The organism is Streptomyces graminofaciens, from assembly GCF_030294945.1.
Lineage (GTDB): Bacteria > Actinomycetota > Actinomycetes > Streptomycetales > Streptomycetaceae > Streptomyces > Streptomyces graminofaciens.
The window spans coordinates 4,427,672-4,485,342 of record NZ_AP018448.1 but is presented as its reverse complement, the minus strand read 5'-3'; the positions used below and the strand labels follow the sequence as shown (position 1 = coordinate 4,485,342).

Below are 57,671 nucleotides of genomic sequence, written 5' to 3'. Positions count from 1 at the left end.
CCGGTTCCGTACTGGCTCGAAGACCCGGGCAAGCCCCACCCCGAGCCCGCGCTGACCGGCACCGAGACCTGCGATCTGCTGGTCGTCGGCGGCGGCTACAGCGGACTGTGGACCGCGCTCGTCGCCAAGGAGCGCGAGCCGGGGCGGGATGTCGTCCTGCTGGAAGGCCGCGAGGTGGGCTGGGCCGCCTCCGGTCGCAACGGCGGCTTCTGCGCCGCCTCGATCACCCACGGCCTGGCCAACGGCCTCGCCCGCTGGCCCGACGAGATCCACAAGCTCCAGGAGCTGGGGGACCGCAACCTCGACGAGATCGAGGCGGCGGTCGCCCGGCACGATCTCGACTGCGACTTCGAACGCACCGGCGAGATCGACGTGGCCACCGAGACGTACCAGGCGTGGGAACTGCGTGACTGGTACGAGGAGATCGAACGCAAGGGCCTCGCCGACGGCATCGAGTTCCTCGACGCCGACGCGGTCCGCGACCAGGTCGCCTCCCCGACCTTCGAGGCGGGCCTGCACGACCGCCGGGGAGTCGCCATGCTGCACCCCGCGAAGCTGGCGTGGAACCTGAAGCGGGCCTGCGTGCGGCTCGGCGTCCGCGTCTACGAGCACACCCCCGCGCTGACGCTGAAGCCCTATGGCGCCGGTATGGCCGTACGCACCCCGTACGGCAGCGTCCGCGCCCGGCACATCGCCCTCGGCACGAACATCTTCCCGAGCCTGGTCAAGCGCGTCCGCGCGTACACCGTCCCGGTCTACGACTACGCCCTGATGACCGAGCCGCTGACCGCCGAGCAGCTCGACTCGATCGGCTGGAAGAACCGGCAGGGGCTCGGCGACTCGGCCAACCAGTTCCACTACTTCCGGCTGTCCGCCGACAACCGCATCCTCTGGGGCGGCTACGACGCGATCTATCAGTACGGCGGTCGCCTCCGCGCCGAGTACGACGACCGGCCCGAGACGTACGCCAAGCTCGCCGGGCACTTCTTCACCTGCTTCCCGCAGCTGGAGGGCGTCCGGTTCACCAACGCCTGGGGCGGGGCCATCGACACCTGCTCGCGCTTCTCGGCGTTCTTCGGCACGGCCCACCAGGGCAAGGTGGCGTACGCGGCCGGGTACACCGGGCTGGGCGTCGGGGCCACCCGGTTCGGCGCCGAGGTGATGCTCGACCTGCTGTCGGGGGAGCGCACCGAGCTGACCGAACTGGAGATGGTCCGCAAGAAGCCGCTGCCCTTCCCGCCCGAGCCGTTCGCCTGGACGGGTATCGCCCTCACCAAGTGGTCCCTGGCCCGCGCCGACTCCCACGGGGGCCGGCGCAACCTGTGGCTGAAGGCGATGGACCGGATGGGGCTGGGCTTCGACAGCTGACGCCCCGGCGCCGGTACCGGCGCGTCGGAGCACTCGTGACCAGTAGGCGTACGCCCTGCTCGATCACCGCTGCTCCTTCACCACCGACAAGTTGAGAAAACCCGCGTAATGCCCGGCCGGGACCTCTGTCTGTGCTCCTGACGCGAACAGCGTCCTCGGGAGGACAACAGAGAGGAACGTCCCTGTCATGACTGGGGCCAAGACGGCGGTCGAGTGGCTGGCATCCGCAGCACCGGATCCGGAGGCCTGCCGCTGGGAGTGGGAGCGCAACCCCCTGGGGGTCGCCCTGCTCCCGGCGGGCAGGGCCTGGGACGTGCTGATCCTGCCGGGCGAACTCGGCTACCCCACGCTCGACGTCCTGACCCGCATCATCGACCAGCCCGGACCCGTACTCGTCGGCTTCGGCGACGACCGCATGGGGTTCTTCGTACCGCCGGGCACGGCGTCCCGGTGGCTCGGCACAGGCGTGCGCAGCGCGGGCTACGGCACCTGGATCGTGGTGCCGTACCCGGGACGCCAGAGCGGCGCTGCGCGCTGGCTGATCCCGCCGGACGGCACCGGCACGCTCACCGACCCGGCGCTCCTCGAACTGGCGATGCACGAGGCCGCGGCGAGCCTGGCCGGGGACGAGGACCGGTAGCCGGGGGCTGACAGCCACACACGTCGTGACGGCGGCCGTTCCCCGGCCGCGACGCGCTCTCGTCGGCCGCCCGTGCGGCCGACGCCGACGTCACCCGGTGGAGCGGCGCGACCTCATCCAGCGGGGCGACCCACCCGCAACCACGGAGTGGAGAGCAGCAGCGCGCACACGCACCAGCTCGCCACCACGTCGAACGGCCAGTGGTAGCCCTGGCGCACCAGGCCGAAGCCGACCCCGAGGTTCACGACGAGCGCGAGGACGACGAGCGCGCGGCGGGCGAGAGCGCCGCGCAGCCGGGGCAGCAGAAGCAGGACGGCACCGCCGTACGCCATGGAGGCGGTCGCCGTGTGGCCGGACGGGTAGAAACCCGTGCCCGGGCCCATGATCGCGGGGCCCGAGCGGGCGATGAGCTCCTTCAGCGGGACGACCCAGAGCGGCACCGCGGCCATGAGGAGGGCAGCGGCGGCGGGCCGCCGCCACCAGTGGTCCCCACCAGTGGCACGGGCACGCCACGCGGCATACGCGGCGACGACGGCCAGAACCGGGACGGCGACCGTGACATTGCCGAGGTCGGCCAGGAACTGGGTGGCGTCGCCCCGGTGGACCAGGGAGTCACTGAGACGCTCGTCCGCGCGGGCCAGCGGGCCGTGCGTGAGGACCTGCCAGGTGATCAACGCGAAGAGGAGGGCCGGGGCGCCGAGAAGGAGGAGGGCGGCGCGACGGCCGGAGAAGATGGTCGGCCGTCCTCGAACAGGGGGGGAGGTTCGAGGACGGCCGACCGGATCGGTGTGCCGCGCGCCCCGGGGGGTTTGGGGCGAGCGGCCATCCGATCGGTGAGGAGAACCGGAGCCGGAAGCTCCGGGTGTGTGCGCGAGGGCACGACCAGAGCGAAGCTGGGGAGGCCCCGACCTGGACTCGCCCACAGTCCCCTGTGGGCGGGGTGTATCTCTCATCTGCATAAGAACCTACGACAGTGGATGCGGTGACGACAGACAGAATCGCGTCCCGTCATGCACCTTGCACACCTTCTTCACGCCCTCTGACCGTTGCCGACCCGGACCGGAATCCGGGCGGGATTCCGGTTCCGGGAAGCGTGGGACGTCGGAGGCGGATGGGGGATTCCGTATGCGCGGTGGGCGAGCGGGGGCTCAGATGCGCGTGAACGCCTGCTCGATGATGTCGAGACCCTCGTTCAGCAGGTCGTCGCCGATGACGAGCGGCGGCAGGAAGCGCAGAACGTTGCCGTAGGTGCCACAGGTCAGGACCAGCAGGCCCTCCTGGTGACAGGCCTTCGCCAGCGCGGCGGTCGCCTCCGGGTTCGGCTCCTTCGTCGTACGGTCCTTGACCAGCTCGATCGCGATCATCGCGCCGCGGCCGCGGATGTCACCGATGACGTCGAACTTCTCGGCCATGGCGGTGAGGCGGGCCTTCATCGTCGCCTCGATGCCCTTCGCCTTCGCGTTGAGGTCGAGCTCCTTCATCGTCTCGATCGAGCCGAGCGCGCCCGCGCAGGCGACCGGGTTGCCGCCGTACGTACCGCCCAGGCCACCGGCGTGCGCGGCGTCCATGATCTCGGCGCGGCCGGTGACGGCGGCGAGCGGCAGACCGCCCGCGATGCCCTTGGCCGTGGTGATCAGGTCCGGGACGATGCCCTCGTCCTCGCAGGCGAACCACTGCCCGGTACGGCAGAAGCCGGACTGGATCTCGTCGGCGACGAAGACGATGCCGTTGTCCTTGGCGAACTTGCTGATCGCCGGCAGGAAGCCCTTCGCCGGCTCGATGAAGCCGCCCTCGCCGAGCACCGGCTCGATGATGATCGCGGCCACGTTGTCCGGGCCGACCTGCTTGGTGATCTGGTCGATGGCCTGCGCGGCGGCCTCCGGGCCCGCGTTCTCCGGACCGGTCGGCCAGCGGTAGCCGTAGGCGAGGGGCATGCGGTAGACCTCGGGCGCGAACGGCCCGAAGCCGTGCTTGTACGGCATGTTCTTGGCGGTCAGCGCCATCGTGAGGTTGGTGCGCCCGTGGTAGCCGTGGTCGAACACGACCACGGCCTGCCGCTTGGTGTAGGACCGGGCGATCTTGACGGCGTTCTCGACGGCCTCGGCGCCGCTGTTGAACAGGGCGCTCTTCTTGGCGTGGTCACCCGGGGTCAGCTCGGCGAGGGCCTCGGCGACCTCCACATAGCCCTCGTACGGCGTGACCATGAAACAGGTGTGCGTGAAGTCCTGGAGCTGGGCCGAGGCCCGGCGTACGACGGCCTCGGCGGAGGCGCCGACGGACGTCACCGCGATGCCGGAGCCGAAGTCGATGAGGCGGTTGCCGTCGACGTCCTCGATGATGCCGCCGCCCGCGCGCGCGGTGAACACCGGCAGCACCGACCCCACCCCCGCCGCGACCGCGGCGACACGGCGGGCCTGCAGCTCCTGCGACTTCGGACCGGGGATGGCGGTGACGACGCGGCGCTCCTGCGGAAGTGCGCTCATGTGGGGCTCCTGGGGTTTCACGGACCGGGCTGTGCGGACGCTTGCCTTCTTTTCTCGCAGGCTAGGACCGGGGACGAGAGGTGGGCATGCTCCATGTGGGCGTTGTCGGCGGCGCCGGTTGTCCTCGGTGGACATGGCACTCATGGGGTGTCGTCCACGATGCCGACAGGTCGTCGGCGAGGGGCTTCCCGGTCCGCACGGCCGCGTAAACGGTGAACTCCCCTTGCGAGAGCGTTAGATTGGCTCGCTGATGGTGGACGGAACGGCTGGTCAGGGGGCAAGCGCGATGGACAGCGACGGGACGCGGGACGCGCGGGGCACGCATGCGAATCCTGTGCCGCGCCCGACGGGACCACCGGATGTGCCACCGGCGCCCGCTCTGCCGCCCATGCCTGCGGGGACGCCGGGGGTGGGGGCGGGGGCGCCGGGGATGCCCGGCATGCCGCCGGCCCCCGTACACGCGCCTGGGCCGCCACCTGCGCAGAAGCCGTCCCCCTCGTCCGCCGTCGCCGCCTGGCTGAACGAGGAGCGGCCCGCCACGAAGCCCGGCATCTGGCGCTTCGGGTACCGGCTGCCGAAGGGCGCGGAACCAGCCGATCGGCTCGCGCCCGTCACGGTCGTCGGCATGATCATCCCCCTGGTCGTGGCGCTCTTCGTGTGGTCGCTGTGGCAGCGGGGCGCCGTTCCCTACCAGTACGAGCTGCTGCGGGTGTTCACCCCGGGCGACTGGTGGTGGGGCGGCACGCTGGTCGCGCCCAAACCGCAGGAGGGGCAGGAGGTGGCACTGCCGGGCCGGGAGGCACTGGAGGTCTACTCGGGTGTCTTCTTCGCTCTGCTCGTCTGGGCCGTCGTCCGACTGGGCGGCTGGCCCGCCATCGCCCAACACTTCATCGGCCGCCGCCCGCAGCCCGCCCGGGCCCTGCTCGCTCTGCTGTGCGCGCTGGCCGCCCTGAGCCTTGTGTTCCCCAATGCCTTCGGGGTCGGCTGGGACGCGCTGCCCGTGGTCGGTCCGCTCTTCTCCCTGATCGTCCTGATCTCCGGGAGCTACGAGGTGTTCACCTCGGTCCTGTCCACGAACACGCTGTACGCGATCGTCACCGTGCTGGTGGTGTGGCCGTTCGCCAGGGTCGGCGGCTGGTGGACGTACGCGAAGGAGCGGCTCGTCTCCCGCGAACGCCCGGTGGCGAACACCGTCGCCGAGGAGCGGCCCCTCGCCCAATGGCCCGAACTGCGCGACGCCGGGCAGCACGAGGCGGCCGAACTGCTCACGGGCGAGGTGGGCACCGGGCGGATGAACGACGTCGACTGCGCGCGCGTGCGGCGGGCCTGGACGGTGGGTCTGTCCGGCTTCCGGGAGACCGTGCTGCGCCAGGGCGGCGCTGCCTGGACCCATCCCTCCGGCGCGCGCGACCTGCCCCAGCGCTCCGCGCGCCATGACCTGCTCGCCGGGCAGGTGCGCATCGGTCGCTGGGTGCCCGCCGAGCGCACCCCGGTCGCCTACCACGACGTGGGTGCCGCGCTCGGCCCGGACCTGCTGGGCACGTCCCTGCTGGCCGTCGGCCCGTCCGGCTCGGGCAAGACCCGCACTCTGGTCGAGCCGCTGACCGAGGCGCTGGCCCTGCAGGCGCTGACCGGCGGCTGCGCGGTCGTAGCGGTGTCCTCGCCCGGCAGCCGCCCGCTCGGCGCCGACTCCGCCTTCGACGTGATCGTCCGGATCGGCGACCCGTCCTCGGTACACGACCTGGACCCCTACGCCGAGACCGACGACCCCGACGAGGCGGCCGCGATCCTGGCCGAGGCGCTGGTCGGCGATCTCGACACGGTGAGCGCGCAGAGCGCGGCCACCACGCTCGCCCAGCTGCTGGGCCCGTACCGGACCGCGCACGGACACTTCCCCACGTTCCCCGAGCTGCGTGAGCTCCTGGAGGGCGAGCCGTCGGCGCTGTCGGTGCTGAGGGAGGCGGTGGCCGGGGACGAGGTGATGCGCCGAGAGCTGGAGGCGCGCATCCGGCAGACCGGTATGCCCGGGGACGCGGGCCGCGCGCTCGCCGACCGGCTCGCCCTGCTGAACCGGCCGGTGTTCGCCGAGTTCTTCGGCGGGGGAGGCGGCGCGCAACGGCCGTTCTCGCTCCGCGCGGTCGCCCACCACCCGCTCCGGGTCCGCATCGACCTGCCCGAGCACGGTTACGAGGAGGCCGGCCGACTGATCACCCGGCTCGTCCTCGCCCAGTTCCACGCCGTCGTCCGGGAGGGGCGGCGCACCCACTTCGTCTGTCTGGTCCTGGACGACGCCACGGGCACGGTGACCGCCGGATCGGTGCGCCGCATCCAGCGGCTGCGCTCGCAGAACGCCGGTGTCGTACTGGCTCTGCGCACGATCGGCGACGTTCCGGAGGCCCTGCACGGGCCGCTGTACGGGGCCGTCGGCTGCCGGATGGCGTTCTCCGGGATCACCACCTGGGACGGCAGCCGGTTCGCCCAGACCTGGGGCACCGAGTGGGTGGAGACCACGGAGGTCGCCAAGCACACGGTCTTCGCCGACCAGCCGATGACCCGGGCCATCCACGCCCTGCGCAAACTGGTCACCGGCAAGGCCGTGACCACGGACGCCGTGACCGTACGCCAGGTCGAGCGGGAGCGCTGGTCCGCGTCCGAGTTGGCGCACGGGGTGCCGCCCGGGCACGCGGTGCTGTCGTTGACGAATGTGCGGGGGGAGCACGCGCCGCCGTTGCTGGTGGACCTGCGGGGGTGAGCGGTCTGGCGTGCGGCTGAGCCGTTCGGGGTGCGGGACCGTACAGTGAGGCACAATCGGCACAGGTCGTTCATACATGGTGGCGAAAGGGCCCACTGTCGTCACCGTCGTCACGGGAGTCACACGAGCCGCGGCCATGCGGCTTGCCCCGACGCCGAACGCCGAGCCGACTCCGGACCCCGACCGTCGCCACACCGCCCTGACGCCGAACTGAAGGCCGTATGCCTCCCACGCTCGCCTCGCTCGTCCATCACTCCGCGCTCAAGCTGACCGTGCGGGCGGGCGACGACCGCCTGGACGTGCCCGTCCGCTGGGCGCACGTCAGCGAACTCGCCGACCCCGTGCCGTACATGGAGGGCGGCGAGCTGCTGCTGATCACCGCGCTGAAGCTGGACGCGGAGGATCCGGAGGCCATGCGGCGCTATGTGCGGCGGCTGGTGGGGGCGGGCGTCGTAGGCCTCGGCTTCGCGGTCGGGGTGAACTACGACGAGGTCCCGAAGGCGCTCGTGGACGCGGCGGCGGAGGCCGGGCTGCCGCTGCTGGAGGTCCCCAGACGCACCCCCTTCCTCGCCATCAGCAAGGCCGTCTCGGCCGCCATCGCCGCCGATCAGTACCGTGCCGTCACGGCCGGCTTCGCGGCCCAGCGGGAGCTGACGAAACATGCCCTGAGCGATGGACCGGAGGGGCTGCTCACCGCGCTCGCCGCGCAGGTCGACGGGTGGGCGGCGTTGTACGACGCCTCCGGTGCGGTCGTCGCGGCGGCGCCCGACTGGGCCGGGCGGCGCGCCGGGCGGCTCACGGCGGACGTCGAACGGCTGCGGGAGCGGCCCGCGCCGGCCAGCGCGGTGGTGGGCGGCGAGGACCGGGTGGAGCTGCACTCCCTGGGCACGGGCCGCCGGGCGCGCGCGGCGCTCGCCGTGGGGACGGCCGCAGCCCTGGGCACGGCCGAGCGGTACGCCGTCCACTCGGCCATCGCGCTGCTGACGCTCACCACGGAGCGGTCGCGGTCGTTGCACGCCGCCGAGCAGCGGATCGGAGCGGCCGTGCTGGGCCTGCTGCTGGCCGGGGAGTCCGACCATGCGCGGGCCGTGGCCGGGGAGCTGTACGGGGAGCTGCTGGACGCGCCGTTCCGGCTGATCCTCGCGGAGTGGGCCACCACGGGCGGGTCGGGCTCGGGCTCCGGGTCGGGCTCGGGTGCGGGTGCGGGCCTGGGTTCCGCTTCCGGTTCGGGGCCGGGTGAGGTCGGGCAGCTCGCCGAGGTCGCCGAAGTCGTGGAGTCGGCCGCCGCGCGGGCGGGGGAGCCGGTGCTCGTCGTGCCCGACGGGGCGGACGGGGAGCGGCTCGTCGTGCTCACCGTCGACGGGGGTGCGGCGGTGGCGGCGTGCGGGGAGTACGCGGTGGCGCTGGAGGCGGCGCGGGCCGCCGGCCGGGAAGGAGTGTCCATGGGCTCGTCCGTGGGCCCCGCCGGGGGTTCCTCCGCGGAGGACGGCGAACTGGTCATGGGGCTCTCCGCCCCCGTCGGGCCGATCGCCGTCGCGGCCGCCTACAAGCAGGCCGAGCAGTCGCTGGCCGTGGCCCGGCGGCGGGGGCGGTGCCTCGTCGAGCACGAGTCGCTGGCGGCCGGTTCCGTGTTGCCGCTGCTCGCCGACGACGCGGTGCGGGCGTTCGCCGACGGCATGCTCCGGGCGCTGCGCGAGCACGACGCGACGGGACGGGGGGATCTGGTGGCCTCGCTGCGGGCGTGGTTGTCGCGGCACGGGCAGTGGGACGCGGCGGCCGCGGATCTCGGTGTGCACCGGCACACGCTGCGGTACCGGATGCGGCGGGTGGAGGAGATCCTCGGGCGGTCGCTGGACGACCCCGATGTGCGGATGGAGCTGTGGCTGGCGTTGAAGGCCACGGCTGCGGCGGGGGAGTAGGGGGTTTTCTCGCCCCCGCCGCCCCTACCCGTCCTCTCCTCAGGGGCGGCTGCCCCTTCGACCCCGCCGGGGCCAAGGAGCCGGGGCTCCGCCCAAGACCCTTCGCCCCGTTCGCGCAGTCCCCGCGCCACTGAAGGGGCGTGGGGAACTCGCCCCCCACGACCAGGCCAATCCGGCACACCCCCCACCCCCACTCATACGCACCGGACAAACGACCGCTCGCCGCCCCGGCCCTACGGTTGACCCGGAAGCCGAAGCATCAACCACCGAAGGGCCGGGACTCGACCATGACCGCAACCCACGCCTTCTGGCTCGCCGGCCGTCACGTCACCGGCGAGACCACGTTCGACGTCACCTCCCCGTGGGACGGACGCCTCGTCGGGAAGGTGAGCGTCCCGACCGAGGCACAGGTCGAGGAGGCGGTCGCCGCCGCGTACGCCGTGCGGGACGAGTTCGCCGGCACCCCGGCCCACGTCCGCGCCGCCGCCCTCGACCGGGTGAGCCGGCGGCTCGCCGAGCGCACCGAGGAGATCGCCCAGCTCATCTCCGCCGAGAACGGCAAGCCGATCAAGTGGGCCAGGGGCGAGGTCGGGCGGGCCGTCTCCGTGTTCCGGTTCGCCGCCGAGGAGGCCCGGCGGTTCAACGGTGGCGAGGCCCAGCGGCTCGACACCGATCTCGGTGGTCAGGGCCGCCTCGCCGTCACCCGCCGCTTCCCCAAGGGCGTCGTCCTCGGTATCGCGCCCTTCAACTTCCCGCTCAACCTCTGCGCCCACAAGATCGCCCCGGCGATCGCGGCCGGCGTGCCGATCATCCTCAAGCCCGCCCCGGCGACCCCGCTGTCCGGCCTCGTCATCGGTGAGCTGCTGGCCGAGACCGAGCTTCCCGCCGGTTCCTGGAGCATCCTCCCGGTCTCCAACGACCGTATGCCCGCCCTCGTACAGGACCCGCGGCTGCCCGTCATCTCCTTCACCGGTTCGGAGAAGGTCGGCTACGCGATCATGGATTCGGTGCCGCGCAAGCACTGCACCCTGGAGCTGGGCGGCAACGGCGCCGCGGTCGTCCTCGGCGACTACGCCTCCGACGCCGATCTCGACTGGGCCGCCACCCGCATCGCCACCTTCTCCAACTACCAGGGCGGCCAGTCCTGCATCTCCGTGCAGCGGGTGATCGCGGACGCCTCCGTGTACGACCGGCTGCTGCCCCGCATCGTCGCCGCCGTCGAGGCCCAGGCCACCGGCGACCCGAGCGACGACAGGACCGACGTGGGGCCGCTCGTCAGCGAGGACGCCGCCAAGCGGGTCGAGTCGTGGGTGCGGGAGGCCGTCGACGCCGGTGCCGCCCTCCTCACCGGCGGCAAGCGCGACGGCGCCTCGTACGCGCCGACCGTCCTCACCGACGTACCGGCGACCGCCACGCTCTCCTGCGAGGAGGTCTTCGGGCCCGTCCTCACCGTGCAGAAGGTGGACGGGGAGGCCGCGGCCTTCGCCGCCGTCAACGACTCCAAGTACGGCCTCCAGGCGGGCGTCTTCACTCACGACCTGCAGACCGCCTTCCGCGCCCACCGCGCGCTGGAGGTCGGCGGTGTCGTCATCGGCGACGTGCCCTCCTACCGCGCCGACCAGATGCCGTACGGCGGTGCCAAGCAGTCCGGCGTCGGACGTGAGGGCGTGAAGTTCGCGATGGACGACTACACCTACGAGCGGGTGCTGGTGCTCACCGGCCTCGCGCTCTGAGCAGCGCCTCCAGGAATGTCCGGCACAACCTCTAGCTTCTGACAATCGTTTTCAGGTAGCCTGGGGTCAGATCCCGGGATGAAGGGGCCCGGCACCGATGCCTTCCGGTGCCGGGCCCCTTCTGTGTGCCGGCCTCTTCCGGACCCTCAACCGGAGAAGCCGACGCGCGCGAGCCGCAGCGGGCCGCGCAGCTTGAGGTGGACGTCGTGCACCCCGGCGGCCGAGACGGCGCCGCGCACGGTCGTGTACGTGTACGGGTCCGCCGTGGCCGGGGCCGATGTCAGCGTCGCCAGCACCGGGCCGCCGTTCAGCGAGAACTCGACCGTGCCCTCGCCCGCGACCTCCACCGTCACCTCGGTGACGCCTGGGCCGAAGTCGCAGTCGTGGAAGAGCAGCCCACCCGAGCCGCCCTCCACCGCGGTCACCGCGTCGCCCGACGCCTTCGTGCGGTCGACGATCTCCGTGCCGCGCTGCTCGTCGAAGTCGGCGCCGTTCAGGCCGTGCGCGACGACCGGGCGTGGGGCCGCGGGCTCGCCCGCCAGGAGGATCGTCGTACGGACCCGCACGTCCTCGCTCGACGCGCCGACCAGCAGCTCGTACGCGCCGGGCTCCAGGCGCCACCGGCCGTGCGCCACGTCCCAGAACTCGAACGCCGACAGCGGGAGCCGGAACGTCAGCTCGGTCGATGCGCCCGCCGCCAGGGTGACCCGGCGGTGGCCGAGCAGCTCCCGGCGAGGACGCGGCACCGACGGCTCCACCGCCCGGACATAGAGCTGGGCCACCTCGTCCGCCGTCACCCCGCCCGTGTTGGTGACCGTGAAGGAGACCGTCACCTCGTTCCCGGCCACCCGCGCCTCAAGGTTCCCGTACGCGAACTGCGCGTAGGACAGGCCGTGGCCGAAGGGGAACAAGGGGGTGCCCTCGAAGTACAGATACGTCTGGCGGGCGCCGATCACGTCGTAGTCGAGGAGACCGGGCAGGTCGGCGTCGGAGGCGTACCAGGTCTGCGGGAGGCGGCCCGCGGGGGAGACGTCACCGGCGAGGGCGCGCGCCAGAGCCGTGCCCGCGGCCTGGCCGCCGTGCGCGGTCCACAGGACGGCCGGGATCTCCGCGGGATCGACGGCGTACGGGTAGGCCGAGACCAGGACCAGCGCCGTGTTCGGGTTGGCGGCGCGGGCCGCGCGCAGCAGGCGTTCCTGGTGGTCGGGGAGGGCCAGGGTCGGGCGGTCCTCCGTCTCGCGGCCGTTGATGTGCGGGTCGTTGCCCGCGAACACGACGACCACGTCGGCCTCGGCGGCGACCCTGGCCACGGCCTCCTCGCCGGGCTGGGTCACGATGAGCTCGAAGATTTCCGCGTTCTCGGCGGCAACCTTCACTCCGTCGGCGGCGACCGACACGTACTGGCCCGTCCCTGCGTGCTTGAGGAGGTGACCGTTCTCATGGGTTTCATGGCGTTCCAGATGGAATGTCTCCTGGATCACCCAGCCGCCCGGCTGGTCGGCGGAGGCCCGCAGGTAGCCGTCCTCGGCGACCGAGAGATAGCGGCCGTCCGGTGCGCGGAAGGTGAGCACGCCCTCGCCCCAGTCGACCATCGCCAGCTCGGTGCCGGCCGCGTCGATCGTCAGTGGCGGCAGGTCCGTGCGGCCCGCGAGCAGCGCCGGGTCGAGGGCGCCCGCCGCGCCCCGCACCTCGTCGCCGGCTTCGACGGCATCGGCCACACGCAGATACGCGCCCGTGGAGGTGCGCAGTCGTACGCGGTCCACGCCCTCCGCGAAGGTCACACGCTCGGCGCCGAACCGGTCGTACAGGCCTTCGAGCGGGGTCGAGCGGTGGATGAGGGTGCCGCTGTACCAGTCGAGCTTGCACTCGTCGGCGAGAAGGCCGACCACGGCGATCCGGGTGCCCTCGGCGAACGGCAGCAGGCTGTCGTTCTTCAGCAGCACGATCGCCTGCTCGGCGGCCTCCTGGGCGAGGGCGCGGTGCGCCGGGGTGTCGAAGTCCTTGCTGTCGCCGTACGGGTCGAGGTCGGGGTCGAACTCGCCGAGGCGGAAGCGGACCGAGAGCTGGCGGCGGACCGCCGTGTCGATGTCCGCCTCGGTCAGCAGGCCCTGCTCATGGGCCTTCGTGATGCGTTCGGCCATCGTCGAGCCGTCCGTGCCGTGGTCGGTGAAGCTGTCGACACCGGCGCGCAGCGAGGCCGCCGTGGCCTCCTCGTGGGTGTCGAAGTAGTGCTCGGAGTCGACCAGGTTGGAGGGCGCGCCCGCGTCCGAGCAGACCAGCAGCTCCTCGTCGGTCCAGGTGCGCAGATGCTCGGACAGATACGGCGAGACATGGTTGGGGCGGCCGTTGACCAGGTTGTACGCGGGCATGACGCCGGCCACCGCGCCCGCCTCGACCGTCTCGCGGAAGGCGCGCAGGTCGTACTCGTGGAGGACGCGCGGGCGGACCGAGGAGGACGTGACGGAGCGGTCGGTCTCGTTGTTGTGCGCCAGCCAGTGCTTGAGCACGGGGGCCGTACGCCAGTACGTGGGGTGGTCGCCGCGCAGGCCGCGGGTGTACGCGGTCGCGATGGCCGAGGTCAGCTTGGGGTCCTCGGAGTAGCCCTCCTCGTTGCGGCCCCACAGCGGGTGGCGCAGCAGGTTCACCGTGGGGGACCAGACGTTGAGGCCGACGCGGTCGTCGCGGGCGCGCATGGCGCGGACCTCCGTCGACACGGCCTCGCCGACGCGGCGGACGAGGTCGTCGTTCCAGGTCGCGCCGAGGCCGACGGCCTGCGGGAACACCGTCGCGGGGCCCATCCAGGCGACGCCGTGCAGGGCCTCCTGGCCGGTGCGGAACGCGGCGACGCCGAGGCGGTCGACGGCGGGTGCGAACTGGTGCAGGAACGCGATCTTCTCGTCGAGCGTGAGCCGCTGGAGAAGATCGTCGATGCGCTTCGCGAGCGGCAGCTGCGGATCGCGGAAAGGCGGCGTGGGCGTCGTCTGTGCGGTCACGTGGGGATCCCTTTGAGGTGGAGCGGCGAGGCGCTTTCGAAGCGCTTCGATGCTCGATCGACGGTGGGGTGGGTGTCAAGAGACCAAGCTGAAACGGATCCGTTTCCTCATCGTCATAAACACTGTCATTTCGGGGGTCGGAACTGGCAGTTCGGGTCCTCTCAACCGCTTTCATTCCGCGGGTCAATCTTGGAATCGACCCTTGTGCACCCCCGGTCGTTCACTTAACCTCGCAGCAACATCGAAGCGCTTCGACTGCGGAGGGAAACGCTTCGCGTGCTCACATCCCTCCGGTTCATCGCTTCAGCACAGCCAGTCCCACTCAAGACACCGCAGCCGACGGCCACCGCCGGGTGTCCTGGTGTGCGCCATGAAGGGTTGACGCAATGACGCCGAACTCCGCCACCACCTCCTCCGAGCCCAGCCGGAGAAGCTTCCTCGCCTCCACGGCGGTCGCCGCCGCAGTGGTCGCGGGGGGAGTGCCGCTGCTGTCCGCCTGCGGCGGCTCGCAGGAAGGACGCAAGGAGGGCACGACGTCGGGCAAGGACGCGCAGAAGATCCTTCCGACGTTCGTCGCGTCGAGCGTCGTGGCGCCCGACATCCCGGCGAAGAACGGCGCACCCGCCGGCTTCAGCAAGGCGATCGCCACCGCCGACCTGAAGACCTCGGTGCCGAAGAAGCTCGGCAGCGGCGGCAAGCTGAAGATCATGTCCCCGTTCTGGGGCACCCCGCCGAAGGCCGACAACCCGTACTACTCGGCGATGAACGAGGCCGCGGGCGTAGAGGTGACCTGGCAGAACCAGGACGGCGTCACCTACGACCAGAAGCTCGGCGCGGTCCTCGCCTCCAGCGACATCCCCGACGTCGTGGTCGTGCCCGGCTGGAACCTGATGGGCAAGATACCCAGCGCCATCAACGCCAAGTTCGCCGACCTCGGCCCGTACCTCTCCGGCGACAAGGTCAAGGACTACCCGAACCTCGCGGCCGTCCCCTCCGAGGCCTGGCAGCGCGGCATCTTCGGCGGCCAACTGCGCGCGATCCCGTTCCCCGCCCCGTACGTCACCGACATCGCGCCCATGTACCGCAGGGACATCTTCAAGAAGAAGGGCTACAGCGTCCCGACCAGCCCCGACGAGTTCCTGTCCTGGGCGAAGGAGGCCACCGACGCCAAGTCGAAGGTGTGGGCCTGCGACGACATGAAGTGGACGGCGTTCAACATCTACGGTGTCTTCCCCGGCAGCGACAAGGCGCTGTGGTGGAACCTGGTCGACGGCAAGCTGGTCAATCGCATCGAGACCGAGGAGTTCCTCGAGGCCCTGGAGTGGACGCGCAAGCTCTACGCGGCCGATGTGGTCCACCCGGACGCGGTCTCCGGCAAGGCGGGTGGCGACGCCAGGAACCGGTTCACGGCCGGTCAGTCCCTGGTCTTCAACGGGAACATCTCCGCCTGGTGGGGCTCGGTCTCCGAACAGGCCACCCAGAACTCCGACTTCGACATGGCCGCGTTCGACATCTTCGGCCCCGACGGCGGCGACCCCACCCTGTGGGCGGTCCAGCCCGCCAACATCTTCACCTTCATCAGCAAGAAGGCGACCAAGCAACAGATCAAGGACTTCCTCGCCCTCTGCAACTACTGCGCCGCGCCTTACGGCACCAAGGAGTTCATGCTCACCGCCTACGGCGTCGAGGGCACGGACTACGACATGAAGAAGGGCCTGCCGGTCAAGAGCACCACGGGCGTCAACGAGGTCAACGGCGCCTACGACTACACCGGCAACCCCGCCCCGTACGTCGCCTACCCCGACTTCCCCGAGGTCACCAAGGGCATCGTCGAGTGGCAGCAGCGCATGGGCGCCTTCACCAAGAAGACCTCCTTCTTCGGGCTGACCGTCACCGAACCGAACCGCTGGGCCAACCTCGCCGACAACTTCGAGCAGTTGGAGGACGACGTCGTGCGCGGCCGCAAGAAGATCAGCGACGTCCAGCAGGCGGTGTCCGACTGGAAGAGCAAGGGCGGCGACGGGCTGCGCGACTGGTACAAGAAGCTGCTCGACGAGACCGGTTCGGCGAACTGACCCGGGGCTGAGGCAAGGAGAACGCCGTGTCCCACAGCACGGTGCCCCGGTCCAGGGCCGAGGCGAAGACCCCCGAGAAGAACCCGGCGCCGTCCGACGGCGCCGGGTCCGGCTCCCGGGGCGGCAAACGCGCGGGGAAACTGAGTCTCCGGCTCAGATTCCGGCGTGACCGCACGCTGATCCTGATGACGCTGCCGACGGTGCTGCTCATCCTGGTCTTCAACTACATACCGATCCTCGGCAATGTGGTCGCCTTCCAGGACTACGACCCGTACCTCAGCGAGAACGGCTTCGTCGCCATTTTCCAGAGCCCCTGGATCGGCTTCGAGCAGTTCGAGAGGATCTTCGAGGACTCGGCCTTCTGGCACGCGGTGCAGAACACCTTCGTGCTGTTCTTCCTCCAGCTCGTCCTGTTCTTCCCGATCCCGATTTTGCTCGCGCTGCTCATCAACAGCGTGGTCAGGCCCCGGGTCCGGGCGGTCGCCCAGGCGATCATGTACCTCCCGCACTTCTTCTCCTGGGTCCTCGTCGTCACCGTCTTCATGCAGATCTTCGGTGGCGCGGGCATCATCGCGCAGACCCTCCGCCAACACGGCTACGAGGGCTTCGACCTGATGACCGACCCGGAGATCTTCAAGTACCTGGTCACCGCCGAGAGCATCTGGAAGGACGCAGGCTGGGGCATCATCGTCTTCCTCGCCGCGCTCTCCTCCGTCTCCAACGACCTCTACGAGGCCGCCGCCATGGACGGCGCCGGACGCTGGCGGCGCATGTGGCACATCACGCTGCCCGCCCTGCGCCCGGTGATCGCCCTGCTGCTGGTGCTGCGCGTCGGCGACGCCCTGACCGTCGGCTTCGAACAACTGCTGCTCCAACGGCAGGCGGTGGGCGTCGACGCCTCCGACGTCCTCGACACCTATGTGTGGTGGAACGGTATCCGCAACCAGGACTTCAGCTACGCCGCCGCCGCAGGCCTCATCAAGGGCGTGGTCGGCCTCGCACTGGTGCTGACCGCCAACAAGGTCGCCCATCTCATGGGTGAGCAGGGGGTGTACAAGAAATGAGCGCCGTCCTCGACAAGCCGGCCGACGAGCGGCCGACGGTGCGGAAGCCCGGCCGCTGGGCGGCCCCGCCCCGCCCGACCTGGGAGGAGGAACCCTCCAAGGCCGGACTCGCGGGCAAGGGACTCGCCCTCGGCTTCGCCTGCTTCGCGATCCTCTTCCCCCTCTGGATCGTCATCGTCACCAGCCTCCAGACGAAGAAGACCATCGACGAGGCGGGCGGCCTGGTCGTCATCCCCAAGAGCATCACCTTCGTCGCCTACCGGGAACTCCTCGGCGGCGGCCAGGTCCAGACGGCGGCGCTGGTCAGCGTGGGCGTCACGCTCGTCGGCACCCTGTTCAGCATGACCGTCTCGGTCCTGTGCGCCTACGGTCTCTCCCGCGTCGGCTCTCTCGGCCACCGCTGGATCCTGATGACCCTGCTCGCCACGATGTTCTTCGGCGCCGGCCTCATCCCGACCTATCTGCTGGTCCAGGCCCTCGGCCTCACCGACACCTACCTCGCGCTGATCCTCCCCAGCGCCGTGAGCGTCTTCAACATCCTGGTCCTGCGCTCGTTCTTCATGGGCATCTCGCCGGAGCTGATCGACAGCGCCCGCATCGACGGCGCCGGAGACTGGCGCATCCTGTGGAAGATCGTGATGCCGCTGTCGAGGGCCGTCCTCGCGGTCATCGCCCTGTTCTACGCGGTCGGCTACTGGAGCGCGTGGTTCAACGCCTCCATCTACCTCACCGACCAGGACATGATGCCGCTGCAGAACGTCATGATCCAGCTCGTCCAGAAACAGGAACGCCCGGTCGGCCTCTCCGCCCAGATCAACACCGGCCAGCTCTCCCCGATCGCCATCCAGATGGCGGTCATGGTGATGGCCCTGCTCCCGGTCGCGGTCCTCTCGCCCTTCGTCCAGAAACACTTCAAGAAGGGCATGCTCACCGGCGCGGTCAAGGGCTGACCCCCGGCCGCCCCACCGACCCCGCCGCACCCGGCCGTGCCTGTCACCCGGCCGGGTACGGCGGGCCCCAGCGAAACTCTCCGCCCGGTGCTCTGCGGCCGGGGCTGCGCCCCGTGCTTTTCAGAGGCGCGGGAAACTGCGCGACCCGCCACACATGACCCGCAGTCGCCGATGAACCGGATCGACCGAGCTTCTGGGCGACCACACCCGCACACCCTCCCCGTAAAACGAGGTATGTCATGCGCACGCCCCAGCCGAGCCGTCGCTCCGTACTCGCCGGAACCGCGGCCGCCGCCGCGCTCACCGCCCTCCCCGCGCTGGAGACCCCCGCCCACGCCGCGGAAGTCGACGCCGACGCCGCCGCCACGGCATACCGATGGCGCACCGCCGTGATCGGCGGCACCGGCTTCGTCACCGGCATCCTCTTCCACCCGACGACGCGGGGCCTCGCCTACGCCCGCACGGACATCGGCGGCGCCTACCGCTGGGACGACCGCAAGGCCCGCTGGACCCCGCTGACCGACCACCTCGGCTGGGACGACTGGAACCTCCTCGGTGTGGAGGCCATCGCCATCGACCCCGCCCACCCGAACCGCCTCTACCTCGCCCTCGGCACCTACGCCCAGTCCTGGGCCGGCAACGGCGCGATCCTCCGCTCCGACGACCGCGGCGCCACCTGGTCCCGCACCGACCTCACCGTGAAGCTCGGCGCCAACGAGGACGGCCGGGGCGCGGGCGAGCGCCTCCTCGTCGACCCGCGCGACAGCGACACCCTGTGGCTGGGCACCCGACACGACGGCCTGCTCAAGTCGACCGACCGGGGCGCCACCTGGGCGAAGGCGACAGGCTTCCCGGCGACCCCCAGCGCCACCGGTCAGGGCGTCACCCTGCTCGTGGCCGCCGGCCGCACCCTCTACGCCGGCTGGGGCGACGGCGACGGCACCTCCGCCAACCTCTACCGGACCAGCGACGGCGCCACCTGGGAGGCCGTCCCCGGACAGCCCACCGGCACCTCCGCCAAGGTCCCGATCCGCGCCGCGTACGACAAGCACACCCGTGAGCTGTACCTGACGTACGCCGACGCGCCCGGCCCCAACGGCCAGTCCGACGGCAGTGTGCACAAGCTCCGCACCACCACCGGCAAGTGGACCGACGTGACCCCCGTGAAGCCGGGCGGCACGACGACCGGCGGCTCCACCGACGCCTTCGGCTACGGCGGGGTCGCCATCGACGCCTGCCGCCCCGGCACGGTGATCGTCTCCACCAACAACCGCTGGACGGAGGTCGACACGGTCTTCCGGTCCACCAACGGCGGCCGTACCTGGACGTCCCTCAAGGACTCCGCTGTCTTCGACGTGTCCGAGACTCCTTATCTCAAGTGGGGCAACGACAAACCGAAGTTCGGCTGGTGGATCCAGGCGGTCGCCCTCGACCCGTACGACTCGAAGCACATCGTGTACGGCACCGGCGCGACCCTCTACGGCACCCGGGACCTCAAGCACTGGGCGCCGCAGATCCGGGGCCTGGAGGAGACGTCCGTGCGCCAGCTGATCTCGCCTCCGGTCGGAGAGGCACACCTGATCAGCGGACTCGGGGACATCGGCACGATGTACCACGAGCGGCTCACGGCGTCCCCGTCACGAGGCATGGCGTCGAACCCCGTGTTCGGGTCGGCGACGGGGCTGGCCCAGGCCTCGGCGAAGCCGTCGTACGTGGTCCGCACCGGCTGGGGCGACAACGGCAACGGCGCCTACTCCAACGACGGCGGGCAGACCTGGGCGCCCTTCAAGGCCCAGCCCGACATCGCCAAGAACGCACCGGGGCCGATCGCCACCAACGCCGACGGCAGCGCGCTGCTGTGGTCCTTCGTGCACTGGGACGGCACGAAGTACGCAGCCCACCGCTCCACCGACAACGGCGCGACCTGGTCCGAGGTCTCCTCCTTCCCGAAGGGCGCCACGCCGGTCGCCGACCCGGCCGACCCGACGCTCTTCTACGCATACGACACCGACACAGGAACGCTATACGCCAGCACTGACAGTGGCCGTTCGTTCACGGCCCGTGCGACCGGACTGCCCAAGGGTGACACCCAGTTCAAGCTGGTCGCGGCCCCCGGACGCACCGGTGACCTGTGGCTGAGCGTGAAATGGAACGGGCTGTACCGCTCCACCGACGGCGGCGCGAGCTTCTCGAAGGTCGACAGCTGCTGGGCCTCGTACACCCTCGGCTTCGGCAAGGCCGCCCACGGCGCCGACTACCCGGCGATCTACCAGGTCGGCTCGACCGAGACCATCACCGCCGTCTACCGCTCCGACGACGGCGCCAGGACCTGGACCCGCATCAACGACGACGCCCACCAGTGGGGCTGGACCGGCGAGATCATCATCGGCGACCCGCGTGTGTACGGCCGTGTGTACCTGGCGACGAACGGGCGCGGCATCCAGTACGGGGAGCCGGTCTGATGCCGGAGGCGACACAGCCGGACCCGAAGCGCACCACCCCGCCCGGCCGGGGCGACGCCACGCGCCCCACCCTCGCCCACGCCACCCGGGGCCGCGTCCTCTTCGGCGGCGACTACAACCCCGAGCAGTGGCCCGAGGAGGTCTGGCAGGACGACGTACGCCTCATGAAGGAGGCCGGCGTCAACTCCGTCACCCTCGGCGTCTTCTCCTGGGCCAAGCTCGAACCCCGCCCGGGAGAACGCGAGTTCGGCTGGCTGGACCGGCTGATGGACCTGATGCACGCCCACGGCATCGGCGTCGTCCTCGCCACGCCCACCTCGTCCCCGCCCCCGTGGATGGGCCGCCTGCACCCCGAGACCCTGCCACGCGACGAGAACGGGCAGATCGAGTGGTGGGGCTCCCGCCAGCACTTCGCACACTCCAGCGCCACCTACCGCCGCTACGCCGCCGCCATCACCGAGGACCTCGCCGCCCGCTACGGCGGCCACCCGGCCCTCACCATGTGGCACATCAACAACGAGTACTGCACCTACGACTGGGGCGACGAGGCCGCGGCCGCGTTCCGCAGCTGGCTCCAGGACAGGTACGGCACGCTCGACGCCCTCAACACCGCCTGGGGCACGGCCTTCTGGAGCCAGGGGTACGGCGACTGGTACGAGGTGCTGCCCCCGCGCCGCGCCCACTACATGCGCAACCCCAGCCACGTACTCGACTTCAAGCGGTTCACCTCCGACGCCCTCCTGGAGTGCTACCTCGCCGAGCGCGACATCGTCCGCCGGCACACCCCGCACATCCCGGTCACCACCAACTTCATGCCGATGTGGGTGGGGCAGGACGCGTGGCGCTGGGCGGAGGAGGAGGACGTCGTCTCCGTCGACATCTATCCGGATCCGCGTGATCCGTTCGGCGCGCAGAACGGGGCTCTCGTCCAGGACATGACCCGCTCGCAGGCGGGCGGCGGCCCCTGGATGCTCATGGAACAGGCTGCGGGACCCGTCAACTGGCGTGGCGTCAACCACCCCAAACCACGCGGGCTCAACCGCCTCTGGTCCCTCCAGGCCGTCGCCCGGGGCGCCGACGCCGTCTGCTACTTCCAGTGGCGGCAGTCGCGGCAGGGCTCGGAGAAGTTCCACTCGGGCATGGTCAGCCACGCGGGCGAGCATGGGCGCACGTTCCAGGAGGTCAAGCAGCTCGGCGCCGAACTCGCCGCCATCGGCCACGAGGTGACGGGACAGCACATCGACTCCTCCGTGGCGCTGCTGTTCGACTGGCACTCCTGGTGGGCCGGCGCGCAGGACGGCCGCCTCTCGTCCGAGGTGGACCTTCCACAGATCGTACGGTCCTGGCACCGCGCCCTCTGGGAGGCCCACCTCACCACGGCCTTCGCGCACCCCGAGCACGACCTCTCCGGGTACGGACTCGTCGTCGTACCTCAGCTCTACCTGCTCACGGACACGGCGATCGAGAACCTCCTCGCGTACGTACGCGACGGCGGCACCCTCGTCTGCGGCTTCCTGACCGGCGTCGCCGACGAGGACGACCGGGTACGGCCCGGAGGCATGGACGCGCGCCTGCGCGAACTGTTCGGCATCCGCACCCTGCACGAGTGGTGGCCGCTGGACGCCGGGGAGAGCGTCGACTGCGACGGTTTCCCCGAGGGCTCTCAAAGGGGCTCTGAAGAGGGCTTCCAGGGAAGTTTCCGGGGGACCTTGTGGTCCGAGGAGATCGAGGCGGCGGACGCGGACGAGGTCGCCCCGTACAAGGGTGGTGAACTCGACGGGCTTCCGGCGGTGCTGCGGAAGGGGCGTGCCTGGTACGTCTCCACGCTGCCCGAACCCGCCGATCTGCGCGCCCTGTTGACACGGGTGGCGGCGGACGCGGGGGTGCGGCCGGTGCTCGACGGGCTGCCCGACGGGGTCGAGGCGGTACGGCGGGGCGAGGCGCTGTTCGTGCTCAACCACGGCCGGGACGAGGTCACCGTCGACGTACCGGGCACCCACCGCGACCTGCTGACCGGCGCCGAGGTCACCGATTTGCTGACCCTCGGCCGGTACGGCGTGGCGGTGCTCACATCATGACCATGGACAACTCGAACCCGACCGACAGAGCCACCCGGCACGGCACTTGGGAGCCGACCCCGGCCGCCCGCTGGGAGGACGCCTTCCTGAGCGGCAACGGCCGACACGGCGTGATGGTGTTCGGCGACCCGACCGACGACCGTGTCATCGTCAACCATCACACCCTCGTACGCCCCAACGGCGGCGAACGGGCTCGGCCGCCACGGCTCGCCGACGGACTCGCCTCGCTGCAGGACCGGCTGCTGGCCGGGGACGTCACGGCCGCCGAAGGGTTCACGGACGGGCGGGAGTTGCAGTGGGTGCAGCCCTTCCACCCCGCGTTCCAGGTGCGGCTGAGGCGGGCGGAGAGGGTGGAAAGTGCGGAAAGTGCGGAAAGGGCGGATGCGGAACGGAGCGGGCGGCGCGGCTACCGTCGCTCGGTCGACTTCACCACCGGAGTCGTCGAGGCGGCCTGCGAGGGCTGGCGCAGCCGGGTCTTCGTCTCACGCGCCGACGACGTGATCGTCCAGCACGTCACGGGACCCCGGCTCACCCTGGACATCGACCTGGACCACCGGCTGCCGAGCGCGCCCACCGACCTCAGGGTCGGACACGGTGCGGTCCTCACCCCCGAGGGTGCGTCGCTGAGCCTGCGCGCCCGCTACCCGGGGAGCGACCGCGCGTACACCGGCACCACGCTCGTCGTCGTCACCGGCGGCCGCACGACACTCACCCCGCCCGGCGTCCATGTGGAACGGGCCCAGGCGGTGCTACTGCTCACCCGGGTGCGACGGCACACCGGCGAGCTGGACGGGGTGGCGGAGAGGCAGGGGCTGCGGGGGTTGCTGCCCGAGGGTGCGGAGGCGGATGACTGGCCCTGGCTACTGGACCGGCATGTGGCGCTGCATGGGCCGGCGTATGGGCGGGTGTCGCTTGAACTCGGGGGTGGTGGCGGGGCGGGCGAAAACGAAGGTTCGTTCTCGCGTCGAGGTGGGCAAAGCGAAGGTTCGTTCCGTGGTGGCGCCGAAAACGAAGGTTCGTTCCGGGCGGCCAACGAAAACGAAGGTTCGTTCCGTGACGCTGACAACAAAAACGAAGGTTCGTTCCCGGCCCCCCGCAACCAAAACGAACGCTCCCTCCCCGGCTCCGACCTCCTCCGCCACACCCACTCCCACTCGAGCCCCCACTCGAACCCCCACTCAAACCCCCACTCAAACCCCCACCCCCACACCCCCGCCCTCCTCGAACGCCTCTTCGCCGCCGGTCGCTACCACCTACTCTCCTCCAGCGGCCTGCTTCCGCCCCGCCTCGTCGGCCTGTGGACCGGCGACTGGAACACGGCCTGGGCGGGGGCGTTCACCAACGATGCCAACCTCAACCTCCAGACGTCCTCCGCGGCGGCAGCCGCCCTGCCCGAGGTCACCGAGGCGCATGCTTCCCTGATCCACGGTCAGCTCGCCGACTGGCGGGACAACGCCCGGGCGATCTTCGGTGCCCGCGGTGTCGTCGCACCGCCGCACTCCGACGGCGAGAGTGGCCTGACGTACCACTTCAGCCGCGAGTACCCGCTGCACCTGTGGACGGCGGGCGCGGACTGGCTGCTCAAGCCGCTCGTCGACCACGACGAGATCCGCGGCGAACGCGACCCGCGCACCGCCTCCGCGCTCGCCGAAGTCGCCCTGTTCTACGAGGACTTTCTCACCCGCACCGACACCGACGGAAACATCGTCGTCGTCCCCTCCTACTCGCCCGAGAACCGTCCCGCGAACGCGAGCTGGGGGGCGATCAACGCGGCCATGGACCTGTCGGCCGCCCGGCACGCCCTGCTCACCGCCGCCGCGTACCACCCCGACCAGCCAGAGCGGGCGGACCGCTGGCGCGCGCTCGCCGACCGGCTGCCGCCCCACCGGGTCAACGCCGACGGTGCCCTCGCCGAGTGGGCCTGGCCCGGCCTCGACGACACCTACGACCACCGTCACCTCAGTCACCTGTACGGCGTCTGGCCCCTCGACGAGATCAACCCGTACGACACCCCGGACCTCGCGGCCGCCGCCCATCGGGCCCTCGAACTCCGGGGCGCGGAGAACGACTCGGCCCACGGTCATCTGCACCACGCCCTCGTCGCGGCCCGGCTGCGCGACGGCGAACGGGTCGCGCACGCGCTGGGCCAGGTCCTCGACGGGGACTTCTTCCACGCCTCCCTGATGAGCGCGCACTACCCGAAGCGTGACGTCTACAACGCGGACGCCGCGCACACCCTGCCCGCCGTGCTGATCGAGATGCTGGTGCAGTCGACCCCCGACCGACTGGTGCTGCTGCCCGCGCTCCCGAGGGCGTGTCCGACGGGCCGGCTGTGCGGCGTCCGTACGCGATTCGGGGCCGAACTCGACCTCACCTGGAGCCCGCACGAAATGACCGCGGTGATCCGCCCCACCCGGACCTGCCGCGTCGAACTCAGGACTTCGACCCGCGCCGAGCCGCTCGACCTCGTCGCCGGAGAAGACCGCGCCCTCACCCTGGGGGCGTGGTAGATCACCGCAATTCCCCGCATTTCCCCCCACCCATGGAAGGAACCGACACCCCATGGCAACAAGCACCCGCATCCGCACCCGCACGCTGAGCAGGATCGGCAAGGTCCTGCTGCCCCCCGCGCTCGCGCTCGGCGCCATCGTGGGCCTCGCCTCCGCCCCCGCCTCGGCCGCCGTCTGGAACAGCTGTGACCAGTGGGGCAACACGAGCCTGAACGGCTACACGCTCTACAACAACATCTGGGGCTCCGGCGGCGGCAGCCAGTGCATCTGGGCCAACTCCGGTACGAACTGGGGGGTCTGGGCCAACCACCCCAACACCGGCGGCATCAAGTCGTACCCCAACTCCAAGAAGGTGATCAACAAGACGATCACCTCGCTGGGCTCGCTGAACAGCACGTACAACGTCACGGTCCCGTCCTCGGGCGCGTACAACACCTCGTACGACGTCTGGGACACGGACTACGACTACGAGATCATGCTGTGGGTCAACTACAACGGCGATGTCGGCGCGCTCGGCACCTACCAGGGCAGCGCGACGCTCGGCGGCCACAGCTGGAACGTCTACAAGGGCCGGGTCACCCGCTCCGACGGCACCTACTGGGACGTCTTCTCCTTCCTGCGCACCTCGGACTCCACCTCCGGCACGGTCCAGATCCTCCCGATCCTGAAGTGGATCAAGGACACCAAGGGCTGGATGGGCAACGAGACCATCGGCGACGTGCAGTTCGGCTTCGAGATCACGTCGTCCTCCGGTGGTCTGGACTTCCGGACCAACAACCTGACCGTCAGCAGCAGTTGAGCACCCGGGGCCCGGGTCGACGCCGTACCCCCACGCGGCACCGGCCCGGGCCCCTCCGCGTCACCCTTCCTGGACGGTGAGGCGGACCAGCAGTACACCCGGCGTCCGCGGCAGTGACACACGCAGCGCGTCCCCGTCCCAGGCCGCCGAGCCCGACCCGTGCAGGACCTTCGCACCGATCCTCCGACCGGCCAAGTGCCCGATCGGAAGCAGCAGTTCGGCCTCCCCGCCGCGCCGCCACACCGACACGTACGACGGCCCGTCCGGCACCCTGAGCCCCAGCGCCGGCCACGCGTCCGTCCAGCCCGGCAGGCCGAGCGGCCAGAAGGGCAGGGCGCGTGCGAGATCGCCACGGATCGACTTGTAGGTGTTCAACGCGTCGCGTACGAGACCGAGTTGGTGTGCGGTCATGCGGTTGAGGTGGCCCGAGAGGTGGATGCGGCCGAGGAGGGCGCCGCCCAGGGTGAAGGTGATCAGGTCGTCGTCGTGGTCGGGCTGCGGATAGGCCCAGACGGCGCCCTGTTCCGGGGGGACCGCGGTGGGCGCGGCGGCGGCGATGGGCGGGAAGCGGAGCGGGTCCTGCTGGTCGCTGATGGACTGGAGCTGGGCCACGGCCAGGGTGGCGCCGTCCATGCGCATACCGCCGGAGGCGCAGTTCTCGACCACCAGACCGGGGTGGCGGTCCAGGATGTCGGACAGCCAGTCCAGGTAGGCGTGGGCGTGACCGAGGAGTCCGGCACCGGGGGAGAGGTCGCCGGGGGCGCAGGTGCCCGGGTCGACCACGATGTTGTAGTCGAGCTTCAGATAGCCCACGCCCCAGTCGCCGACGATCCGGTCCACCGTCTTGTCGAGATGGGCACGGGCGGCCGGGTGACGGAGGTCGAGCTGATGACGGCCCTGCTCGGCGAGGCGCACACCGTCGCGTTGGAAGAAGGCCTCGGGCGGGAGTCCGGCCGCGACCGGACTGCGCACGCCGACGACCTCGGGCTCCAGCCACAGACCGGGCACCATGCCGCGCTCCCGGATACGGTCCAGGACGGCCCGGATGCCGCTGTCGGCTCTGTCCCCTGATCCGCTGCCGGGGAAGCGGCGCGGCGACGGCAGCCACTCGCCCACGCTGTCCCACCAGCCGCCGTCCACCGAGTCGTCGTACCAGCCGGAGTCGATGCAGAAGACCTCCGCGCCCGCGCTCGCCGCCGCGTCGATCAGCGGCAGCAGCTTCTGCGTGGTCGGGTCGCCCATGAGGGTGTTCATGTAGTCGTTGAAGACCACGGGGAGGGTGGCGTGGTCCGGATGCGGACGGCGTAGGGCACGGCGGTACGAGGTGAGGGCGGCCCACGCGTCGTCGAACCCGGAGCCGAACCCGGAGCCGAACCCGGCGCCGGAGCCGGAGCCGAACCGGGATCCCGAGCCCGAGCCCGCCCCGGACCCGGACCCGGACGCGAATCCGGCCTCGGAGCCCGCCCCGGACCCCGACCCGGCCTCGACCCCCGCCCCTTGTCCTGAGCCCAGAGCCACCACCCCCGCCACCGTCGTGTACTCCGCACCCGGCGCCAGTCGTACCCGCCACTGGTGCTCGGCGTCCGTCGGACCGTTCAGGGCGAGATATGTGCCGTGCGCGCGTTCCCCCAGGTCCCAGCGCCAGCCGGCCGGTGACTCCACCTGCCACAGCCACACCCGGCCGCCGCCCCGTTCCGTCAACGCGCCCATCGGCAGATGGCCGTCGGTGGGCCAGCTGCCGCGCCCGGTGAGGGTGAGGGCGGCCCGGCTGTCGTGCTGGTGGACGTCCACGCTGATGTCGGCGACCGTGTCGCGCAGCGGCTCGGCGTACCAACGGCACTCCGCGAGCCAGTCGTTGCGAGCCCGGTGCACTTCGAGCGCGTCGGGGGAGGGCAGCCCGCCGAGCAGCAGGCTGCTGACGGACTGGACGACGAGGGGTTCCGTGCCGTCGTTGCGGAGGCGGACCCGGGAGCGCAGCACCGGGATCCCGGCGGGCGAGGACAGCTCGACGAAGGCGGTCAACTGCGTTGCCGGGTCGTGGAGTTCGACAGTCAGCCACTCCCAGCCGGGGCGACTGCCGACGCAGTGACCCCGGTACGCGAGCCGGGCGCCGAAGGCCGTACCGGTGAAACGCGGCCCGGACCAGCCGCTCCCATGGCCGACAGCGGTCAACTCGACCAACGGGAGCGCGACTTCGGGATCGGGGGCGCCGATGGGAGTCCCCCTGCTCGAACGAAGTGGGGAGTGGGGGAGGCCCAGCCGAACCAGCCGCAGGGTCCCGTCGGCAGCGGTGGCGAACGCGGCCTCCAGCGCCGAGTGCCCCCAAGTGAACGCGATGTGCGGGGAGTCGGAGCTCGTGGTCCTCGCTGAAGTCAAGACGCTTCCCTTCCTGGGCGGCTCGAGTGAATCCCTCGTTACGGTCTCTTGACGACTCCTGTGTGACCGGTCACAATCCTGACATGAATGTGACCGGTCACACAAGGCGCCCGGCGAGCATCAGGGACGTGGCGACCGCCGCCGGGGTGTCGTACCAGACGGTCTCGCGGGTGATCAACGGCCATCCCAGCGTCAAGCCGTCCACCCGAGAGCGGGTGCTGGCCGCCATCGACGAGCTGGGCTTTCGCCGCAACGCCACCGCGCTCGCGCTGGCCAGCGGCCGCAGCCGGGCCGTGACCGTGCTCACCGCCAACACCACCCACCACGGCTACGCCTCGATCCTCCAGGGCATCGAGGAGGCGGCCCGGGCGGCGTCGTACGCGGTCGGGATCGGAGTGCTGGAGTCGGCGGACGAGGCCGCCGTCGCCGCCGAGGTGCAGCGGGCCGCCGACGCGGGCGGCGGTCTGATCGTGATCGCCTACGATCCGGCCGGTGTCGGGGCCCTCGCCGCCGTCCCCGCCGAGCTGCCGGTCGTCGGCGTGGTCGAGACCCCGGCCACCCCGCCCGGCGGCGACCGCCCCTGGGTGTGGACGGACGACCGCGAGGCCGCCTACGAGGCCACCCGGCACCTGCTCTCCCTCGGCCACGAGACCGTGCACTACGTCGCCATCCCGTCCAGCACCCGGCGCACCAGCGCCCGCACCAGCGGCTGGCGTCAGGCGCTGAAGGAGGCCGGAGCGCCCGAACCCCGTCCGGTGCAGGGCAGCTGGGGCCCGGCGGGCGGTCACACGGCGGGGCTGCGGCTGGCGAAGGACCCCTCCGTCACCGCGATCCTCTGCGGCAACGACGACCTCGCCCTCGGTGTGCTGCGGGCCCTGCACGAGACCGGTCGTGCCGTACCCGGCGAGGTCAGCGTGGCCGGCTTCGACGACGCCCCGCACTCCGCCTATCTGACCCCGTCCCTGACGACCGTACGCCTGGACTTCACGGGCCTCGGCCGCTCCGCGTTCGCCCTGCTGCACGGCGTGCTGGAGGAGTCCGCGCAGGTCGCCCCGCACCCGGTGTCCGTACCGGAACTGGTGGTGCGGGAGAGCTCGGCGCCACCGCCCGCCAAGGCCTGAACACCCCGTACGAGCACAGTCGTTCCGCATCCTGCCCTGCCCTGAACCACCCGTTCTTGAAAGGCGAAAGGCGCACGATGAAGACAAGAGCCCTCCCCGCCCTGGCCCTCATATGCGCTGTGGGCCTGGCCGCCACCGCGTGCAGTGACCCCACCGCCGGTGACTCCGGGGCCTCGGACGCGAAGCAGACCGCCGTCGACCCCACCGCCCGGCTCGACGGCGTGAAGCTGACGATGTGGACCGCGCAGAACACGGTGGGCGCGCCCAAGCAGGTCGTCGAGGCCTTCGAGAAGGCCACCGGTGCCGAGGTGGAGACCCAGGCGGTCCCGGACCCCTACGAGTCGAACGTGCCGACCAAGCTGGCCTCCGGCGACCGCCCCGATCTGATGTTCTGGCAGCCGTCCATCTCCACGCTCCCCTTCATCCAGCCGAAGCAGAACCTCCTCACCCTCGACAAGGAGGAGTGGGTCTCCAAGCTGGGCGACACGGAGAAGTCGCTGGGCGTCATCGACGGCAAGCGGTACGCGGCCATCGTCACCACCCCCGCCATGCTCGGCGTCTACTACAACAAGGACGTCTTCAAGAAGGCCGGGCTGAGCGAGAAGGACTTCCCCAAGTCGTACGACGAGCTGCTCGCCCTCGGCCACAAGGTCATCGACAAGACCGACGCGGCCGCCTTCTACGAGGCCGGCGGCGACAAGTGGCCGTTGCAGTGGCAGATGCAGATCCAGCTCACGGACCTCGACAAGCAGTGGTGGGCCGGGCTGAACGAGAACAAGGAGAAGTGGACCGACCCGGTCGTCGTCGGCGCGATCAAGAAGTACAAGGAGAAGCTGCTCGACGCCGGGCTCGCCCAGAAGAACTACAGGACGGGCACGTTCACCGGGCAGGCCGACGCGCTGTGGAAGGGCGAGGCCGGCATGGTCCTCAACGTCACCTCCTTCCAGAGCCAGCTGCAGGCCAAGTACTCCACCGCCGAGATCGACAAGAAGATCGGCTGGTTCCCGATCGCCAACTCCTCGGCCACCGGCCTGTACTCGCCCGACCAGACCAACGGCGTCGTCGCCTTCAGGACCGGTGACGACAAGCGGCAGAACGCGGCCCGGCAGTTCCTCGCCTTCTGGCTCGGCCCGGACTACGCCGACTACATCAAGACGATGAAGATCCCGTCCGTGCAGCCGTCCGTACCCACTCCGGAGGGGCTCCCGCAGACGTCGAAGGACCAGGTCGCGGCCTTGCCCACCGCCATCGGCGTCTTCCAGGCCAAGGCGATCGTCGCCCCCGACACGCACCTGTACCTCGCCGACATGCTCTACGACAAGAAGAGCCCGCAGCAGGTCGCCCAGGCCATCCAGGACCAGTTCGCGCAGGTGGCCAAGGCCCAGGGCGCGCCCGGTTTCTAGCCATGGCGGACACGGTCGTACGTACACGTAAGCAGCCCGCCGTGACGGGCGCACCCAAGGCCGTCGGACGGCTCCCGCGCGCCGCCGTGCACCACCCCTGGTGGTTCGCGCTCCCCGCGGTCGTCGTCTTCGCGGGCTTCTTCCTGGTGCCCAACCTGCTCAACTTCTACTACCCGTTCACCGACTGGTCCTCGTACCACCCGGACATCGCCTTCGCCGGCCTCGACAACTTCAGGACCATCGCCGACGACGGCACCCTCGTCCGGGCCATCCGCACGACCCTCCTCTACGCCCTGCTGGCGGCGCTCTTCCAGAACGGCTTCGGGCTGGTGCTGGCGCTGCTGCTGGAGGACGACACCCGCTTCAACCGCTTCTTCCGTGCCGTCTTCTTCCTCCCGGTGCTGATCTCGGCCCTCGCCACCGGTTACGTCTTCCAGGCCCTCCTCGACCAGGACGGCGCCGTCAACTCCGTGCTCGGCGCGGACGTCCCCTGGCTGGGCTCGACGACCTGGACACTCGTTCTCGTCACCCTCATCCACGGCTGGAAGTGGATGGGCCTGTCGATGCTGATCTATCTGGCGGGGCTGAAGGGCATCCCCGGCGACATGCTGGAAGCGGCCCGGATGGACGGCGCCGGGCCCTGGCGGACGTTCTGGTCGGTGCGCTGGCCGATGCTCGCGCCCGCCCTCACCTTCAACGTCACCACGGCGCTCATCGGCTCGATGAACACCTTCGACATCGTGCAGGCCACGACGGGCGGCGGGCCCGCGGGTTCCACCGAGGTCTTCAACATCTACATGTTCCGAGTCTTCGGACAGGGCCTTTACGCCCAGGCCTCCGCGATGAGCCTCGTTCTCTTCCTGGTGGTGGTCGCGGTGGCGGTCCCGCTGGTCGTGGGCCTGCGGCGAAGGGAGCAGCTCCTGTGAGCCCTTCCGTCCTCTGGCGGTACGGCCGACCGGCCCTGGTTCTCCTCCTCGCCGGCCTCGCCGTCGGCGTCCCCCTCTGGCTGGTCCTCGTCACCTCCGCCAAACCGCAGGCGGAGGCCATCAAGCCCAACCTCGACCTGCCGGCGCACTGGCAGCCGGGCAGCAACTACGACGACGCCGTCGGCCAGGGCGAGATGCTGCGCGGCCTCCTCAACTCCCTGCTCGTCGTCGTCCCCTCGGTGGTCCTCGTGCTGATCCTGGGCGCGGGCGCCGCCTGGGTCTTCGCGCGCCGCAGGTCCAGGCTGGTCTCGGCGGCGTACGCGCTCTGCATCAGCGGACTGCTGCTGCCGCCCGCCGTCATCACCATCGTGATGGAGCTGCGGCAGCTGGGCCTGGCCGGCACCCGGCCGGGAATGATCGCCGTCTACACCGGCATGTACCTCTCCACCTCCATCTTCTTCATGACCGGCTTCATCCGGTCCATCCCGATGGAGCTGGAGGAGGCCGCCCGGATCGACGGGGCGAAGCCGTCCCGGATCTTCGTCCGGATCGTCCTTCCCCTGCTCAGACCGGTCATCGCCACCGCGACGATCATGGTGATGCTCTACGCCTGGAGCGACATCTTCTACGCCTTCTTCGTGCTTGGCGGCGGCGAGCGGGCCACGCTCCCGCTGGGCCTCTACAAGGTCGCCAGCGCCCAGCTCTATCTCAACAACTGGCATCTCGTCTTCGCGTACGTCGTGGTGATGAGCCTGCCGATGGTCGCCGTGTTCCTCGTCGGCCAGCGCAAGATCGTGTCCGGAATCACCAGTGGAGCCGTCAAATGACTGGAGGTCCAGCAGAGTGATCACCCCCACCCGCACGCGAACCCGTACCAGCAACCGCACACGTACGAGATCCCGCACCAGAATCGCCCTGGTCACCGCCCTACTTGGAGTCACCGCAATGGCAGGCACCCTCCCCGCCACCGGATCGTCCGCGGCAGCCGCCGCCGATCCACAGCGTCTCACCGTCGACCTCTCGGCCTCCGAGGGCCCGGTGCTGCGCGGAGCCAACGGGGCGCTCTACGGACTCAGCGACGACGGCGTGCCCAGCGACGCGGCCCTCGCGCCCCTGAAGATCACCAGCATCTCGCAGAAGCCGGAGGGCGGCGCCCAGCACCCCAACGGTGACGCGCTGACGGTCGCCAAGTCCTTCTTCCGCAGCGGCGGCGGCGAGGTCCTGGTGATGATGCAGGACATCTATCCCAAGTGGCCGTACGACGACCTCGGCATCGAGGACTACCTCCCCAAGGTCGACAAGATCGCCAAGGAGGTCTCGGCCGCCCCGAACAGCGACCGTTTCGTCTACATCCCCTTCAACGAACCCGATCTGATCTGGTACGGCCTCAACGCCTCCGACCAGTCGAAGTACGAGGCCAACCGCGACCGGTTCCTCAAGGACTGGAAGACGGTCTTCCAGCGCATCCGCGCGATCGACCCGGACGCGCGCATCGCGGGCCCGAACGAGTCCGGCTACCACTCCCGCCTGATCACCGACTTCCTCGCCTTCGCCAAGCGCGAGAACGTCCTTCCGCAGATCATGACCTGGCACGAGCTGGGCTCGGGTTCGCTGCGCGACTTCCAGGGTCACTACGACAATTACCGTGCGATCGAACGGCAGTTGGGGATAGACCCGCTCACGATCAACATCGACGAGTACGCCAACCGCCGCGACCTGTCCGTCCCCGGCCAGCTCGTCCAGTGGGTCTCGATGTTCGAGCGCAACAAGGTGTACGCCAACCAGGCCTACTGGGACGCCGCCGGCAACCTGGACGGCAACGTCGTCCGCTCCAACATCCCGAACGGCGGCTGGTGGTTCTTCCGCTGGTACGCGGGACTGACCGGCGACACCGTCAAGGTGACCCCGCCGCAGGCGAACACCATCGACACCCTCCAGGGCCTCGCCTCCCTCGACACCTCCCGCCGCCAGGCCCAGGTCCTGCTCGGTGGCTCCGCGGCGGACACGGACGTGGCGATCCAGCACGTCCCCCGGGCCGTGTTCGGCCGTACGGTCACCGCGACCGTCGCCGTAACCGATTGGACCGGTTACGAGGGACAGCACGCCGCCCCGCGCGTCCTCGCCCGTACGAAGGTGAAGGTCGCGGACGACGGCACGGTGACCGTCCCGCTGCGCGGCCTGCACAAGATGTCCGCCTACCGGATCGTCCTCACCCCCGGCGGCTCCGGCACCCCGTCGGCCGCGTCCGTCCCCTGGTCCGCCTCCTACGAGGCCGAGGACGCCGCCATCACCGACGGCAAGGTCTACACCCAGGGCACGGTGAGCAACGCCAACGGCTACGCGGCCTCCGGCACCAAGGACGTCGGCTCGCTCAACACCGCGAGCAGCAAGGTCGAGTTCACGGTGTCCGTCCCGGCGGACGGCACGTACGACCTCGCGATCCTGTACGGCAACCAGTCCGGCACCCCGGCCACCCAGAAGCTGTCGATCGACGGCGGCGCCCCGGTCACGGTCACCTACCCGTCCACCGAGAACTGGACCTACCGCGCCAAGAAGGACGTCACCGTCGAACTCCCGGCGGGCACCCACCGGCTGACCCTCGCCAAGGGCGACACCGAGGTCACCCTCGACCGCATCGACCTCACCGCCCGCACCACCACGCCCGCCGCCTCCTACGAGGCCACGCTCGCCGACATCAGCGGGAAGCCGTCGTACGACTACTCCTCGTCGGCCGGTGTCGGCACCGGCGCCCTCGTCCTGCGCTCCGGTGACAAGGCCGTCTTCGACGTGTACGCCCCGCGCGACGGCTACTACACGGTGGTGTCGCGGGCGTCGGCGCCGGTGCGGCTCGCACTGCACGGCGAGACGGTCGCGGCGGCACCCAGCCGGCCGCTGCGGCTGTACCTCGTCGCAGGCAACAACCGCGTCGCCGTGACCGCCAAGCACGCCGCCGTCCGCTCCCTGCACATCTCGGGCGACGGCTCGGCGAAGGGCACGCTCTCCTACGAGGGCGCCTCGGCGGTCCTCGCGGGCGGCGCCAAGCTCGTCGACTCGGCGTACGCCTCCGCCGGCTCGTACATCGGATGGCTCGGCAACAGCCCCACCAGCACCGCCGAGTTCACGGTGGACGCGCCCAGGGCCGGCCGCTACGTCCTCGTCGTCCACTACGCCCACAACGACCGCCGCGACAACGGCCACGCCTACAACACCGACATCATGTCCCGTACGGCGGACATCACCGTCGGGGCCGCCGAGCCGCGCAGGGTCACCTTCAAGAACACCTGGAGCTGGGACGACTACTGGACCGTGGGCGTCCCGGTCGACCTGAGGAAGGGCGCCAACAAGGTGACGTTCGGCAACGCGGGCGCATGGGCCCCGAACATCGACAGGATCGAGCTGGGCCGGGTCGTCGGCTAGGACGCACAGACGGCTCGAAGGCCCTCGGCGACCACGGGAACGCAAGACCGGTCACCGAGGGCCTTTCCCGTGTCTCAGGCCCCGTCGACATCCGCCCGCAGCGCGTTGTATTCGGTGAACGCCGACTCGACGTCCTCGCGCGTCAGGCCGTAGCGGGCCAGGTCGTAGTGGTGGGGGCGCTTGCCCCTGAGTTTGGTGGCGACCCCGGGCAGGCGGGCCGCGTCGGCGTCGGTCCAGCGGGCGCCGACGGCGTCGTAGAGCTTCGGGGCGCCCGAGGCCGGGTCGGAGCCCAGCCAGGAGTACGGCACGTCCACCACCGCGTCCTGAGGAATGCCGGCCCGGGCCGCGAGACCCCGCCGCACCGAGCGGCTCAGCAGGTCGAGCCAGGTGGCGCCGAGGTGGCGGAGATCGACCTCGCGCCGCCCGGTGATCATGCCCTAGGCAGGAGGAACGTGCACTCCTCGGGGCCCTCGGCCGTCATCGGGTGGATGTCCCGCAGGGGCGGGGTGAGGAGGTGCGCCGCGTCGAGCGTCCGGCGGGCCGTCGTGACGGCCTTCTTCCGCTGCTGCGTGGAGGGTTCGAGACCGGGGGCGATCAGCTCCCACAGCAGCGGACAGCGGTGGTCGTCCGAGAGGGACAGCACGCTGTGGGTGAGCGTGGTGGCGGTGCGCGGCAGGCCCACCACGAACACCGGCCGCTCGACGGGCTCCCGCTCGATCCCGGGGTGCTCGGCGATCAGCCGCCGTATCCGGGCCCGGTTGGTCAGATGCCTGCGGACGTGCGCCTGCGCGGCCTGCCAGCCGACCGGACTGAGACCCTCGTCGCCCGCCCACTCACGCGGCAGGAACCGGAAGCCGTCGACGAACTCCTCGTCCCCGTCCGCCTGCCCGGCCTTGGCGACGATCCGCTCGAAGGCCCGGTCCGCGTCGTGCCGTGAGCCGAGCGCCGGCCGCAGTAACAGATTGGCCAGCGTCAGGGGCAGGGGAGTGGAGGACACGTGGAGGCTTCCTTTCCGAAGGCGGGCGCGGTCACGGGCACCACTGGTGGGGGGCGCCGGTGATCATCCTGCCCCGCGCGCCGCCACCTCCTTCTCCCCGGGTACCGCCCCGGCCGTACCGTCCCCGTACCGCCCCCGCAGCTCCGACAGCACACCGAACGCCGCCGCCGTGAGCGGCACCGACAGAAGCATGCCGAGGATGCCGGCGATCGAGGCGCCCGCCGTGAGGGCCAGCAGGATCGCCGCCGGGTGCATCTGCACGGTCCGGCTGTGGATCATCGGCTGGAGCACGTTCCCTTCGAGCAGCTGCACCAGGAAGACCACGCCGAGCGCCCACAGCGCGGTCACCAGACCCCGGTCCGCGAACGCGACGAGGATCGCCACCGCGCCCGACAGGAACGCGCCCAGATACGGGATGTACGCCCCGACGAACACCAGCGCCCCGAGGCCGATGGCCCCCGGCACCTGGAGGATCAGCAGACCGATGGCGATGCAGACACCGTCGATGAAGGCGATGAGCGTCGTACCCCGCATGAACCCCTCGATGGCCTGGAAGGCGCGCCGGGCCATCACCTCCAGCGTGTCACCGGTGCCGCGCGGCGCGAGCGAGTGCAGGGACGCGACCGCCTTGTCCGAGTCGCGCAGGAAGAAGAACATCAACAGCATCGCCAGGATCGCCGTCGCGACGAACTCGCTGATGACACCGACCCCGCTGAGCACCCCGGAGGCCGCGGTGCCGCCGAACTTCGACAGCAGGCTCTTGGCGTTCTTCGCGAGGTCGTCCAGCGAGGTCCCGGCCAGCCCGAACTCGTCGCTCAGCGACTTCGCCGCGTCCCGCAACGAGTCGATGATCTGGTTACCGGTGTCGATCAGCGCGGACACCACGATGTACCCGGCGCCACCCATCACCAGGACCACAGCCGCGCAAGTGAGCCCGGCGGCAAGGGACTTGTTGAACTTCATCGCGACCAGCCGCCGGTAGAACGGCCCGAGCAGCGCCGTACCCAGCAGCGCGAGCAGCACGGGCGTCACCGCCGTCTGGAACGTGATGCACAGCCACACGCCCACCGAGATCACACCGGTGACGAGCAGCGTGAGCGCGCTCCACACGGCTATGTGCCGGGCCGGCCCGGGCAGAAAGCCCGGCGGCACGGCCCCCGGCCCCTGCCCGGCGACGACCGGAGCGGGCTCGCCGGCCACCGCCGGTGCCAGGGGCACCCCCGCGCTGCGTATCGTCGTACGCGTCCGGTGCATCGGCCCGCGTACCGGCCTTCTCGTGGGGCCGCCCGGACGACCCGGCCGTCCCCCGCGAGGCTCTCTGCGGGGGTCTCCCGTACGGCTGCTCATGGTGCACTCCTGAAGATCACGCCTGTCCGTGGCCGCCATAGCGTAGACCCGGCCCCGCGACGCGATCGGGCCCGGGTGCCCCCGAGTTGGCGCCCTCCGGCACACCGGAGGGTCACCGCGCGCGCGGTGCGGGACGGCCGGGCGCCCGGCGCGGTCAGCCGAGCAGCCGGGCCACGACGCTCCGCATGGCCCGCTCCACGGCGTCGCGCACCCGCTCGGGGTCGTCGATCGTGTCGAACGCGTGCCGCCCCTCCGGCACGTCGATCACCTCGACCTCGGCCCCGCACTCCTTCGCGGCGGTCAGGAACTCCTCGACCGTGGCCGCGATCTCCGCGTTCTCCAGGCCCGCCCGGGTCAGCACCAGCGGCAGCCGCCCCGCACCCGCCACCGCCTCGGCCGGACGGAAGCGGCGATCGACGGCACCCCAGGCGGGCAGCGGCGCGAGGACGGGATATGACGCCGCCACGCACCTCAGCCACGACGGCGGATCGGCGAGCGCGTCGGCGAGCAGCAGACCGCCGCCGGAGAAGTACCACACGGCGATGCGCTCGGCGTCGACACGCGGGTCGGCCCGCAGCAGCGCGACCGCCTCCGCGACGTCCTCGGCGGCGAGCGGGTAGTCGTCGAGGCCGTGCAGCCGGTGGTCGACGGTCGCCCCGACCACACCCAGACGCGCGGCGTGACCGGCGTACCCGACGAAGACCGGCCAGTCGCGCGGCGTCGGCCGCAGCTCGACGGGCACCGGGCCGCCGTGCACGAACAGCACGGCGGGCCGAGGCCCATCGGCCACCGCCCGGTCGGGGAGGTACAGGTCGACCCGCCCGACCCGCTCACGCGGCCGCTCCGGTACGTCCAGCACGAAGGGCCGCAAGTACGAGGGCACTTCGGCGGTCGCGGTGATCCGGTGCCCCTCGTCCCGCGCCGCCGCGAGCAGCACGGCCGTCAGTTCCTCCGGGCAGGACAGCATCGGCCAGTGCCCGGTGGCGAGTTCGAAGAAGGTCACCTCGGGGCGGGCGAGAACCTGGAACTGCGGCAACCCCGTGGCGACCATGTCCTCGATCAGCGCGATGTTCAGTCCGCTCCCGGTGCACAGGACTCCGGTGTTCGGCAGTCCCGCGCCCGCGCCGGAGAGCCGGAGCGGTCGGGTGAGCGTGCCCACCGGCTGCGGCGCGGCGAGCCGGGTCAGCCGGGCCAGCGCCTCGTCGGTGAGCCCCTCGGTGCTGCCCCAGCGCCGCCACTCCTCGGCGGACGCGGGCGCGGCGACGAACGGACCGTCGCCCTCCGCCGGGTCCAGCACCCGCGCCCGGATCTCCTGATCCGTCACCGACTGCAGGGCCGTGTCCCCGTCCCGTGGCATGCCCGCGTCCAGATACACGACCCGGCGGATCCGCTCCGGTCGGCGGTCGGCGGCGCCCAGCACCGGGTGGATGCCGTAGTCGTGGCCGACGATCACCGCCTCCGGCGCGGCCACGCCGTCGAGCACCCGCAGCACATCCTCGATGTGCGTCTCCAGATCGACGCCGGAGCCCGCTTCCTCCCGGCGGTCCCCCATGCCGGTGAGCGTCACCGGATGCACCTCGGCCCCCGACTCCCGCAGCCCTTCGGCCACTTCGTGCCAGATCCTCGCATCGGTGAAGCAGCCCGCCACCAGTACGAACGCCGTCATGAACCCCTCCTCGGCCAGTCCCGTCCACCCGGGCCGCCCGATCGGCCGCCCGCGCTCGCCGGTACGGTAGGAACTCCCCCTGAGGGAGGTTCAAGTCGTGTCCGCAGACGGGTTGTGGAGCATCGGGGAGCTCGCCGAGCACGCGGGCGTCACCGTGAAGACCGTCCGCTTCTACTCCGACCGCGGCCTGCTGCCCGAGGCCGCCCGCAGCGCCGGAGGCCACCGCCGGTACGGCCCCGAGGCCATCGACAGGCTCCGCCTGATCCGCTCGTTGCGCACGCTGGACCTGCCGGTCGGCGACATCGACCGCGTCCTGGGCGAGGAGGACACGCTGGACGACGTCATAGCGGGCCAGTTGCGGCAGCTCGGCTCCCAACTCGCGGCCCTGCGCTGGCGCCAGGCGGCCCTGCGTCTGGTGCGTGACTGCACGGCGGAGGAGCGGGCCGACCGGCTGCGCCTGGTCGGCGCGATCACGGCGCCGCCGGACACGACGGCCCTGGCCCGCTTCTGGCGCCGGGTACTGCCCCTGCGGCTGCCGGCCCGCCAGGTCTCATGGATCCTCGACGCCGCCGTGCCGCAGCCGCCCGCCGACCCCACCCCGGCCCAGGTGCTGGCCTTCGCCCGGCTGCACGCGCTCGTCACGATGCCCTGCCCGCCGGGCGACGACTGGCGGCCGCCGCCCCCGGAACGCGACACGGAGTACCGCGCGACCGTCCTCTACGACGGCCTCGGGGAGGCGTACGAGCTGGCGGCCCCGGCCCTGACGACGGGCCGCGCCCCGCACGAGGGCGAGGCACTCGACTGCTTCGTCTCGGCCTACGCCCACGCCCACGGGGTCAGGGACACCCCCGAGTTCCGCCGTACGCTGCGGTCGCGCCTCGACGCCGCCGCCCACCCGGTGATGGACCACTACTGGCAACTGGCCGGCGACCTGGCGGAGCCCCACACCCCCACCTTGGGCGCGGCCCAGGAGTGGCTCCACACGGCCCTGACCGCACAGACCGCCTCATGACGTAGCTGCGGGCAGTCGTGCCGCTGGGGCGGCACGGGTGGGCGCAGCGGCACCTCGTGACCGCCGAGCCGCGGAACCCCGCCCCGCCCAGCCGCACCCCCGGGTGCCTACTCCGCGATCGGCAAGGACGCCCCGTCCCGCAGGAACAGCGGGATACGGTCCAGCGGCGCGTCGACAGTGACGGACGCACCCCCCTCGTACGACTCACCCGTCCACGCGTCCGTCCAACGCGCCCCCACCGGAAGATACGTCGTCCAGCTCCGAGCCCCCGCCTCCAACACAGGCGCGACCAAGACATCCCGCCCGAACAGGTACGCGTCGTCGACCGCCCAGGCCCGCTCGTCCTCGGGGAACTCCAGGAACAGCGGCCGCATCACCGGCAGCCCCTCCTCATGGGCCTCCCGCATGACCGTCAGCACATACGGCTTCAGCCGCTCCCGCAGCCGCAGGTACCGCTCCAGAACGGCCCCGGCCTCCTCCCCGTACGACCAGACCTCGTTGGGCCCACCGGTCATGTCCGGCCCCAGCGGCATCCCGGGCTCACGGAACCCGTGCAGCCTCATCAGCGGCGAGAAGGCGCCGAACTGGAACCACCGGACCATCACCTCGCGGTACGCCGGATCGTCCGGGTTCCCGCCGTGGAAGCCGCCGATGTCGGTGTTCCACCAGGGGATGCCGGACAACGCCGTGTTGAGCCCCGCCGCGATCTGCTCACGCAGCGCCGTGAAGTCGGTACCGATGTCACCGGACCACAGCGCGGCGCCGTAGCGCTGACTGCCCGCCCAGGCCGAGCGGTTGAGGGTGATGATCTCGTCCTCGCCGGACGCCCGCAGCCCCTCGTAGAAGGTGCGGGCGTTCTCGGCCGGGTAGATGTTGCCGACCTCCAGACCGGGACCCGTCCAGTAGCGCAGGTTCTCCTGGAACCCCGGCTTGATCTCCGGCTCGCACGCGTCCAGCCAGAACGCCTTGATGCCGTACGGCTCCAGGTAGTTCTCCTTCACCCGCGACCACACGAAGTCGCGCGCGTCGGGGTTCGTCGCGTCGTAGAAGGCCACCTGGACCGTCGACGCGACCTCCTTGTCCGGCCAGTCGGCGTGCGCCATCGGGCCGTACTGCGTGCCGATGAAGTAGCCGCGCTGCTCCATGGGCCCGTGGTTCTCGGAGAGCGGAGACACCGACGGCCACACGCTGACCACCAGCTTGATGCCCAGCTCGGCCAGCTCGCGGACCATGGCCGCGGGGTCGGGCCACTCGTTCAGATCGAACTTCCACTCGCCCAGATGCGTCCAGTGGAAGAAGTCGCAGACGATGACGTCGATGGGCAGGCCCCGCCGCTTGTACTCCCGTGCCACGGCGAGGAGTTCGTCCTGCGTGCGGTAGCGCAGCTTGCACTGCCAGAAGCCGGCCGCCCACTCCGGCAGCATCGGCGTACGGCCCGTCGCCGCGCTGTAACGGCGCTGCGCGTCGGCCGGGGCGCCCGCGGTGATCCAGTAGTCGATCTGCCGGGCGGAGTCGGCGACCCAGCGCGTGCCGTTGCCCGCCAGCTCGACACGGCCGATCGCCGGGTTGTTCCACAGGAGGGTGTAGCCGCGGCTGGAGGTGAGCACCGGGATGCCGACCTCCGCGTTGCGCTGCACCAGGTCGAGGACCAGCCCCTTCTGGTCGAGCCGCCCGTGCTGGTGCTGACCCAGGCCGTACAGCTTCTCGCCGTCGTACGCGGCGAACCGCTGCTCCAGCCGGTGGTGGCCGTTGCCGACGGCGGTGTACAGGCGCGAGCCCGGCCACCAGAAGTGGGCACGTGCCTCGGACAGCAGCTCGACCCCGTCGTCCGTGCGCGTGTACCGGACGAGGCCCTCGGCGCTGACCTCGACGGTGAGTGCGCCGACGGTCAGCCGGCCCTCCCCGCCCTCGATCTTGACGGTGCTCGCGGTGCTGTCCGGGGTGTCGAGCAGGGCGCCCGGCAGCCCCTGGAGGATCGGGCCGCCCAGGCGGGCGCGGACCCGGACCGCGTCCGGCCCCCAGGGCTCGATCCGCAGGGTCTCCTGGCGTCCGCTCCACTCCAGGGCACCGTCCCGCTCACGGAACGTGCCGACGGTGGGGGAGGACTGGGCGAGGCTGACCGCGCCCGGCTGGGGGTGGGATTCGGCAGGCTGATTCACGAGGGGCTCCTGGAGGAGAGCGGACATGGGGTGCCGAGGAAGGGAAGCGAGGGGAGGGGCGGACCGGATGAGCGCGGGTGGTCAGGAGAGCGTGGACACCGGGCCCGTGCTCGCGCGGATCGTCAACTCGGGGGCGAGCAGCACCACCTCGTCCGTGTCCCGGCCGTCCAGCTTGGCGACCAGCTGCTCGACGGCCCGCCGGCCCATCTCCTGGGCCGGGATGGCGACGGACGTCAGCCGCACCGAGGCCTGCACGGCGACCTGGTCCGGGCAGACGGCGATCACGGAGACGTCCTCGGGCACGGCCCGGCTCTGCCGGCGCAGCAGCGCGAGCAGCGGCTCGACGGCGGACTCGTTCTGCACCACGAACCCCGTGGTGTCCGGCCGCTCGTCGAAGATCCGGGCCAGGGTCAGGGTCATCGCGTCGTACCCGCCCTCGCACGGCCGGTGCAGCACCCGCAGCCCCAGCTCCCGAGCCCGGGAGCGGAGTCCCTCCAGGGTGCGCTCGGCGAACCCGGTGTGCCGCTCGTACACCCCGGGGGCCTCGCCGATCACCGCGATGTCCCGGTGGCCGAGCGTCGCCAGATGCTCCACGCACAGCGCGCCCGTCGCCGCGAAGTCGAGATCCACGCAGGTCAGGCCGCTGGTGTCGGCGGGCAGTCCGATGAGCACGGACGGCTGGTCGGTGCCGCGCAGCAACGGCAGCCGCTCGTCGTCCATCTCGACGTCCATCAGGATCATCGCGTCGGCGAGCCCGCTGCCGGTGACGCGGCGCACCGCGTCGGGACCCTCCTCGCCGGTGAGCAGCAGCACGTCGTAGCCGTGCGTACGGGCCGTGGTGGCGACCGCGATGGCGATCTCCATCATCACGGGTACGTACATGTCGGTACGGAGCGGGACCATCAGGGCGATGATGTTCGACTTGTTGCTCGCCAGGGCCCGGGCGCCCGCGTTCGGGTGGTAGCCGAGCTCCTGGATGCTCCGCTCGACCCGCTGCCGGGTGCCCGCGGAGATGGACCGCTTGCCGCTGAGGACATAGCTCACCGTGCTCGCCGAGACTCCGGCGTGCGTGGCGACCTCGGCGAGGGTGACCATCCAGCTCTCCAAGCGTGTTTAAGCGCTTCGACAGCGCGCGTTCTGTGAACAAGGTCGAGTGAGGGTGGCTCGACAGTAGCTCGGCGCTGGTTGGGTGTCCATAGGTTGTCGAAGCGCTTCGACGCCGCTCTGGGGAACGCGACGCCTGTGGGGGTGGGGGTGTCCGGTTCGTCGGCGAGCGCGGGTGCGTGGGGGCTGGTCGCGCAGTTCCCCGCGCCCCTGTCGGGTGCGCCCTTGGCTTGAAAGCTGCCCCGCGTCTCAGCTTAGAACCCGACGGCGGCCTTCTCCTCGTTTGGCGGCGACCCGCTCCCGTACGTCACCGCTCCGGCGGTCGGCGCCCCCGTCGCCGCGGCGATGGCCGGGAAGGCCCCGGCTTCGGCTGAACGGACGCGCGTGGGGTGGCCACCTCGCCCGGGATCGGGTACCAACGATCGAGTAGCACCCATCGGTAACCGATGTGGTCCAAGACCCCGATTCGCGGCGAGGTGAGCCTCATGTCCGCACCACCCCTCAAGAAGCCCGGCGTCACCGAACGTGAGGCCCGCCAGGTGGCGGAAGCCGCCCGTGAGCAGGACTGGCGCAAGCCCAGCTTCGCCAAGGAACTGTTCCTGGGCCGGTTCCGCCTAGACCTCATCCATCCCCACCCGCTCCCCACCGACGAGGCCGTACGGCGCGGAGAGCAGTTCCTGACCAAGCTCCGCGCCTTCTGCGAGACGAAGGTCGACGGCGCCCTGATCGAGCGCGAGGCCCGGATCCCCGACGAGGTCGTCAACGGCCTCAAGGAACTCGGCGCCCTCGGCATGAAGATCGACCCCAAGTACGGCGGTCTCGGCCTCACCCAGGTGTACTACAACAAGGCGCTGGCCCTGGTCGGCTCGGCAAGCCCGGCGATCGGCGTGCTGCTCTCTGCGCACCAGTCGATCGGCGCACCCCAGCCGCTGAAGCTGTTCGGCACCCCCGAACAGAAGGAAGAGTTCCTGCCGCGCTGCGCCCGCACGGACATCAGCGCCTTCCTCCTCACCGAGCCGGACGTCGGCTCCGACCCGGCCCGCCTCGCGACGAGCGCGGTGCCCGACGGGGACGACTACGTCCTCGACGGGGTGAAACTGTGGACGACGAACGGCGTGGTCGCGGACCTGCTGGTCGTGATGGCCCGCGTCCCGAAGAGCGAGGGCCACAAGGGCGGCATCACCGCCTTCGTCGTGGAGAGCGACTCGCCCGGCATCACCGTCGAGAACCGCAACGCCTTCATGGGTCTGCGCGGCATCGAGAACGGCGTCACCCGTTTCCACCAGGTCCGGGTCCCCGCCGCGAACCGCATCGGCCCCGAGGGCGCGGGCCTGAAGATCGCCCTCACCACCCTCAACACCGGCCGGCTGTCCCTGCCCGCGTCCTGCGTGGCCGCCGGGAAGTGGTGTCTGAAGATCGCCCGCGAGTGGTCGGCGGCCCGTGAGCAGTGGGGCAAGCCGGTCGCCCACCACGAGGCGGTCGGCGCGAAGATCAGCTTCATCGCGGCGACGACCTTCGCCCTGGAGGCCGTACTGGACCTCTCCAGCCAGATGGCCGACGAGGACCGCAACGACATCCGCATCGAGGGCGCCCTGGCCAAGCTCTTCGCCTCCGAGTGGGGCTGGCGCATGGCCGACGAACTGGTCCAGATCCGCGGCGGTCGCGGCTTCGAGACCGCCGACTCCCTGCGGGCCCGTGGCGAACGGGCCGTCCCCGCCGAGCAGATGCTGCGCGACCTGCGCATCAACCGGATCTTCGAGGGCTCCACGGAGATCATGCACCTGCTGATCGCCCGCGAGGCCGTCGACGCCCACCTCTCCGTGGCCGGCGACCTCATCGACCCCGAGAAATCCCTGTCCGACAAGGCGAGGGCGGGCGCGAACGCGGGCGTCTTCTACGCCAGGTGGCTGCCGAAACTCGTCGCGGGCCCGGGCCAGCTCCCACGCTCGTACGGCGACTTCCACCCCGCAGGCCACCCCGACCTCTCCGCCCATCTGCGCTACGTCGAACGGAACGCCCGCAAGCTAGCCCGCTCGACCTTCTACGCCATGTCCCGCTGGCAGGGCCGTATGGAGACCAAGCAGGGCTTCCTGGGCCGGATCGTCGACATCGGCGCCGAACTCTTCGCGATGAGCGCGGCCGTGGTGCGCGCGGAACTGCTCCGCACCACCACCGACCACGGCCGTGAGGCCTACCAACTGGCCGACGCCTTCTGCCGCCAGTCACGCCTACGGGTCGAGGAACTCTTCGGCCGCCTCTGGAGCAACACCGACGACCTCGACCGCAAGGTGGTCAAGGGCGTGCTCGGGGGAGTGTACGAATGGCTGGAGGAGGGCGTGATCGACCCGTCGGGCGAGGGCCCGTGGATCGCCGACGCGACCCCGGGCCGGAGCGAGAAGGAGAACGTCCACCGCCGCATCCGGTGACTTCACAGTTCCCCGCGCCTCCATGCAACTCGGGGGCGCGGGGCTGCGTCGGCATACGGCTCCGCCACGTGGGCGCGACCGGCCCCGACCGACCCGCAGCCGAAACACGGCCCCCCGGCGAAGCGTCAGCAGTACTTGTCGCTGCCGTCCCGCGTGCTCCAGGAACAGGAGTCCACCTTCGACCCGCTCGCCTTCAGCAGCGTCGCCGTGTCACTGGTGTTGTTCCACACGTAGGCCCTGCGGTTCTGGTACTTGGTCGCGGCGGTGTCGGTGCCCGACCCCGTGCGGACCTTGATGTACTTGCCCGCCCCGATCTTCACGTCGAGGAACGTGTACTTGTGGTTGTCGGGGTCCTTGAGCACCCAGCCCTTCAGCGAGATCGCCTTCGAGCTCGTGTTCTTGATCTGAACCCACTCGCCGTTGTAGGCCGCGTTCGTCCGCGTGTCCTTGCCCGGGGTGTCGAAGTAGACCCGGTAGATGATCACGCCGCCGGCGGCCCCGGCGGGGCTGCTCAGCAGGGTGCCGGTGAGGGCCACGGCTCCGGCGAGCGCGGGCAGGGCGGCGCGGGCGCGTATGCGCAAGGGCATGCAGATCCCCCCAGGATCCTCGTTCACGATCGTCCTCAACCACCGACGATCGGTTGATCCGACTATCGGACCGGTTCAGGGGAGAAGTCATACCACCTCCCTCTTCACCCGTGCTTCACAAACGGAGAAATGCCCTCGTCAACCACACACGGCACGAAGTGGGTCAACGGGGGGACGCGTGGTCCTGCCGGACACCGGATGCGGCAACAATGGAGGGATGAGCGACAGTCCCGCCCCCCTCGCCGACCCGCATCTCGTCTTCGACCCCGTCGAGGGCGTACGGGATGTGGTGATCCTCGGATCGACCGGCTCGATCGGCACCCAGGCCATCGACCTCGTCCTGCGCAACCCGGACCGCTTCCGCGTCACCGGGCTCTCCGCCGCCGGGGGGAGGGTGGAACTGCTCGCCGAGCAGGCGCACCGCCTGCGGGTACGGACCGTCGCCGTCGCCCGGGAGGACACCGCCCCGGCACTGCGTGAGGCCCTGACCGCCGCGTACGGGGCCGGGGAGCCCCTTCCCGAGATCCTCGCGGGACCCGACGCGGCCACAGAGCTCGCCGCCTCCGACTGCCACACGGTGCTCAACGGCATCACCGGCTCCATCGGCCTGGCCCCCACCCTCGCCGCCCTGGAGGCGGGCCGCACCCTCGCGCTCGCCAACAAGGAGTCGCTCATCGTCGGCGGCCCGTTGGTGAAGGCGCTGGCCAAGCCGGGCCAGATCATCCCGGTCGACTCCGAGCACGCCGCCCTCTTCCAGGCCCTCGCCTCGGGCACCCGGGCCGACGTGCGCAAGCTGGTCGTGACCGCCTCCGGGGGCCCGTTCCGCGGCCGTACGAAGGCGGAGCTGGCCGATGTGACGCCCGCCGACGCGCTCGCGCACCCCACCTGGGCCATGGGCCCGGTCATCACGATCAACTCCGCGACCCTCGTCAACAAGGGCCTGGAAGTCATCGAGGCACACCTCCTCTACGACATTCCCTTCGACCGCATTGAGGTCGTCGTGCACCCCCAGTCGTATGTCCACTCGATGGTTGAGTTCACGGACGGATCGACGATGGCGCAGGCGACGCCCCCCGACATGCGCGGCCCCATCGCCATCGGCCTCGGCTGGCCGGAGCGGGTCCCGGGCGCGGCGCCCGCCTTCGACTGGAGCAAGGCCTCCAGCTGGGAGTTCTTCCCGCTCGACAACGACGCCTTCCCGTCGGTCGGCCTCGCGCGGCACGTGGGACAGCTCGCGGGCACCGCCCCGGCGGTGTTCAATGCGGCCAACGAGGAGTGCGTCGACGCGTTCCTCAAGGGCGGCCTGCAGTTCAACTCGATCATCGAGACCGTGACCCGCGTGGTCGAGGAGCACGGCACACCCGGAACGGGAACTTCCCTGACCGTGGCCGACGTCCTCGAAGCGGAGACCTGGGCCCGCGCCCGGGCCCGTGAGCTCACGCGTACGACAGACGACGAACCCACCGAGCGGACGACCGCGGAGGCCCGTGCATGACGACCCTGATGTTCATCCTCGGCATAGTCGTCTTCGCGATCGGCCTCGCAATCTCCATCGCCTGGCACGAGCTGGGCCACCTCTCCACCGCCAAGCTCTTCGGTATCCGCGTGCCCCAGTACATGGTGGGCTTCGGCCCGACCGTCTGGTCACGGCAGAAGGGCGAGACGGAGTACGGCATCAAGGCGATCCCGCTCGGCGGCTTCATCCGCATGATCGGCATGTTCCCGCCGGGCCAGGACGGCCGCATCGAGGCCCGCTCGACGTCCCCGTTCCGCGGGATGATCGAGGACGCCCGCGCCGCCGCGTTCGAGGAGCTCAAGCCGGGCGACGAGAACCGGATGTTCTACACGCGCAAGCCCTGGAAGCGCGTCATCGTGATGTTCGCGGGCCCGTTCATGAACCTTGTCCTCGCCGTCGCGATCTTCCTCGGCGTGATGATGACGTTCGGCGCCCAGGCCCAGACGACCACGGTCGGCAAGGTCTCCGACTGCGTCATCCAGGCCAGCGAGGAGCGCACGAAGTGCGCGAAGGGCGACGAGGACACCCCCGCCAAGGCCGCGGGCCTGAAGGCCGGAGACAAGATCGTCGCCTTCGACGGCGAACGTGTCGAGGACTGGGCCGCCCTCCAGGCCGACATCCGCTCCAACCCCGGCAAGCAGGTCACCCTCACCGTCGAGCGCAAGGGCAAGGAGCTCGACCTCACGACCACCCTCATCAAGAACCAGGTCAGCAAGACCGACGGCCAGGGCGGCTACGTCGAGGGCAAGTACGTCTACGCCGGCTTCCTCGGCTTCACGCCCGCCGCCGGCATCGTCCCGCTCTCCTTCACCGAGTCCGTGGACCGCATGGGCGACATGATGGAGAACGGCGTCGAGTCGTTGATCTCCCTGCCCGCCAAGATCCCCGCCCTGTGGGACGCGACCTTCGGCGACGGCGAACGCGAGGCGGACTCCCCCATGGGCGTGGTCGGCGCGGCCCGCGTCGGCGGCGAGATCTTCACCATGGACATCCCCGCCACGCAGCAGCTCGCCACGTTCCTGATGCTGCTGGCCGGCTTCAACCTCTCCCTGTTCCTGTTCAACATGCTCCCGCTGCTCCCGCTCGACGGCGGACACATCGCGGGCGCCCTGTGGGAGTCGCTGCGCCGGAACGCGGCCAAGGTGCTGCGCCGCCCGGACCCCGGCCCGTTCGACGTGGCGAAGCTGATGCCCGTCGCGTACGTCGTGGCCGGAATCTTCGTCTGCTTCACGATCCTGGTGCTGATCGCGGACGTGGTGAACCCGGTGCGCATCTCGTAGTCACCAGAAGTTCACGACGGCCGGGCACGCTGGTGCCCGGCCGTCGTCATGTCGGAAAGTCGTACGCGCGTCCGCTTTCCCTTACGGGTGGGTTTACGGGTACGGGTGGGTTTACGGGCCGATGGGGGTCCCCCCGCCGAGCGTGATTCGAGGTGGGGGAGTGCTGGGCCCCGCGCCGGTGCCGTAATCTCGTAGCCCGGAGCCCTGGAGCCCGCTTGTTCCGGGAAACCCGATCCTGATCCACAACTTGGGGTTGTTACAGCAGATGACTGCGATTTCTCTCGGCATGCCGTCCGTTCCGACCAAGCTCGCCGAGCGCCGCAAGAGCCGGCAGATCCAGGTCGGGTCCGTGGCGGTCGGCGGAGACGCGCCGGTGTCGGTGCAGTCGATGACGACGACGCGTACGTCGGACATCGGTGCCACCTTGCAGCAGATCGCCGAGCTGACGGCGTCCGGCTGCCAGATCGTGCGCGTGGCCTGCCCCACGCAGGACGACGCCGACGCCCTCGCCACCATCGCCCGCAAGTCGCAGATCCCGGTGATCGCGGACATCCACTTCCAGCCGAAGTACGTCTTCGCCGCCATCGAGGCGGGCTGCGCGGCGGTCCGGGTGAACCCCGGCAACATCAAGCAGTTCGACGACAAGGTCAAGGAGATCGCGCAGGCCGCGAACGACCACGGCACCCCGATCCGCATCGGCGTCAACGCCGGTTCGCTCGACCGCCGGCTGCTCCAGAAGTACGGCAAGGCGACCCCCGAGGCGCTCGTCGAGTCGGCCCTGTGGGAGGCCTCCCTCTTCGAGGAGCACGGCTTCCGCGACATCAAGATCTCGGTCAAGCACAACGACCCCGTCGTCATGGTCAACGCCTACCGCCAGCTGGCCGCCCAGTGCGACTACCCCCTCCACCTCGGCGTCACGGAGGCGGGCCCGGCGTTCCAGGGCACGATCAAGTCGGCGGTGGCCTTCGGCGCCCTGCTCGCCGAGGGCATCGGCGACACGATCCGTGTCTCGCTGAGCGCGCCCCCCGTCGAAGAGGTCAAGGTCGGCACCCAGATCCTCGAATCCCTGAACCTCCGCCAGCGCGGCCTGGAGATCGTCTCCTGCCCGTCCTGCGGTCGCGCCCAGGTCGACGTCTACAAGCTCGCCGAGGAAGTCACCGCGGGCCTGACCGGCATGGAGGTCCCCCTCCGCGTCGCCGTCATGGGCTGCGTCGTGAACGGCCCGGGCGAGGCCCGCGAAGCCGACCTCGGCGTCGCCTCCGGCAACGGCAAGGGCCAGATCTTCGTCAAGGGCGAGGTCATCAAGACGGTCCCCGAGTCCAAGATCGTCGAGACCCTCATCGAGGAGGCGATGAAGATCGCCGAGGAGATGGAGAAGGCCGGCGTGACCTCGGGCGAGCCGACGGTGGCGGTAGCGGGCTGAGGGTTCGCGCTTCTTGAGGGGCCGCAGACCCCTCGAGGGGCGCGGGGCTGTATCGATGTGCGGCCCCGCCGCGTGGGCGCGACAAGCCACGACGAACCCGCACCCGCCGAAGCACAGCTCCTCCCGAGCTCCCATACGCCCGGCAAAGCCCCGCAGGGTACAGTGCGGAGATCAGCGCAGACCCCAGGGTGAGGCCCCCGCACGTGTTGACCCAGACCACAACCCGGGTCCTCGAACCGAGTGACCTGGACGCCGCACTCGCCGTCCTGGACCGCGAGCCCGTCACCAACGCCTTCGTGACATCTCGCGTCCAGGTCGCCGGCCTGGACCCCTGGCGGCTCGGCGGCGAGATATGGGGCTGGTACGAGGACGGCGCCCTCACCTCCCTCTGCTACGCCGGCGCCAACCTCGTCCCCATCTGCGCCACCCCGCGAGCCGTCCGCGCCTTCGCCGACCGCGCCCGCAGGGCAGGCCGCCGCTGCTCCTCGATCGTCGGCCCCGTCGAAGCCACCGCTTTGCTCTGGCGACTCCTCGAACCCAGCTGGGGCCCGGCCCGCGAGGTCCGCGCCCACCAGCCGCTGATGGTCACCGACCGGCTCCCCGACCCCGCCGTCGTCACCCCGGATCCGTACGTCCGCCGCGTCCGCAAGGACGAGATGGAGACGATCATGCCGGCGTGCGTGGCGATGTTCACCGAGGAGGTCGGCGTATCGCCAATGGCGGGCGACGGCGGCCTCCTCTACCAGGCCAGGGTCGCCGAACTGGTCGGCTCCGGCCGCTCCTTCGCCCGCCTCGACGCCGACGGCCGCGTCGTCTTCAAGGCCGAGATCGGCGCCGCGACCCCCCAGGCCTGCCAGATCCAGGGCGTCTGGGTGGCCCCCGAGTACCGGGGCCGGGGCATCGCCGCCCCCGGCATGGCAGCGGTACTCCGCTACGCCCTGGCCGACGTCGCCCCGGTGGTCAGCCTCTATGTGAACGACTTCAACACGCCTGCGAGAAGGACGTACACGAGGGTCGGCTTCCAGGAGGTCGGCGCCTTCATGAGCGTCTTGTTCTGAGGGGACGCACACCTGTCAGCGGGCGCGAGTGGCCGACTCGGGGGCGCGGGGAACCGCGCGACCAGCCACATCCGGCCCGCACCCCGCAGACATCCCGAACCCCCCTGTAGGCTCCCGGGACATGGACCTCGTCATCGGCCCCTTGGACCTCTCCGCCCACGTAGACGAGGCCCTAGCCGTCCAAGCCGTCGCCTTCGGACTGGGCCCCGACGAGGTGGCCGTACGCCGCCAGATCGTCCTGCGCCACATGACACACCCCGGCGCCCGCGCCCTCGGCGCCACCACCGCAGGCCGACTCGTCGGCTTCGTCTACGGCATGCCCAACGACCGCACCCACTGGTGGTCAACCGTCGTCGAGCCCTACCTCCGCGCCGGCGGCCACGAGGCCTGGCTGGACGACTCCTTCGTGATCACCGAACTGCACGTCCACCCGGTCTACCAGAACAGGGGCGTCGGCCGCCGGCTGATCACCACCCTCACCGACAGCGCGACCGAACCCCGCTCGATCCTCTCGGCGATCGACATCGACAGCCCGGCCCGAGGCCTGTACCACTCGCTCGGTTATGTCGACCTGGCCCGCCAGGTCCACTTCCCCAGCGCCCCGAGGCCGTACGCCGTGATGGGCGCCCCCCTGCCCCTGCGCCGCCGCGGCCACTGACCAGGCCACCCGCCAATCGATTTCCACCGCCCCGCACCACCCGGCTAACCTCCTGCCATCAGTCCACCCCGGCAGGAGTACGAGAACCATGGCGAACGCACCGGTCCAGCGCATGTCCCAGTTGATGGCGAAGACGCTGCGCGACGACCCGGCGGACGCCGAGGTCCTCAGCCACAAGCTGCTCGTCCGGGCGGGCTACGTCCGCCGTACCGCCGCCGGTGTGTGGACCTGGCTGCCGCTCGGCAAGAAGGTCCTCGCCAACGTGGAGCGCGTCGTCCGTGAGGAGATGGACGCGATCGGCGCCCAGGAGGTCCTGCTCCCCGCGCTGCTGCCGCGTGAGCCGTACGAGGCGACGGGCCGCTGGGACGAGTACGGCCCCGAGCTGTTCCGTCTGAAGGACCGCAAGGGCGGCGACTACCTCCTCGGCCCGACCCACGAGGAGATCTTCACGCTGATCGTGAAGGACCAGGCGTCCTCCTACAAGGACCTGCCGGTCATCCTCTACCAGATCCAGACGAAGTTCCGTGACGAGGCCCGCCCCCGGGCCGGCATCCTGCGCGGCCGCGAGTTCCTGATGAAGGACTCCTACTCCTTCGACCTGGAGGACGAAGGCCTCGCCCAGTCGTACGCCCTGCACCGCCAGGCGTACCAGAAGGTCTTCGAGCGCCTCGGCCTCGACTACCGCATCTGTGCCGCGACCGCCGGTGCGATGGGCGGCTCGAAGTCGGAGGAGTTCCTCGCCCCGGCCGGGGCCGGCGAGGACACCTTCGCGGACTGCCCGAACTGCGACTTCGCGGCCAACACCGAGGCGATCACCTACGGGTTGAAGCCGGTGGACGCCGACGGCGTGGCCGCTCTCGAGGAGATCCCGACCCCCGACACCCCCACCATCGAGACCCTCGCCGCCCACCTCGGCGTCCCGGCCTCCGCCACGCTGAAGAACCTCCTCGTGAAGGTCGACGGCGAGATCGTGGCCATCGGTGTCCCCGGCGACCGCGAGGTCGACATGGGCAAGGTCGAGGCGCACTTCGCCCCGGCGGTCGTCGAGATGGTCACCGAGGACGACTTCGCGAGCCGCGCCGACCTGGTCCGCGGCTACGTCGGTCCGCAGGGCCTGGGCGAGAAGGTCACGTACATCGCCGACCCGCGCGTGGCCCCCGGCACCTCCTGGATCACCGGGGCCAACAAGAGCGGCATGCACGCGAAGAACGTCGTCGCGGGCCGTGACTTCGAGGTCGGCCAGTACGTCGACGTCGTGGTCGTCCAGGAGGGCGACCCCTGCCCGAACTGCGGCACCGGCCTCAAGCTCGACCGCGCCATCGAGATCGGCCACATCTTCCAGCTCGGCCGCAAGTACGCCGACGCCCTCAAGCTCGACGTCCTCGGCCAGCAGGGCAAGCCGGTCCGCGTCACCATGGGCTCCTACGGCATCGGTGTCTCGCGCGCGGTCGCCGCCCTCGCCGAGCAGACCGCCGACGACAAGGGCCTGTGCTGGCCCGCCGAGGTCGCCCCGGCGGACGTCCATGTCGTCGCCGCCGGCAAGGCCCTCCAGACCGAGCTGGCCCTCGACGTCTCCGAGAAGCTGCGGGCCGCCGGTCTGCGCGTCCTCGTGGACGACCGGGCCGGTGTCTCGCCGGGCGTGAAGTTCACCGACTCGGAGCTCATCGGCGTACCGAAGATCCTGGTCGCCGGCCGCCGCTCCGCCGAGGGCGTCCTGGAGCTGAAGGACCGCAGGACCGGTGAGCGCGAGGAGCTGACGGTGGACGAGGCGATCGCCCGCCTGACGGCCTGATCACCGGCCGATCACCGCCTGATCCTTGCCTGAAGGAAACCCTCAGAAAGTTCTCCGGGGGCCTATAGGCATCTCACAGGTTTCTCTCAGGCCGTTCCCCGACCGTAGGGCGTGACAGAACGTCACTACGGAGGGGAACGGTCATGACGACCAGAGAACGAGGTGCCGTCGCGGGAGTGCGCCGCGGCGCCCGGCGTACGGCGTCCGCCGCGGCGGCGGTGACGCTCGCGGCGGCGGCCGGCATGTTCGCACTGATCGGCACGATGCAGGCGAACGCGGAGACCGGCGCGAGCGGTGGCAGCGGCAGCAGCGGCACCACGAACTCGTCGAGCTCGTCGTCGGACAGTTCCACCGACTCGTCGTCGTCCTCGTCGGACAGTTCCTCGGACAGCGCAAGCGACTCCTCGTCCGACTCCTCGTCCGACTCCTCCTCGAACCTCCAGTCCTCCTCCGACGGCATGACCTCGTCCTCGGACGACTCGGCGGACGCCACCTCGGGGGCGTCGTGATGAGCGTGTACACGACTCCCCGCCCCACGGCCGCCGCGGACTGGCGGGCCCTCGGCACGAGCGTCCGCCTGGTCACCACGGACCCGGCCCTGCTGGACTCCTGCAACCTGCTTCTCGCCCGGCACCTGGCCGAGGTCGACGGCGCGTGCAGCCGCTTCCGCGACGACTCGGAGCTGTCCGCGCTGAACGCGGCCGACGGGCGCCCGGTCAAGGTCAGCCCGCTGCTGGCCGAGGCCCTGGCGGTGGCCCTGCGCGCCGCCCGCGCCACGGACGGGGCGGTGGACCCCACGGTCGGCTCGGCGATGGAGGCCCTCGGCTACGACCGCGACTTCACCCTCGTCCAGAAGGACGACCGCCCCGTACGGCTCGCGGTGAGGCGGGTGCCGGGCTGGCGCCTGGTCGCACTGGACCGCGCCACGAACACGGTGACCCTGCCGCCGGGCGTCAGCCTGGACCTGGGTGCCACGGCCAAGGCCTGGGCGGCGGACAGGGCGGCACGGACACTGGCCAGGGCCGCCGACTGCGGCATCCTGGTCAGCCTCGGCGGCGACACCGCCGTGGCGGGCGAACCCCCGGCCGGCGGCTGGCGCATCCGCGTCCAGGACGAGACGGCCCCGGTCGACGAACTCCCCCAGCAGGGCTCGTACGCCACGGTCGGTATCCGCAGCGGCGGCCTCGCCACCTCCGGCACCACCGCCCGCCGCTGGCGCCGAGGCGACCGGACCCTCCACCACATCGTCGACCCCCGCACCGGCCGGCCGGCCACGACCCCCTGGCGCACGGTCTCGGTCGCGGCGGCCACCTGCGCCGACGCCAACGCGGCCAGCACGGCGGCCCTGGTGAAGGGTGAGAACGCGCCAACCTGGCTGTCGAAACTGGGCCTCCCGGCAAGACTGGTGACTCACGAGGGGATGGTCGTCACCACCCCGGGCTGGCCCAATTCAGCCTGTCCGGCGTTTGAGGACGAGGCCGTTCAGGCCGAAGGGCGGTCTGGGGGCGCAGCCCCCAGGGATGGGACCGGTAGGGGCGGCGGGGGCGAAAACTCCAAACCCGCACCCGCACCCACCCCCCAGCCGGAGCCCACCCCATGACCGACGAGATCCTCTGGTACGCCAACAGAGCCACCGGCGCCGTCTCCCTGGTCCTGTTCACCCTCGTCGTCCTCCTCGGCACAGCCGTCCGACTCCACACCCGCCTCCCCGGCCTCCCCCGCTTCGGCACCCTCACCCTCCACCGCACCCTCTCCCTCTCCGCCACCGCCTTCCTGGCCCTGCACATCGCGACCGCCGTCATCGACGCCTACGTCGACATCACCCCCCTCGACGCGCTCGTCCCCTTCGTCTCCGACTACCAGCCCCTCTGGCTCGGCCTCGGCACGGTCGCCCTCGACCTGATGCTCGCGGTCCTGATCACCAGCCTGCTGCGCACCCGCATCGGCCACCGCACCTGGCGGACCGTGCACTGGCTGGCATACGCCTCCTGGCCGTTCGCACTCGCCCACGGCATCGGCATCGGCACGGACAGCATCACCGCCTGGATGCTCTGGCTGACCATCGGCTGCGTGGCCGCCGTGCTCGCCGCCCTCGCCCTGCGCACCGCCCACGCCGTACGAGACTCCCGCCGCACCCCCGCCACCCTGCTCCGCACGGCCGAAGGAGCCCGCCCATGACGACCACCGCGACGCACGCCCCCGTCGACCTCTACATGTCCCCCCGCCTCCTCGCCCCCGGCGGCACCCCGGCCGACCACCCCACCCACGAACAGCGCTACGGCCCCCTCACCTCCTTCCACCCCGCCGAACTCCTGCGCGCGGCGGCCGAGTCCGGTCTCACCGGCAGAGGCGGCGCGGCCTTCCCCATGTACCGCAAACTCGCCTCGGTCGCCGAGGCCGGCCGCCGCACAGGCCGTACCCCCGTCGTCGTGGCGAACGGCTCCGAGGGCGAACCGGCCAGCGCCAAGGACAAGACACTGCTGCGCCTGTCACCCCACCTGGTCCTGGACGGCCTGTGCCTGGCCGCCGAGGCGACCGGCGCGGGGGAGGCGTACCTCGCGGTCGAGGACGACGCCACCCACCTGGAGGCGGCGGTGGCCGAACGCGGCGACCGCGACCGGATCCCCGTACGAGTAGTCCGCGTCCCCAAGCGCTTCCTCTCCGGCGAGTCCTCGGCCCTCACCCAGCACCTCGACGGCCGCCCCGCCCTGCCCCGCCACCAGAACCCACCGGTCCGCGAACGAGGCGTGCACGGCGCCCCGACCCTCGTCCAGAACGTCGAGACCCTCGCCCACCTGGCCCTGATCGCCCGCTACGGCGCCGACTGGTACCGCTCCGCCGGTACGCCCACCGACCCGGGCAGTGTCCTGTGCACCCTGCACGTCCCCGGCCGCGAACCCCGGGTCGTCGAAGCCCCCTACGGCCTGCCCCTGCACCGCCTGCTCCCCCTGCACACCACGAGCGCGGTCCTGACCGGCGGCTACCACGGCACCTGGATCCCGGCCGCCCAGGCAGCCCAACTCACCCTCACCGCAGGCAACTTGGGCGCCGGAGTCCTGGCCGCCCTCCCCGCCGACCGCTGCGGCCCGGCGGAGACCGCCCGCGTCCTGCGCCACCTCGCCCTCGAATCGGCGGGCCAGTGCGGCCCCTGCCTGAGCGGCCTGCCCCGCATCGCCGCCGCCTTCCAGACCCTGGCCGCGCCTGGTCCCCAAGGCACCACCCGCGAGGACGTGTCCCGCTGGGCAGGCCTGGTCGAAGGCCGAGGCGCCTGCCACCACCCCGACGGCACGGTCCGCCTGGTCCGCAGCGCACTGACGACCTTCGCCCCCGAACTGGACGCCCACGCCCACGGCCACTGCACGGCCACCGACCGAACCCCGTTCCTCCCCGTCCCCCGGAGCTGACGCCATGGACTCCACCGCCGCCCCGCGCCTGGACATCGACTGGACGGCCTGCCAGGGCCACGGCCTGTGCGCGGAACTCCTCCCCGAACACATGGCCCTGGACGAGTGGGGCTACCCGTTGTTCGAGCGGGGACCGATCCCGAGAGCGGCGCTGAAGAGGGCGAAAAGGGCAG

Annotated in this window: 41 protein-coding genes (2 of these 41 running past the window's edge); 29 read left to right on the top strand and 12 right to left on the bottom strand. The window is 71.0% G+C overall.

Annotation, left to right across the window (positions count from 1 at the left end; all coding sequences use genetic code 11):
• On the top strand, nucleotides 1-1,368 hold the 3' portion of the coding sequence (locus tag SGFS_RS18910; protein ID WP_286251795.1) for an NAD(P)/FAD-dependent oxidoreductase. 51 nt of this gene lie to the left of the window's left edge; 1,368 of the gene's 1,419 nt are visible here — the last part of the coding sequence; the start codon falls outside the window, past its left edge; the stop codon is at nucleotides 1,366-1,368.
• 187 nt (nucleotides 1,369-1,555) lie between these two features.
• A complete protein-coding gene (locus tag SGFS_RS18905) occupies nucleotides 1,556-2,008 on the top strand; it encodes a hypothetical protein (RefSeq protein WP_286251794.1) in 453 nt (150 codons plus the stop codon).
• A 113-nt stretch (nucleotides 2,009-2,121) separates the two neighbouring features.
• Here SGFS_RS18905 and SGFS_RS18900 read toward each other — a convergent pair whose 3' ends face one another.
• Both SGFS_RS18900 and gabT read right to left on the bottom strand, forming a co-directional pair.
• On the bottom strand, nucleotides 2,122-2,931 hold the full coding sequence (locus tag SGFS_RS18900) for a phosphatase PAP2 family protein (RefSeq protein ID WP_286251793.1): 810 nt from the start codon (nucleotides 2,929-2,931) through the stop codon (nucleotides 2,122-2,124).
• Nucleotides 2,932-3,156: 225 nt separating this feature from the next.
• A complete protein-coding gene (gene gabT, locus SGFS_RS18895; RefSeq protein WP_286251792.1) occupies nucleotides 3,157-4,491 on the bottom strand; it encodes a 4-aminobutyrate--2-oxoglutarate transaminase in 1,335 nt (444 codons plus the stop codon).
• Nucleotides 4,492-4,777: 286 nt separating this feature from the next.
• Between gabT and SGFS_RS18890 the strand changes: the two genes are divergently transcribed.
• The 3 genes from SGFS_RS18890 to SGFS_RS18880 all read left to right on the top strand — a co-directional run bounded on the left by SGFS_RS18890 (nucleotide 4,778) and on the right by SGFS_RS18880 (nucleotide 10,895).
• Nucleotides 4,778-7,243: a type IV secretory system conjugative DNA transfer family protein gene (locus SGFS_RS18890; RefSeq protein ID WP_286251790.1), complete on the top strand. Its 2,466-nt coding sequence runs from the start codon at nucleotides 4,778-4,780 to the stop codon at nucleotides 7,241-7,243.
• A gap of 221 nt (nucleotides 7,244-7,464) precedes the next feature.
• Nucleotides 7,465-9,162 carry a PucR family transcriptional regulator gene (locus SGFS_RS18885; RefSeq protein WP_286251789.1) on the top strand — a complete coding sequence of 566 codons (1,698 nt, stop codon included), beginning with the start codon at nucleotides 7,465-7,467 and terminating at the stop codon, nucleotides 9,160-9,162.
• Nucleotides 9,163-9,449: 287 nt separating this feature from the next.
• Nucleotides 9,450-10,895 carry an aldehyde dehydrogenase family protein gene (locus SGFS_RS18880; RefSeq protein ID WP_286251788.1) on the top strand — a complete coding sequence of 482 codons (1,446 nt, stop codon included), beginning with the start codon at nucleotides 9,450-9,452 and terminating at the stop codon, nucleotides 10,893-10,895.
• A gap of 146 nt (nucleotides 10,896-11,041) precedes the next feature.
• Here SGFS_RS18880 and SGFS_RS18875 read toward each other — a convergent pair whose 3' ends face one another.
• Nucleotides 11,042-13,888: a glycoside hydrolase family 3 C-terminal domain-containing protein gene (locus SGFS_RS18875; RefSeq protein ID WP_286251786.1), complete on the bottom strand. Its 2,847-nt coding sequence runs from the start codon at nucleotides 13,886-13,888 to the stop codon at nucleotides 11,042-11,044.
• 386 nt (nucleotides 13,889-14,274) lie between these two features.
• Between SGFS_RS18875 and SGFS_RS18870 the strand changes: the two genes are divergently transcribed.
• The 7 genes from SGFS_RS18870 to SGFS_RS18840 all read left to right on the top strand — a co-directional run bounded on the left by SGFS_RS18870 (nucleotide 14,275) and on the right by SGFS_RS18840 (nucleotide 25,826).
• Nucleotides 14,275-15,963, top strand: coding sequence for an extracellular solute-binding protein (locus SGFS_RS18870; protein WP_286251784.1), 1,689 nt, complete (start codon nucleotides 14,275-14,277; stop codon nucleotides 15,961-15,963).
• A 26-nt stretch (nucleotides 15,964-15,989) separates the two neighbouring features.
• Nucleotides 15,990-17,027 (top strand): ABC transporter permease, encoded by a 1,038-nt coding sequence (locus SGFS_RS18865; RefSeq protein WP_286251782.1) that lies wholly within the window; start codon nucleotides 15,990-15,992, stop codon nucleotides 17,025-17,027.
• Nucleotides 17,024-17,977 carry a carbohydrate ABC transporter permease gene (locus tag SGFS_RS18860; protein WP_286251781.1) on the top strand — a complete coding sequence of 318 codons (954 nt, stop codon included), beginning with the start codon at nucleotides 17,024-17,026 and terminating at the stop codon, nucleotides 17,975-17,977. Before SGFS_RS18865 ends, SGFS_RS18860 begins: the two co-directional genes overlap by 4 nt.
• A 239-nt stretch (nucleotides 17,978-18,216) precedes the next feature.
• Nucleotides 18,217-20,439 (top strand): WD40/YVTN/BNR-like repeat-containing protein, encoded by a 2,223-nt coding sequence (locus tag SGFS_RS18855; RefSeq protein ID WP_286251779.1) that lies wholly within the window; start codon nucleotides 18,217-18,219, stop codon nucleotides 20,437-20,439.
• The gene (locus tag SGFS_RS18850) at nucleotides 20,439-22,517 is read left to right on the top strand and encodes a beta-galactosidase (RefSeq protein WP_286251778.1); all 2,079 of its coding nucleotides are present in this window, start codon (nucleotides 20,439-20,441) and stop codon (nucleotides 22,515-22,517) included. Before SGFS_RS18855 ends, SGFS_RS18850 begins: the two co-directional genes overlap by 1 nt.
• On the top strand, nucleotides 22,514-25,027 hold the full coding sequence (locus tag SGFS_RS18845) for a glycosyl hydrolase family 95 catalytic domain-containing protein (protein ID WP_286251775.1): 2,514 nt from the start codon (nucleotides 22,514-22,516) through the stop codon (nucleotides 25,025-25,027). The genes SGFS_RS18850 and SGFS_RS18845 overlap by 4 nt, the downstream gene beginning before the upstream one ends.
• 52 nt (nucleotides 25,028-25,079) lie before the next feature.
• A complete protein-coding gene (locus SGFS_RS18840) occupies nucleotides 25,080-25,826 on the top strand; it encodes a glycoside hydrolase family 12 protein (protein ID WP_286251774.1) in 747 nt (248 codons plus the stop codon).
• A 60-nt stretch (nucleotides 25,827-25,886) separates the two neighbouring features.
• Here the strand turns inward: SGFS_RS18840 and SGFS_RS18835 are convergent, their stop codons facing one another.
• On the bottom strand, nucleotides 25,887-28,202 hold the full coding sequence (locus SGFS_RS18835; protein ID WP_286251773.1) for a glycoside hydrolase family 36 protein: 2,316 nt from the start codon (nucleotides 28,200-28,202) through the stop codon (nucleotides 25,887-25,889).
• An 83-nt stretch (nucleotides 28,203-28,285) separates the two neighbouring features.
• Here SGFS_RS18835 and SGFS_RS18830 point away from each other — a divergent pair, with 83 nt between their 5' ends.
• From SGFS_RS18830 to SGFS_RS18810, 5 genes are all read left to right on the top strand, one after another.
• A complete protein-coding gene (locus SGFS_RS18830; RefSeq protein ID WP_286251772.1) occupies nucleotides 28,286-29,323 on the top strand; it encodes a LacI family DNA-binding transcriptional regulator in 1,038 nt (345 codons plus the stop codon).
• A gap of 77 nt (nucleotides 29,324-29,400) precedes the next feature.
• Nucleotides 29,401-30,726 (top strand): ABC transporter substrate-binding protein, encoded by a 1,326-nt coding sequence (locus SGFS_RS18825; protein ID WP_286251770.1) that lies wholly within the window; start codon nucleotides 29,401-29,403, stop codon nucleotides 30,724-30,726.
• A 2-nt stretch (nucleotides 30,727-30,728) separates the two neighbouring features.
• Complete coding sequence (locus SGFS_RS18820) at nucleotides 30,729-31,652, top strand: carbohydrate ABC transporter permease (RefSeq protein ID WP_286251768.1); 924 nt, start codon at nucleotides 30,729-30,731, stop codon at nucleotides 31,650-31,652.
• Nucleotides 31,649-32,479, top strand: coding sequence for a carbohydrate ABC transporter permease (locus SGFS_RS18815; protein WP_286251766.1), 831 nt, complete (start codon nucleotides 31,649-31,651; stop codon nucleotides 32,477-32,479). Before SGFS_RS18820 ends, SGFS_RS18815 begins: the two co-directional genes overlap by 4 nt.
• Before the next feature lie 118 nt (nucleotides 32,480-32,597).
• Complete coding sequence (locus tag SGFS_RS18810; RefSeq protein WP_286251765.1) at nucleotides 32,598-35,069, top strand: CBM35 domain-containing protein; 2,472 nt, start codon at nucleotides 32,598-32,600, stop codon at nucleotides 35,067-35,069.
• 74 nt (nucleotides 35,070-35,143) lie between these two features.
• Here SGFS_RS18810 and SGFS_RS51440 read toward each other — a convergent pair whose 3' ends face one another.
• From SGFS_RS51440 to SGFS_RS18795, 4 genes are all read right to left on the bottom strand, one after another.
• Nucleotides 35,144-35,503: a sulfotransferase gene (locus SGFS_RS51440; protein WP_350284006.1), complete on the bottom strand. Its 360-nt coding sequence runs from the start codon at nucleotides 35,501-35,503 to the stop codon at nucleotides 35,144-35,146.
• On the bottom strand, nucleotides 35,500-36,066 hold the full coding sequence (locus SGFS_RS51435; protein WP_350284005.1) for a sulfotransferase: 567 nt from the start codon (nucleotides 36,064-36,066) through the stop codon (nucleotides 35,500-35,502). Before SGFS_RS51435 ends, SGFS_RS51440 begins: the two co-directional genes overlap by 4 nt.
• Before the next feature lie 63 nt (nucleotides 36,067-36,129).
• The gene (locus SGFS_RS18800) at nucleotides 36,130-37,176 is read right to left on the bottom strand and encodes an AI-2E family transporter (protein WP_286259972.1); all 1,047 of its coding nucleotides are present in this window, start codon (nucleotides 37,174-37,176) and stop codon (nucleotides 36,130-36,132) included.
• A 391-nt stretch (nucleotides 37,177-37,567) separates the two neighbouring features.
• A complete protein-coding gene (locus SGFS_RS18795; protein WP_286251763.1) occupies nucleotides 37,568-39,079 on the bottom strand; it encodes an alpha/beta hydrolase in 1,512 nt (503 codons plus the stop codon).
• Nucleotides 39,080-39,176: 97 nt separating this feature from the next.
• Between SGFS_RS18795 and SGFS_RS18790 the strand changes: the two genes are divergently transcribed.
• Nucleotides 39,177-40,091, top strand: a complete 915-nt coding sequence (locus SGFS_RS18790; protein ID WP_286251762.1) for a helix-turn-helix domain-containing protein — start codon at nucleotides 39,177-39,179, stop codon at nucleotides 40,089-40,091.
• A gap of 107 nt (nucleotides 40,092-40,198) precedes the next feature.
• On the opposite strand, the gene SGFS_RS18785 is transcribed toward SGFS_RS18790, so the two are convergent.
• Nucleotides 40,199-42,250, bottom strand: coding sequence for a glycoside hydrolase family 31 protein (locus SGFS_RS18785; RefSeq protein ID WP_286251759.1), 2,052 nt, complete (start codon nucleotides 42,248-42,250; stop codon nucleotides 40,199-40,201).
• An 81-nt stretch (nucleotides 42,251-42,331) separates the two neighbouring features.
• A complete protein-coding gene (locus SGFS_RS18780; protein WP_286251757.1) occupies nucleotides 42,332-43,345 on the bottom strand; it encodes a LacI family DNA-binding transcriptional regulator in 1,014 nt (337 codons plus the stop codon).
• A 494-nt stretch (nucleotides 43,346-43,839) separates the two neighbouring features.
• On the opposite strand from SGFS_RS18780, the gene SGFS_RS18775 reads away from it, so the two are divergent.
• Nucleotides 43,840-45,780 carry an acyl-CoA dehydrogenase family protein gene (locus SGFS_RS18775; RefSeq protein WP_286251756.1) on the top strand — a complete coding sequence of 647 codons (1,941 nt, stop codon included), beginning with the start codon at nucleotides 43,840-43,842 and terminating at the stop codon, nucleotides 45,778-45,780.
• Nucleotides 45,781-45,905: 125 nt separating this feature from the next.
• Here SGFS_RS18775 and SGFS_RS18770 read toward each other — a convergent pair whose 3' ends face one another.
• Nucleotides 45,906-46,367, bottom strand: a complete 462-nt coding sequence (locus SGFS_RS18770) for a lamin tail domain-containing protein (protein ID WP_434027440.1) — start codon at nucleotides 46,365-46,367, stop codon at nucleotides 45,906-45,908.
• A gap of 217 nt (nucleotides 46,368-46,584) precedes the next feature.
• On the opposite strand from SGFS_RS18770, the gene dxr reads away from it, so the two are divergent.
• From dxr to SGFS_RS18740, 6 genes are all read left to right on the top strand, one after another.
• Nucleotides 46,585-47,862 (top strand): 1-deoxy-D-xylulose-5-phosphate reductoisomerase, encoded by a 1,278-nt coding sequence (dxr, locus tag SGFS_RS18765; RefSeq protein ID WP_286251755.1) that lies wholly within the window; start codon nucleotides 46,585-46,587, stop codon nucleotides 47,860-47,862.
• Nucleotides 47,859-49,163, top strand: coding sequence for a M50 family metallopeptidase (locus SGFS_RS18760; RefSeq protein WP_286251754.1), 1,305 nt, complete (start codon nucleotides 47,859-47,861; stop codon nucleotides 49,161-49,163). Before dxr ends, SGFS_RS18760 begins: the two co-directional genes overlap by 4 nt.
• A gap of 265 nt (nucleotides 49,164-49,428) precedes the next feature.
• On the top strand, nucleotides 49,429-50,586 hold the full coding sequence (gene ispG, locus SGFS_RS18755) for a flavodoxin-dependent (E)-4-hydroxy-3-methylbut-2-enyl-diphosphate synthase (RefSeq protein WP_286251753.1): 1,158 nt from the start codon (nucleotides 49,429-49,431) through the stop codon (nucleotides 50,584-50,586).
• Nucleotides 50,587-50,789: 203 nt separating this feature from the next.
• Complete coding sequence (locus SGFS_RS18750; protein ID WP_286251752.1) at nucleotides 50,790-51,644, top strand: GNAT family N-acetyltransferase; 855 nt, start codon at nucleotides 50,790-50,792, stop codon at nucleotides 51,642-51,644.
• Nucleotides 51,645-51,765: 121 nt separating this feature from the next.
• Nucleotides 51,766-52,302, top strand: a complete 537-nt coding sequence (locus SGFS_RS18745) for a GNAT family N-acetyltransferase (RefSeq protein WP_286251750.1) — start codon at nucleotides 51,766-51,768, stop codon at nucleotides 52,300-52,302.
• 88 nt (nucleotides 52,303-52,390) lie between these two features.
• Entirely contained in the window at nucleotides 52,391-54,094 is a 1,704-nt protein-coding gene (locus SGFS_RS18740) for a proline--tRNA ligase (RefSeq protein ID WP_286251748.1), read from the top strand.
• A 73-nt stretch (nucleotides 54,095-54,167) separates the two neighbouring features.
• Here the strand turns inward: SGFS_RS18740 and SGFS_RS18735 are convergent, their stop codons facing one another.
• Nucleotides 54,168-54,587 (bottom strand): hypothetical protein, encoded by a 420-nt coding sequence (locus SGFS_RS18735; RefSeq protein WP_286251747.1) that lies wholly within the window; start codon nucleotides 54,585-54,587, stop codon nucleotides 54,168-54,170.
• Between the two features lie 15 nt (nucleotides 54,588-54,602).
• Between SGFS_RS18735 and SGFS_RS18730 the strand changes: the two genes are divergently transcribed.
• The 4 genes in view from SGFS_RS18730 to SGFS_RS18715 are tightly spaced (at most 4 nt apart) and all read left to right on the top strand, a layout consistent with a single transcriptional unit that may run on beyond the window.
• Nucleotides 54,603-55,694 (top strand): FAD:protein FMN transferase, encoded by a 1,092-nt coding sequence (locus SGFS_RS18730; protein WP_286251746.1) that lies wholly within the window; start codon nucleotides 54,603-54,605, stop codon nucleotides 55,692-55,694.
• Nucleotides 55,691-56,272 carry a ferric reductase-like transmembrane domain-containing protein gene (locus SGFS_RS18725; RefSeq protein WP_286251744.1) on the top strand — a complete coding sequence of 194 codons (582 nt, stop codon included), beginning with the start codon at nucleotides 55,691-55,693 and terminating at the stop codon, nucleotides 56,270-56,272. The genes SGFS_RS18730 and SGFS_RS18725 overlap by 4 nt, the downstream gene beginning before the upstream one ends.
• Nucleotides 56,269-57,498, top strand: coding sequence for an NADH-ubiquinone oxidoreductase-F iron-sulfur binding region domain-containing protein (locus tag SGFS_RS18720; RefSeq protein WP_286251743.1), 1,230 nt, complete (start codon nucleotides 56,269-56,271; stop codon nucleotides 57,496-57,498). The genes SGFS_RS18725 and SGFS_RS18720 overlap by 4 nt, the downstream gene beginning before the upstream one ends.
• Before the next feature lie 4 nt (nucleotides 57,499-57,502).
• Nucleotides 57,503-57,671, top strand: the 5' portion of a protein-coding gene (locus tag SGFS_RS18715) for a ferredoxin (RefSeq protein ID WP_286251742.1). 50 nt of this gene lie beyond the right edge of the window; 169 of the gene's 219 nt are visible here — the first part of the coding sequence; its start codon is at nucleotides 57,503-57,505; the stop codon falls past the right edge of the window.

What these genes read in the sequence shown, in the direction of transcription:
- SGFS_RS18905 (WP_286251794.1), top strand. Translation starts at nt 1,556, where the DNA reads ATGACTGGGGCCAAGACGGCGGTCGAGTGGCTGGCATCCGCAGCACCG.
- gabT (WP_286251792.1), bottom strand. Translation starts at nt 4,491, where the DNA reads ATGAGCGCACTTCCGCAGGAGCGCCGCGTCGTCACCGCCATCCCCGGT.
- SGFS_RS18890 (WP_286251790.1), top strand. Translation starts at nt 4,778, where the DNA reads ATGGACAGCGACGGGACGCGGGACGCGCGGGGCACGCATGCGAATCCT.
- SGFS_RS18885 (WP_286251789.1), top strand. Translation starts at nt 7,465, where the DNA reads ATGCCTCCCACGCTCGCCTCGCTCGTCCATCACTCCGCGCTCAAGCTG.
- SGFS_RS18880 (WP_286251788.1), top strand. Translation starts at nt 9,450, where the DNA reads ATGACCGCAACCCACGCCTTCTGGCTCGCCGGCCGTCACGTCACCGGC.
- SGFS_RS18870 (WP_286251784.1), top strand. Translation starts at nt 14,275, where the DNA reads ATGACGCCGAACTCCGCCACCACCTCCTCCGAGCCCAGCCGGAGAAGC.
- SGFS_RS18860 (WP_286251781.1), top strand. Translation starts at nt 17,024, where the DNA reads ATGAGCGCCGTCCTCGACAAGCCGGCCGACGAGCGGCCGACGGTGCGG.
- SGFS_RS18855 (WP_286251779.1), top strand. Translation starts at nt 18,217, where the DNA reads ATGCGCACGCCCCAGCCGAGCCGTCGCTCCGTACTCGCCGGAACCGCG.
- SGFS_RS18850 (WP_286251778.1), top strand. Translation starts at nt 20,439, where the DNA reads ATGCCGGAGGCGACACAGCCGGACCCGAAGCGCACCACCCCGCCCGGC.
- SGFS_RS18845 (WP_286251775.1), top strand. Translation starts at nt 22,514, where the DNA reads ATGACCATGGACAACTCGAACCCGACCGACAGAGCCACCCGGCACGGC.
- SGFS_RS18840 (WP_286251774.1), top strand. Translation starts at nt 25,080, where the DNA reads ATGGCAACAAGCACCCGCATCCGCACCCGCACGCTGAGCAGGATCGGC.
- SGFS_RS18830 (WP_286251772.1), top strand. Translation starts at nt 28,286, where the DNA reads ATGAATGTGACCGGTCACACAAGGCGCCCGGCGAGCATCAGGGACGTG.
- SGFS_RS18825 (WP_286251770.1), top strand. Translation starts at nt 29,401, where the DNA reads ATGAAGACAAGAGCCCTCCCCGCCCTGGCCCTCATATGCGCTGTGGGC.
- SGFS_RS18820 (WP_286251768.1), top strand. Translation starts at nt 30,729, where the DNA reads ATGGCGGACACGGTCGTACGTACACGTAAGCAGCCCGCCGTGACGGGC.
- SGFS_RS18810 (WP_286251765.1), top strand. Translation starts at nt 32,598, where the DNA reads ATGGCAGGCACCCTCCCCGCCACCGGATCGTCCGCGGCAGCCGCCGCC.
- SGFS_RS51440 (WP_350284006.1), bottom strand. Translation starts at nt 35,503, where the DNA reads ATGATCACCGGGCGGCGCGAGGTCGATCTCCGCCACCTCGGCGCCACC.
- SGFS_RS18795 (WP_286251763.1), bottom strand. Translation starts at nt 39,079, where the DNA reads ATGACGGCGTTCGTACTGGTGGCGGGCTGCTTCACCGATGCGAGGATC.
- SGFS_RS18780 (WP_286251757.1), bottom strand. Translation starts at nt 43,345, where the DNA reads ATGGTCACCCTCGCCGAGGTCGCCACGCACGCCGGAGTCTCGGCGAGC.
- SGFS_RS18775 (WP_286251756.1), top strand. Translation starts at nt 43,840, where the DNA reads ATGTCCGCACCACCCCTCAAGAAGCCCGGCGTCACCGAACGTGAGGCC.
- SGFS_RS18770 (WP_434027440.1), bottom strand. Translation starts at nt 46,367, where the DNA reads ATGCCCTTGCGCATACGCGCCCGCGCCGCCCTGCCCGCGCTCGCCGGA.
- dxr (WP_286251755.1), top strand. Translation starts at nt 46,585, where the DNA reads ATGAGCGACAGTCCCGCCCCCCTCGCCGACCCGCATCTCGTCTTCGAC.
- SGFS_RS18760 (WP_286251754.1), top strand. Translation starts at nt 47,859, where the DNA reads ATGACGACCCTGATGTTCATCCTCGGCATAGTCGTCTTCGCGATCGGC.
- ispG (WP_286251753.1), top strand. Translation starts at nt 49,429, where the DNA reads ATGACTGCGATTTCTCTCGGCATGCCGTCCGTTCCGACCAAGCTCGCC.
- SGFS_RS18745 (WP_286251750.1), top strand. Translation starts at nt 51,766, where the DNA reads ATGGACCTCGTCATCGGCCCCTTGGACCTCTCCGCCCACGTAGACGAG.
- SGFS_RS18740 (WP_286251748.1), top strand. Translation starts at nt 52,391, where the DNA reads ATGGCGAACGCACCGGTCCAGCGCATGTCCCAGTTGATGGCGAAGACG.
- SGFS_RS18730 (WP_286251746.1), top strand. Translation starts at nt 54,603, where the DNA reads ATGAGCGTGTACACGACTCCCCGCCCCACGGCCGCCGCGGACTGGCGG.
- SGFS_RS18725 (WP_286251744.1), top strand. Translation starts at nt 55,691, where the DNA reads ATGACCGACGAGATCCTCTGGTACGCCAACAGAGCCACCGGCGCCGTC.
- SGFS_RS18720 (WP_286251743.1), top strand. Translation starts at nt 56,269, where the DNA reads ATGACGACCACCGCGACGCACGCCCCCGTCGACCTCTACATGTCCCCC.